This window comes from Paenibacillus sp. J22FR21 (assembly GCF_056269135.1).
On record NZ_JBWDNJ010000001.1, the window covers coordinates 401,703 to 457,956 of the forward strand.

The window sequence follows — 56,254 nt, forward strand, 5'->3', positions numbered from 1 at the left end:
TAAAATTTATATCAATGCGGAAAGCGGCATTGAGGAATCCATCGAGCAATTACCTGAATAAACAAGCGAAGGCGTGCATGGAATGCACGTCTTTTCCTGCTATCCCGCCTCTCCCCAAATTTCGACATGCTGTGGTATAATCGAACCATTAGGGGAGGGGAAGCTAGTATGCTGCCAAAAGTTAATCAGTTTCTATATTTGCATGTAGCTTCGTCCGATGAAGAAGAGGCCGCAATCGAATATAAATCCAGAATCGCGGACAGTGATAACGATGAATTGCTGATTGATATTCCACTTGTTGAAGGCACCGGCAAATATAAAAGGCTGTTTCTCGGGGACGAGCTCTCTGCGCATTTCGTTTCCGAAGACGGCGTGAAGAATTATTTCAATACTCATGTACTTGGTTTTGTAGAAGACGGCGTGAAATTGATTCGAATTCGCAAGCCTGAACCGGAATCTATAACCAAAGTGCAGCGCCGCAATTTCCTGCGTGTTGCCGCAGAGCTTGAAATTGCCATTCAGCTGTCGGCTAATATTAGATTTATCGGAATGACAGATGATGTCGGCGGCGGCGGGATTTCGTTCCTGGTCGATGGCAAATGGCCGATGAAGCAGGGGACGAATTTGGAATGCTGGCTGCTGCTTGCTTATCGAAACGGCTCGGTCGATCATTCTCATTTCAAAGCGGAGATCGTCCGCGTGAAGCCGCTTGAGTCAGGACGCAATCAAGTCATGGCGAAGTTCTCGAGTATTCTCGACAGCGAACGACAACGGATCATTCGCTATTGTTTTGAACGTCAGTTGGATTTCCGTAAAAGATAGCAAAGCTTTTCATCCAGTTCCAGCGCTTGGTGCATAAGGAATGACAACGTGGAAAAACTACCCTTATCCGAGCAATGCCGGAATATGGGGGGTATCCATGGCGAAGAAATCACAAAGGGACTATTTGTCCATCTCGGACGATGTTACGAGAGCGCTGATCATTATCTTTCTGCTGCTGCTTGCTGCAGTCTTGATTAGCCAGCTCGCGCTGCAAATTCCGGCAGTCAGGCTATGGGTAACGGGCGTGGATCGACTTGAAGGAACGCCCTTCTAGTAGGTCTTTCGTTCTTTGCACTTCATGGGCTGCTGTGGTATAATTCTCACTATCGCAGGCAGAGCCTGCTTTTTTAATGGCGATAAGAGCAACATAGCAGCCGCTTAGCACTTTCAAGGAGGGTTTACACCGCTTGGACATGGATGGGGGAAACAACGGCGGCCGCATTAACGTAGCAATCGACGGCCCTGCAGGAGCCGGCAAAAGCACCGTCGCTCGAAGAGTCGCTGCACAGTTAGGATACATATACATTGATACAGGAGCGATGTATCGAGCGGTCGCACTCGCTGCGAACCGTGCGGGAGTTTTGCCAAGTGATGCGGACAGGCTGGCGGAGCTCGTGAAGACAGTGGACATTACACTGGAACCGGGACCCGAAGGTCAGATTGTGCGGCTCGGCGGTGAGAACATCACAACCGACATACGTTCAAGAGAAGTAACGCTTAAGGTTTCGGAGATCGCTTCGCATGAAGCCGTTCGGTTGCGTCTCGTTGAGATGCAGCGGAAACTGGCAGCAGCGAAAGGTGTCGTTATGGATGGCCGCGATATCGGTACGCATGTACTGCCAGGGGCCGAAGTAAAGGTATTTCTGGTTGCTAGCGTTCAAGTTCGCGCGCTGCGCCGATACCAGGAACTATCTGAGAGTGAGCTTGTGCCGCTTGAGCAATTGGAGCAAGAAATTGCAGATCGCGACCGAAGCGACGAAAGCAGAGAGTTCTCTCCGCTTGTTCGTGCGAAGGATGCAGAAGTTCTCGACAGCACAGAACTGACGATTGACCAAGTCGTCGCACATATTCTAGACTTATGCCGAACCAAAACGGCGGAGGCGAAGTAAACTATGGTATATAACATTTGCCGAAGCTTGCTGCGAATCATCTATGCCGTGCTTTTCCGGTTCGAAGCTACCGGATTAGAGAACATTCCGGCCACAGGGCCAGTCGTGCTTTGCTGTAATCATATCAGCTTGCTTGATCCTACGACGGTAGGCACGAAGGTGAACCGTAAAGTTCATTACATGGCAAAGGCGGAATTGTTCGAGGTACCTTTGCTCGGACCTTTTATTCGGACGCTAGGCGCATTCCCGGTGAAACGGGGAGGAGTCAGCAAGGATGCTATTCGCAATGCCATCAACTTGCTGAAAGAAGGCAATGTGATGGGGATTTTTCCGGAGGGTACTCGCAATGCAGGCGATAACAGCGCAGGCAAGAAGGGTGCTGCCATGATTGCGCTTCGAAGTGGAGCCGTAGTCATTCCGGTCGCTATTATCGGGAAGTACCAATTATTCCGTAAGATGCGCATCAAATATGGCAAGCCCATTGATATGACGGCCTTTATTCAGGATTCATCTTCCGATGTGCTCGAACAAGTAACGGAAACCATTATGGCGAATATTCGTTTGATGGCGAAGCAAGGGTAATTATTATTTTTTTTCATGTTTTAGACGGTGGGCCTGCGAGAGTGTTTCATTCTGAGGCTGCACGTTTAAATAAAGTTGGGGTATGATCCGAGGAGGTAATTTTAAATGTCAGAAGAAACAAAAGTGCAAGAAACCGCAGCAGCGGAAGTAAGTCAAGATGCGATGGACAATTTCGTGTCCTTGAAAAAAGGGGACACTGTGAATGGTACGATCGTCAAAATTGAAGATAACCAAGTGTTCGTAAGCCTTGGATATAAATATGACGGCGTTATTCCCCTTCGTGAGCTATCATCGGTTCAACTTGAAAGTGCGCAAAACGCAGTTCAAGTCGGCCAAGAAGTACAATTGAAAGTCGTTAGCATCGACGATGAGAAAGAAAAGCTTGTTCTCTCCAAGAAAGTAATTGACGGAGAGAAAGCATGGGATGGTCTTCAAACTCGCTTTGATTCCGGCGAAGTCTTTGAAGTTACGGTTGCAGACGTTGTTAAAGGCGGCCTAGTGGCTGACGTTGGCGTTCGCGGCTTCATTCCTGCTTCCATGGTTGAGCGTCATTTCGTTGAAGATTTCAGCGATTACAAAGGACGTACGCTTCGCGTGAAAGTGAAGGAAATCGATCGCGAGAACAACAAAGTAATTCTGTCGGCGAAAGAAGTTCTGGACGCTGATTTTGAGCAAAACAAACAAGCAGTTATCGGCAACCTGCAAATCGGCCAAGAGCTTGATGGTACTGTTCAACGTTTGACTCCGTTTGGCGCATTCGTTGACATCGGCGGCATCGATGGCTTGGTTCACGTATCCGAGCTTTCCTGGCAGCATGTAGCTCATCCGAAGGATGTTGTTACAGAAGGTCAATCCGTACGTGTTAAAGTACTTAAAGTGGATCCTGCCGCTGGCAAAATCAGCCTGAGCATCAAAGCTGCTCAACCAGGTCCATGGGAATCGACAAACGGTCAATTCAACGTAGGTGACATCGTAACAGGTACGGTTCGCCGCATCGTAAGCTTCGGTGTATTCGTTGAAATCGCACCGGGTGTTGAAGGTCTTGTACACATTTCGCAGCTTGCGCACCGTCACGTAGCAACTCCTAATGAAGTTGTGAAAGAAGGCCAAGAAGTGAAAGCGAAAATTCTTGACTTCAACCCGGCTGAGAAACGCGTTTCCCTCAGCATCAAAGAAACAGAAGAAGCTCCGGAGCAAGCGCCTGATCAGAAGAGAGAGCGCAGCGACCGCGGGGAGCGTGCACCTCGCGCACCTAAAGTCGAGCTTAACAATCCAAACGTCAGCCTAAGCAACGAAAGCATGAGCTTCACGCTTGCTGAACGTTTCGGCGACAAGCTGAGCAAATTGAAATAATCGTAATTACGATTTATAAGAGCCTGTTACTTTGCACAACTGTGCAGAGTAACAGGCTTTTTTCAATTTCTAAGAATTTATCGTTTCCCATCTATAAATGAGCTTAGAAATCTCCGTAATGAAACGCGCTACGCTGTCAAAGGACGGCGTCAGCCGTTTCACCTTGTTTGCCTTATTCAGGTCGGGCTGGATTAGGTTCACTCTCCTAAGCACATAATATAGGCCATAGAGAGGTGAAGCACTGTGAATGATGGGTTTATTGCGTTCTGGCTGCTGTCGATGGCTTTCATTCTCTACGCGACAGGCTGGAAGGAGCAAGTTGCGGAAGGGATGTCATCCCGGATGCTTGGATTATTTATTTTGGTGGCTTTATTGCTGCATGTCGCTGAACTCACTGTAGGGGAAAGCGTACTTATTACCGGCAGCGCGGCTCTCGCGATAGCTGTGGCTTTCATTCAATTAGCCATGATCCGTCATATTGGAAGCATGCTGTTCGTTGTCTTCTCGGCGCTGCTTACCGGATTTATGTGGATGTGGGTGCGCTATATTTATGGCATGGATCCTGTGTTCATCGCCCTGAATCCGGCATGGGATGGTCCGCTGCTTGCGGGATTATTTGCCGGTCTGCTGGCAGATCGCTTCCGCAGTCAATTCGTTATTGCCGTGTTTGCAGCCGTCTTCTCCCAGCTCGATCTGCTGATCAGTCCACTCGTCATCACGAAGCTGATGATGATCGGCTCCCCGGCGTGGTGGGATGGCTTAGTCATAGCACTTACTGCAGCACGAGTAACCGGCAACGTGAAGAACTGGTTAAAACAGAAAGCCGTCCGTTTTGTTGAAGGTCGAACAGGCGAGCGAGGGGGGAACGTATAGTCATGTGGGAGCAACTTTGGACACAGTTGAAAGCAGGACAGCCGCATCATGTGCTGTATGGTATTATGCTGGGCGTCGTGTTTGGCGTAACCGCCAGATTAATCATGCTTCGGACGGACTATCGGCAATACCCGACCTATCCCCATGGCAGAATCATTCACATTTCGCTTGGCGTCATAGCCGCAGCACTAGGCGCAGTTGCAGTACCGGCGCTGTATAAGAAGGATTTCACGGCTATTACATTTCTGACATTGGCCGCGCAGCAATTTCGTGATGTCCGCAAGATGGAACGGGAGACATTGGACAAAATAGACAGCATGGAGCTAGTCCCTCGCGGTTCGACTTATATCGAAGGTATAGCGATGGTTTTTGAGGGCCGCAATTACCTCGTGATTCTATCCGCCTTATTGACCAGTCTTGCTTCATTGGCACTGGGGCTGCCTTTTGGCTTAGGAATGGGTCTGCTATCGCTGCTGCTTGTGTATCGGCTGAAATCCGGCAAAGCCGTATCCCATATTGCCAAAGCCGAAAATGCAGATGTCAAAGTAGATGGCCCTGATCTGTTTGTCGGCGACATCTACATCATGAATGTGGGATTAACGTCGAATCAGCAGCTGATTGCCGAACGGGGACTGGGCATTATTCTGACGCCGTACAATCCGAATGGGAAAGCAACATTAAGTAATTTAGGACAAAGACAAGCCATCTTGTTCGATTTATCAACCATTCTTGGTGTGTACCGCGATGACGGCGAGCCTGCGCTCGTTCCCATGGCGAAGCTCGATATGAAAGACGGAAGGCTGGCGATATTCCTTATTCCTCAAGAGAAGGATGCAACGAAGGCGAAGATTATTGTGGAGAAGGTCCCTATTCTGGAATCAGCGGTGCGTATGCCGACAGAAGCGAGTGTGAACAAGGGGAAGGGAGAACAGCATGGCTAAAATTGTGGCAATCGTGACGATGAAACATGAGCAGGTAGGAGGAGGTGCCCCGATCTTCGTGGAACCTGACATCGCTAAACGAGAATCGACCGCTTTTCTGCTCGAAAAGATATTGGATGCGAGCGTGCATGATTTGAAGAACGGGTGTTTCATATTGGTAGATCATCGCCATGAATGAAATGTTAGCCAATCCCGTTGTTTTTTGCTATGATGGTAGGCGTGAGTATTTGAGTATGCCCCTCTACTACTTGTTCTTAACATGAAGTGTTACTATTATTGTCGGCGTGAAGCCGGTTCATTATTGAGGAGTGAAAGATGTGTCTAAACCCATTATTGCCATAGTAGGTCGGCCTAATGTGGGGAAGTCTACGATATTTAACCGCATTATTGGCGATCGGTTAGCCATTGTAGAAGACAAACCTGGTGTAACTCGTGACCGTTTGTACGGGACGGGAGAATGGAATGGTCGTGCTTTCAGTATCGTAGATACTGGCGGTATCGAAATTGACGGTGAAGATGAAATCATGAAGTCCGTCCGCATGCAAGCGGAACTGGCTGTTGAAGAAGCTGACGTCATCATTTTCATGGTAGATGCAAAAACCGGGTTGACCCATGCCGACGACGAGGTTGCACAAATGCTGCTTCGTTCACGCAAACCGATTGTGGTTGCGGTTAATAAAGTCGATAACTTAAATCGGCGCGATGATATTTACGAATTCTATAACCTTGGCTTCGGAGATCCGATTGCGATCTCGGGCTCGCACGGAATGGGAATCGGCGATCTGCTGGATGCTGCGGTTGAGAAGCTTCCTGAAATTGTAGAAGAGCATTATGATGATGACGTTATTCGGGTTGCATTAATTGGACGGCCGAATGTGGGCAAGTCCTCACTAGTGAATGCACTTCTGGGTGAAGAACGCGTCATTGTAAGCAATGTTGCGGGAACAACTCGTGACGCAATCGATACACCGTTTGAGCGCGACGGGCAGAAGTACGTGCTGATCGACACAGCGGGGATGCGTAAACGGGGCAAGGTATACGAGTCGACGGAGAAGTACAGCGTGATGCGTGCGCTTAAAGCGATTGAACGCGCAGACGTGGTGCTCGTACTGATCAATGGTGAGGAAGGGATCATTGAGCAGGACAAACATATCGCGGGCTACGCGCATGAAGCGGGTAAAGCTTCGATCTTTGTCGTCAATAAATGGGATGCTGTCGAGAAAGACGATAAGACGATGCAGCATTTCGAGAAAGATATCCGTGATCATTTCCTGTTTATGACGTATGCTCCGGTTATCTTCTTGTCCGCGTTGACCAAGCAACGGCTGCATAAACTGCTGCCTGTTGTCGGTCATGTTTCGGAGCAGCATGCGCTGCGTATTCAAACTCACTTGCTAAACGATGTGGTGTCTGATGCGATTGCGATTAATCCGCCGCCAACCGATAAAGGCAGACGTCTTCGCATTAACTATGTGACACAGGTTGCGGTTAAACCGCCTACCATCGTACTGTTCGCGAACGATCCGGACATGATGCACTTCTCGTATGAGCGTTACCTTGAGAACAAGATCAGGGCAGCTTTCCAGTTCGAAGGCACGCCTGTACGTATTTTCACCAGAAAGAAATCCGACGAAGATTAAGATTACATGCTGCTGCTCGATTCTGGTGTCTCTGTTTATCGGGGCACCAGTTTCCTTATCTGAAGAAAGAGGCGAAATTATCGTGTTCACCATACTTGCGGTACTCATCAGTTATTTGCTAGGCTCGCTTTCATTTAGTATTTTGATTGCCAAATGGGTAAAAGGCATTGATATCCGCAATTTCGGCAGCGGGAATGCCGGCGCAACCAATACGCTGCGTGTGCTCGGTAAAGGGCCGGGAATCAGTGTGTTTCTGCTTGATATCGCCAAAGGAGTCGTTGCGGTACTGCTCGGCATCTATATGGCGGGAGGCGACTGGGGACCTGTACTATGCGGTTTAGCGGCGATTGCCGGACATAACTGGCCGGTATGGTTCGGATTCAAAGGTGGCAAAGGCATTGCGACAACTGTCGGAGTAATGGTAACGCTTGCGATTATTCCTGCCTTGATCGCAGGTGCTGTAGCCATCATTTCAATTGCGATTACGCGCTTCGTTTCGCTTGGATCGCTTATTTTTGCTGTGCTGATGCCAATCTTCGTATGGAATTTTGGCGATAAGCCATTCTCCTATGTATGGGCTAGTCTGATCGTCTGTGTGCTGGCTTTCGTTCGTCATCGAACGAACATTGTGAAGCTGCTGCAGGGGAAAGAGAATAAGCTTGGAGCCAGAAAAGGGTAAGGAGGCGAGTTCATGACGAACCGAAAAGCGGCGGTGCTCGTAGGCGGCAGCTGGGGTACAGCACTTGCGGCGGTATTAGCTGACAATAATTACGAGGTTGCCTTGTGGGCACGCAGTGAAACGCAAGTCGAAGAAATTAATACGCTACATACCAATAGCCGGTTCTTGAAGGATGCTATATTGCCGCAAAACATCACAGCTACAACCGATATTGAAACAGCTGTTACAGGTGCTGAAATTGTATTGTTCGTTGCACCTTCCTCGGCGATGCGCGATGTCGCGAAGCTGGCTGCGCCTTATATCGCAGAGGGTGCCATATGCATCCATGCGACGAAGGGGTTTGAGTCGGTTACTTACAAACGTATGACTACTGTGCTTCTCGAGGAATTGCGCATCACAGCAGATCGGCTGGTTGTATTGTCAGGACCAAGCCATGCTGAAGAGGTTGTCCGCAAATTGCCGACAACGGTCGTCGTTGCATCCGCAAATGTGGAAGCGGCAGAACAAGCGCAGGATGCACTCATTACACCTTATTTCCGCGTGTATACGAATAGGGATGTAATCGGGGTCGAGGTAGCCGGAGCCATCAAGAACATTATCGCACTTGGAGCGGGACTCACCGACGGACTTGGCTTCGGTGACAATGCCAAGGCAGCGCTGCTTACACGCGGGTTAGCCGAAATTAGCCGGCTCGGCAACGCAATGGGGGCGAATCCGCTTACTTTTGCCGGACTTGCAGGCGTAGGCGATCTGGTCGTTACATGTACGAGCAAGCATAGCCGTAACTGGCGCGCAGGCGCTATGCTGGCAGAAGGCCTTTCGGTAGACGAAGTGTTAAGCCGTATGGGCATGGTCGTCGAAGGTGTACGCACTACGAGTGCTGCTCGTGAGTTAGCACATGAGTATGGAGTGGAAATGCCAATTACGGAGCAGCTCTTCGCGGTATTGTTCCAGAATAAGCCGCCGCGCAGCGCCGTTGAATCCCTGATGGGCAGAGGTCGCACACACGAGACAGAGGACTTAGCGGGCGTTTAGTATGGAAGTTGATTAGCCTACACAAATCCCGTCCTTCCTTCATATGATGCTAGCAGCAGCCTTCGGGGTTGCTCGGTAGCGAGTTTTTACGATGTAAAAACTTGGAGGAGGGAAACTTTTGAGCGGTAAGAAAGATATCTCTAAAGACGTTCTGAGCGCTGTCAATAAAAAGACGGGCAAGCCGATTACCGAGAATGCGGTCAAAAAGCTAGCCAGCGGTGTTACTCAAGATACGATGCAAAGCGAAGAAGAGCTGCGTAAGCTGATCCAATCCGTCTCCGCCATGGCGAAGGTGCCCGTATCGGAAAAAACGATCAATGACATCGTTGGAGCCGTCAAGAAGAGCGGCATGAATGTCAATAGCATGGAAATGCTGATGAAGCTGATGCTCAAGAAGTAATCATGAGGACTTAAGCAAAAAGCGCCCGGCATTGTAAGCTTAACGCCGGTTTTAGCTTTCGCTGAAGTCCTTTTCTTTTTGCACCAAATTCCGTTAATCGCGGCAATAGTAGCTGTTCAAACACGACAAGTGGTATAATAGAACGAATAATTGGTGCACAAGGTGGTTTGAGATCAAAATGGATCCAATGATGAAGATGTGGGTTTCATTCGTAGGTATCGGATTAATGGCAATAGCGGCGGTATTGATATCGCTGGCAAGATTCAAGACCAAAGGCGTGCTTCGGATGCTGTTATCCATGACAGCCTTTTTATTTCTGGTTATCGGCGGTTTTCTCGGACTGATCTCCATTTCATAACAGCTGCCTACTAGACGAACTCGGATATGGAGTGGAAAAGGAGTAACGAACGATGCTGGAATTGAAGGGACGCTCTAGAAGTACGACGGTCTATCCTTTACAGGGGATGTCGCTGCTGGATATGGCCATGAAGCATGATATCGACTGGGCTTTCTCTTGTTCGCGGGGGACCTGTGCAAGATGCCGCTGCCTTATTGAAGAAGGCGCAGACTTTCTTGAGGAAGTCACGGATGCAGAATGGGACCGACTTGAGCCAAGTGAGCTGGAGGAAGGCTATCGCCTCGGCTGCCAAGCGATCATCAAGAAGAATGCAGGCACGATTAAAGCCGTGAACCGGCCGTACTTCTGATGGAAAGACGCAATCTCATGAAGGCCGCTGAGCCGTTCTACCGTGCGCTTGAAGTCATAGCAAAGGAAGCCGCTTCTACGGGAGCTATGTGGCTGATCGGCGGCAGTGCAGGGCTGCTGCTGCGAGGGCTGGAGTTAAGTGATCCGCCCCGGGACCTGGATTTATATGCAGATGATGCAGCTGCGGCTGCACTTCATATGGCGCTGCTTCCATACGCTGTAGATGGGCAGCATGAAAGTGTGAGTCCGATTTACCGATCGGTGCTCAGCCATTACCTGATTGAGGGTATTCAGGTTGAATTAGTCGGCGGATTTGTTGTATCTGCCGGAGAGGATCGTTATGCAGTAGAGGTCGAGGAAGTTCTTGCTCCACTGCAAACGATCATTACAATTGGCGCCTATCAGCTGGGAATCGTCCCGCTCGCGCATGAGCTGTGGTTTAATGTGCTGCGAGAGCGAGAGGATCGCACCCGGCTCATTGTTGCCCAAATGCGCCAAGAACCCGCTTTACACATGGGAGCTGCCGGAGTAATTGCCACCGGAAATCAGCTTACAGGGAAGACGAAACAATATGTACAGCAACTGCTCGGCGGATAAATAGTACGTATTATGTAGGAAGCAGGAAGAGAGGGATTCGCCATGAATGTTCAAGTTACATTCCTCCCTTCCGGACGCAGTGTAACGGTACGTGCCGGGACAACGGTCCTGGATGCTGCAAGACGTGCCGGAGTACCCATTCGAACACGGTGTGACGGGAAAGCTGCATGTCTCATGTGTAAAGTAACAGCGCAGAACAGCTCCTCAGGACTGTCTCCGCTAAATGACAATGAGCGTTATAAGCTCGCAGGTCTAGACCGCTCGGGGACAAGGCTCGCTTGTCAGGCGAGAGTGTTTGGCCGTGCCGTAGTCGAGGTTCCGGAAGATCCGCTTCGCGCAGCAGTCAGAAGACAAATGATGCGCCAGGCGGAAGATGATGAATTATGGTAGGGGGAAGTTAGTGTCATGAAAGGCTTGAGAAAAGCGGCTGCAGCTATGGTGCTTGCACTTATGGCTGCTTTGCTGTCCGGCTGTCTGTATCCCAAAGACCAGATGGGACAATTTCAGAAGCCGCCCAAAGATGCAATTCTAAATGTCCAAACCGTTGTAGATCAGTTTCAGACGGATACAGGCTTGCTCCCGATGCAGAACAGCACCGAATCGACGCCGGTATACGAGAAATTCAAAGTCGACTTTGACAAATTGAAGAGAATGAACTATGTGTCAAGCATTCCCGAGACTGCTTACGAGCAGGGCGGAAGCTACTATTATCTCATCATTAACGAGGATACAGATCCTACTATTAAGCTTATGAATCTCGTTCTCTATCAACAAATGAATGATGTACAAGCGGCTGTCAAGTCGTATGCAGATGCCAACAGCGGTAAACTTCCTGAAGGCGCGGCGCTCTATCCGGACTTTAATACCATCGATTTCGATGCGCTGGACCTAAAGGAACCGGTACTTCACAGTATGTTCTCGGGGGGCATTTTGACCCCAATGATGGACGCCAAAGGCAATGTTTATATTGATTATGGTACGGATATTATGCAAGCCGTTTCCAAGCTGGATAGTGCCAAGAGGCCGGAGGAACACGCGGATTTACGCGCGCTCCTTGTAGATTCTTCAGACTTTGTACCTGTCAAATCTCCTGTATACCGTTTAGTCAACGGGGAGCCGCAGGCCGTTCTCAAATAACCAAATCGACTTGTTCCATCTCGGCTCCTGTCCGCTTCTTCGGGCAGGAGTTTTTTTGTCGTTCAGGCATAGCTTTGGTGTTTCTCTCATATATCTCAATCTTGGAAGGCCGGGAGCGGAGAAGCTCATCGAAATCGAAAGATTTCATGGAAGCAGTCGTCATAATCGGGCCATGGACGCAATAAGCTATTACTAGTCCAAAATCATGTACGAGTTGCGTCGCTTGTTTGCAACTGTGGCAGGCGGGTAGCGGCGAACCCTGACGACGAACAGCAGGAGGAAAGCAGCAGTAACGGTACGTCCATGTACAGGCGAAATACGATTGGGAGGGGATATTCAGTGGAGAAAGTGGACATTTTCAAGGACATTGCCGAACGAACCGGCGGGGATATTTACCTCGGCGTCGTTGGTGCAGTCCGCACAGGCAAATCAACCTTCATCAAGCGGTTCATGGAGACGGTTGTGCTGCCGAACATCACGAACGATGCCGATCGGGTGAGAGCTATCGATGAACTTCCGCAAAGTGCAGCAGGCAAGACGATTATGACAACAGAGCCTAAATTCGTGCCGAACCAAGCTGTACAGCTTCGTGTGGCCGAGGGGCTTGATGTGAATGTCAGACTCGTTGATTGCGTTGGATATGCGGTAGTTGGTGCGAAAGGCTATGAGGATGAGAACGGCCCTAGAATGATTACTACGCCGTGGTTCGAGGAGCCGATTCCATTCCAGGAAGCGGCAGAAATCGGAACGCGCAAAGTCATTCAAGAGCATTCCACGCTCGGTGTCGTCGTGACGACAGACGGTACAATTGCGGAAATTCCGCGCAGCTCGTATGTCGAGGCAGAAGAACGCGTTGTGAATGAGCTCAAAGAGGTCGGTAAGCCGTTCGTCCTCATTGTGAACTCCACACGGCCGAAGAGCGACGAGGCACTTGCGCTTCGCAGCGAACTTCAGGCTAAGTATGACATCCCGGTCATTACGCTTAGCGTAGCGACGATGGGAGAAGAAGAAGTCATGTCGGTGCTTCGTGAAGTGCTCTACGAGTTCCCGGTGCATGAAGTGAACGTGAATCTTCCAAGCTGGGTTATGGTGCTGAACGATAATCACTGGCTGCGCAGCAACTACGAGAATTCGGTTCGCGATACGGTCAAAGATATCCGCCGTCTGCGCGATGTGGACCGAGTCGTCTCGCAGTTCATGGAATACGAATTCATCGCACGTGCCGGACTAAGCGGCATGAACATGGGGCAAGGGGTCGCGGAAATCGACTTGTATGCGCCGGATGAATTGTATGACCAAATCTTGATGGAAGTCGTCGGGGTTGAAATTCGCGGCAAAGACCATCTGCTGCAGCTCATGCAGGAGTTCTCCCATGCGAAGCGGGAATATGACCGGTTTGCGGAAGCGCTCGAAATGGTCAAAACGACCGGTTACGGCATTGCCGCACCGACACTTGCCGAGATGGCGCTTGATGAGCCTGAGCTCATCCGCCAAGGCTCTCGTTTCGGTGTTCGCTTGAAGGCGACTGCGCCGTCCATCCATATGATTCGCGTGGATGTGGAGTCCGAGTTCGCTCCGATTATCGGTACGGAGAAACAAAGCGAGGAATTGGTCCGTTACTTGATGCAGGATTTCGAGAACGACCCAATCAAGATCTGGGAGTCCGACATCTTCGGTCGCTCGCTCCATTCCATCGTAAGAGAAGGCATCCAAGGCAAAATTGCGATGATGCCTGACAATGCGCGCTATAAACTTCAGGAAACGCTGGGCAGAATCATCAACGAAGGCTCCGGCGGTCTGATTGCCATAATCTTGTAAAGCGGAAGAGACACGCGAACACAGCGTGTCTCTTTTTTGTCGTTTTCAGGGGTATTTCGGTGTAAAAAGCATGAAAAACCTAGAGTAATCCTCGGAAAAACTTGTTAAGCCTCTTGAAATTCTATAGCCAACTGTATTACTATAAATCTGTTCATGGTTCAGTATGCAGGATTTGCACATAACGGAATTTCTTTGCACCAAGGCCTGCAGGTATATTTTCTGAGGTTTCGGTAAAACAGAATGATAATGATGTGCTTATGAACTGCCGTCAGGGGAGGTGAAAGAAATGAACAAAACGGAACTGATTGCGAAAGTAGCCGAATTGACTGACCTTTCCAAGAAAGATGCTTCCAAAGCGGTTGATGCCGTTTTTGATGCCATCTCCGACTCGCTGCAAGGCGGGGATAAAGTGCAATTGGTGGGATTTGGTAACTTCGAGGTGAAAAGCCGCGAAGCCCGTAAAGGTCGCAACCCGCAAACGGGTGAAGAGATCGACATCCCGGCAAGCAAAATCCCGTCTTTCAAAGCGGGTAAATCACTTAAAGATCTTGTCTCCAAATAAGAAACGGTTCAGACCGTTGATGACGTCCGGGTGCTAGCTGCATCCGGACGTTTTTCGTCTCTCAAGACAGATTCCGTTTCTATTGACAAGGGGAGTTAATTCCAGTAGACTTTTTCTTGCGGTTCTAGGGTTCGCCCGGATTCGTTGGAGAGAAGTCGAACATAACACGCCATAGCTGCTGTCCTGAGCACGACGTTCGGGAGGCAGTTTTTTAACAGATACGGTTTAAGGGTGGAATTGACCATTAGGAGGCGGTATTCATGGAAGACAAGAATGGGGAATATATCGTCATTAAAGCGAAGTCCCAAGGCGTACAAGTCATCGGACTGACTCGCGGTCAAGATACGAAGTTTCATCACACGGAGAAGCTAGATAAAGGAGAAATCCTCATCTGCCAGTTTACGGACCACACGTCAGCGATCAAAATTCGCGGCAAAGCAACTGTGCTGACCAAGTACGGTACCGTCGATACAGAGGATTAAACCGAAAAGCAGGCATAGCCTGCTTTTTTAGTTTGTACACTAGAGTAGCAGGACATTCTGTGCGCGAGAGGCGGATGGTAGATGTCGCATTACAAGAGGCTGCTCTATGCGTGTGCGGTAACAGCAGCTGTTACCGTATTACTGACAATTCTCCCGTTAACGGATTCACGAATGAAGCAAGCCAAAGGCGATATTTCGGTCTTTCACCCCGTCCCGATTAAGCGCTTGAGCGCAGGGGTGATCGTAGATTCTATGCTTGGTCTTCATCTTGGACTCGACGTTAAACGGGTGGCATGGAAAGGATCGGTGCTGTCGGTCGATTTATCTACGGAGCATTATGGGAATGCTGTAGAGGAGTGGATGAGCGATTTGCAGCGACTATTGGAATTTGCATTTGTACATACGGATAATGTGAGCCGTGTCTTAGTCCGCTTCGTTACGCCTATGCAGGCGGAGAATGACGATGAGATTCCCGTTAACAGATTGCTTGCTGCGGTCGATGTCAGGAGGAGTGATACCTGGCTGTCCACAGAACTGTCAAACTTAAGCGCCGCAGAACCATTTACGGACGAAATTTGGAGGCAGCGCCTGCGTTTGTCTATATCCCAGTTGTAGCGAAACGCCACACATAGTGCTATAATTATTTAGATTATTAACAGATGATTGGTTTGGGGCAACCTTTGGTTGGCACAGCATTTATCTACAGATGATTGGTTTGGGTGGACCTATGGTCAACTCTGCATTTATCTAATTGAGATGATTGGTTGAGGCAGCAGTCGGTTGAATCAGCTGTCATCTAAGTTTTGTCCGGAGGCTAGGCCAAATGAAACCATATAAGATACCTGAGATCGCAAAAAAGTACCTTGAATACGATATGATTCAAATGCATACCGAGCTGCCCGATTTTCCCGATTCGAGGATCAGGCTGCTCTTCGCATTTTTGGCCAATCAACGCACGCCGCTGTTCCACAGTGAGCTCTATTCGCTTGTCACTTCCTTGGTACAGATGGGGATGGATACGCATGATCTCATCGATTCTGACAGCGGTCGCCTGCAAGAACGTGAGATGCGATCACGTCAGTTGAAGGTGCTCGCAGGGGATTACTACAGCAGCCGATTCTACCAGCTGTTGTCGCAAGCGGGACAGGTGGATATGATTCGCCGAATTAGCAGCGGTGTTTCCGAGGTCAATAAGCTGAAGGTAAACTTATACCTCAGAATGAAGCAGCTGAAGCTGACGGCAGAAGAATATCTGGTCCACTGCGTTCAGCTGAAGACAGAGCTATTCCAAGCTTTCACAGACAGTATGGATGAGAAACTGACACGTGCCTGGACGGAACTGCTTCAAGGTTTCGGACGTTGCGAGGTCGTAATGGACGAGCTGATTCGCAGCGAGAAGCCAGAGCGATTCAGCGGCAGCTGGGCATACTGGCATGTGTGGAATAATGGAACCGACGAAGAGAAACGTAAGTTATCCGATCTTTCCACTGAGCCGTCTTACGCACAGTCTTTGATCGCAAAATATGATATTCGCACACAATTGGCCGAGAAGCTGAAACAATCTGCTCTGCATGTACAATCGGTCGTTTCGTGTCTTGATTCCGATAAGCTCGTCCGCGAGTTGATGGGCATCGCAGAAACGTTTACGCGTCCTCTTGTACCTGCGGTATCGGCCCAAGGCGAGAGAAGGTAAGGTGACTACCATGCAATCCAAATCTAAGGAACAGCATGTGCATGCCGTATTTGAAAGCATTGCACCAACGTACGACCTCATGAATGATTTAATCAGCTTCCGTCGACATAAGGCGTGGAGAAAATTCACGATGCGCAAGATGAATGTAAAGCCCGGTAATACGGCAATCGATTTGTGCTGCGGCACATGCGATTGGACCATTGCGCTTGCGAAGGCAAGTGAAAGCGGCGAAGTGGTAGGGCTTGATTTCAGCGCAGGCATGCTTGAAGTAGGGAAGAAGAAAGTGAAGAGTGAGGGGCTTGATCGTCAAATCTCACTCGTGCAAGGCAATGCGATGGAGCTGCCATTCGAGGATAATCGTTTCGATTTCGCAACAATTGGTTTCGGACTTCGCAACGTACCTGATTTGGAACAAGTGCTTCGCGAAATGATGCGAGTGGTGAAGCCCGGCGGACAAGTGGTTTGCCTGGAGATGTCCAAACCTACCTGGCAGCCGTTCAAAGCGATCTATTATTTCTACTTCGAGCGTGTCATGCCTGCGATCGGGAAGATGGTCGCCAAGCGATACGAGCAGTACAAATGGCTGCCGGAGTCGCTTAAAGCATTTCCGGACTCGAAGCAGCTTGCAGCGAAATACCGTGAAATCGGCCTTCAGCATGTTCGTGTATTTCCGTTAGCAGGCGGAGTCGCGGCATTACACATGGGGACGAAGGGAACGGACAACGCATGATTCGCAAATTCCGAATAATTTTAGAAATGATTAAGTTTGAACATACCATTTTCGCATTACCGTTTGCTTTCATGGGCGCACTGCTTGGTGCGATAATCATGGAGAATCGGTACCCGGAATGGAGTGAAATTGGCTGGATCATACTGGCAATGGTTGGGGCCAGGAGCGCCGCAATGGGGCTGAACCGCGTCATAGACCGTGTTATCGATGCCAAGAATCCACGTACCGCGAAACGGGCTATCCCGGCAGGCTTGCTGCGTGCAGGTGAAGTCGGTTTGTTCATCGCGGTGTCCTTTATTGTATTATTCATTGCTGCTTCGCAGCTTGATCCCATCTGTATGAAATTGATGCCGATTGCGGTATTCATGCTTGTGCTTTATTCGTATACAAAACGTTTTACATGGCTTTGTCATGTCGTGCTTGGACTGACAATCGGTCTTGCACCGCTTGGCGGCTGGGTTGCCATTGCGGGACATTTCGAGCTGTCGGCTTGGGTGCTCTATGCAACCGTAGCTTGCTGGCTTGCCGGCTTCGATATCATATATGCTTGCCAAGATTTCGAATTTGACCGTAAGGAAGGCGTGCATTCGATTCCATCGCGGTTTGGTATGGTCGGAGCATTACGGCTATCGCGCGGGTTTCATCTGTTAACGAGTATCGGATTCATTTCATTATATTGGTTAACTCCGCTTAGCTGGCTATATCTGATTGGTGCCATTATCTCCGTAGGCATGCTGTGCTACGAGCATATTCTGGTTAAGCCGAATGATATGAGCCGTGTGCAAACCGCATTCTTTACCATGAACGGAACACTGAGTGTTGTATTGTTTATCAGTGCGCTGCTCGATTTGGTGGTGCTTCACAAGTGGTAGAGCGAACTGCCGAAGTAACGCGCAAGAGTATGGTTGTCGGTATTACAGGAGCGAGCGGCGCGATCTACGGGATCAGGCTAATCAGCAGCCTTCTGGAAGGCGGGCTGAACGTACATCTTGTCGTAACGGAAGCAGGCTGGCGGGTTCTGAAAGAGGAGCTTGGCTGGGACACGACGAAACGTCAGCAGGCGCTTGCCGCAGTGTTTCCAGAGACGATGGAAGCGGGGAGATTGATTCTGCATCCCAATGCGGATATCGGCGCCTCGATTGCAAGCGGCTCTTACCGAGTAGACGGCATGATCATCATGCCGTGTTCGATGGGGACATTGGCTTCAATCGCACATGGCATTTCAGATGATTTGATGACACGTGCTGCGGATGTTATGCTGAAGGAAGGACGCAAGCTGATCCTTGTCCCTCGCGAGACGCCGCTGCATGCCATTCATCTGGAGAACATGCTGACGCTGGCTCGGCTTGGCGTTAAGCTGATTCCGGCGATGCCGGCTTTCTATCATGGACCGCAAACAATTGACGATATGATCAATTTTCTAGTCGGGAAAGTGCTTGATCAGCTTCCGCTGGATCATGATTTGTACAGAAGATGGGGAGATGAACAGCATGGGGTTAAATCGCCCGATTACAGTCGGTCGCATTGACTATGCGAACGTTTGGCCTATTTTTCATTATGCGGAGCAGCAATTGCCGCAGGAACGGTTCCGCATTGAGAAGCGTGTCCCGGCTGCATTGAATAAAGCGCTTCGGCAGGGTGAGATCGACATAACCTCGATGTCCTCGTACGCATATGCGGAAAATGCCAGTGAATACTTGCTGCTGCCGAATTTATCGGTTAGCGCAAGGGGGCGCGTCAATTCGATTCTGCTTTTTCTAAAGAAACCGCTCGAAGAGGTGCTCCAAGGACGGATCGCGATGACGGCAACGTCTGCAACCTCCGTTAATTTGCTCAAAATTCTAATGAAGCTTTATTATAAAGCTGAACCTTCATATATAACGATGGAGCCTAACCTTGACACCATGCTGGAGGAAGCGGATGCTGCACTTCTCATCGGGGATACAGCCATCCACGCTTCGTGGGCGAATAAGGAAAGGGGCATGGCCGTTATCGATTTGGGAGAGCTGTGGCGCAATTGGACAGGTTACGGTATGACTTTCGCGCTCGTGGCGGTCCGCAAAGAAATTGCAGCAGCAGACCCGGAGGCGGTTTCGACTGTTCTGCAGGCGTTGACGGCAAGCAAGGACAGAAGTCTCAGCGACCTGCAGCCCCTGATCGATAAAGCCTGCACATTGTTAGGCGGGGAAGCAGCCTATTGGAAACGATATTTCAAAGAGCTGCACTATAACTTCGGAACGGACGAGCAGGCAGGTTTATCGTTGTATTTTGACTATGCGCATCAATTAGGATTGTTGTCGCATGAGGTTCAAATGCAATTTTTCTTAGACCAATCTGCCCTCAAGGTGAACAAATGAAACTACTTGATATCTACGCCAAAATGAAAAGCGATTTAGATGCAATCGAAAGTCAGCTGGCGCGCAGCGTTACTTCCGAACATACGCTGCTCACGGATACATCGACGCATCTGCTCAAAGCAGGCGGCAAGCGGATACGTCCGGTGTTTGTGCTGCTTGCCGGTAAGTTTGGCACATACCGACTGGATGTGCTCCAGAGAATTGCGGTACCGCTTGAACTCATTCATATGGCTTCTCTCGTGCATGATGATGTGATTGATAATGCCGAAACCCGTCGCGGTCAGCTTACGGTTAAATCCAAATGGGATAACCGAATTGCGATGTACACCGGCGATTATATTTACGGCAAAGCGCTTACGATCGTAACCGAGCTTGAGAACCCTCAAATTCATCAGATCTTATCCAAAGCCATGGTGCAGATGTGTATTGGGGAGATGGAGCAAATCCGTGACTTCTTCAATACCGAGCAATCGGTGCGCAACTACTTGCTTCGTATCCGGCGCAAGACGGCACTGTTAATTGCAATCAGCTGTCAGCTTGGCGCATTAGCGGCAGGAGCGGATCGTAAGACGGCTAATTGTCTGTATCGGTTTGGCTATAATGTAGGCATGACTTTCCAAATTCGTGACGATCTGCTCGACTTGCTTGGCACCGAGAAACAGATCGGCAAACCGCCGGGTTCCGACATAAAACAAGGCAATATGACGCTTCCGGTACTGCTCGCGATGCAAGAGCCATCCATTAAAGATGACTTACTTGTAGAAATAAATAAAATCCGCGAGTCGAATGGAGCAGGTGAAACGAAAAAAGCGTTGAACATAATACGTAAGAGCGCCGGAATTCACACTGCGGATGCCATGGCGACAAGATATATGAATAAAGCGATTGAAGCTCTAAAGGAGCTGCCGAACATTACGGCGAAGAAAAATTTGACGGATATTGCGCATTTTATTGCAAAACGAAACTACTAAAGCGTTTGGGAGGGAATTCAGATGGAAAGAACATTTCTAATGGTAAAGCCAGATGGCGTACAACGCGGTTTGATCGGTGAAATCGTATCACGTTTTGAACGTAAGGGGCTAAAGCTCGTTGGAGCCAAATTCATGATGATCACGCCTGAACTGGCTGAACGTCATTATGCAGAGCACATCGGAAAGCCCTTTTATCCGCCGCTTGTAGCCTTTGTGACGTCAGGTCCGGTATTTGCTATGGTTTGGCAAGGGGATAATGTCATCGGACTTACACGGGCGATGATCGGCAAGACGAATGCGCTTGAAGCAGCACCGGGAACGATTCGTTCTGATTATGCAGTACATACGAATTTCAATCTGATTCATGGATCGGATTCGCCTGAGAGTGCGGCACGTGAGATCGGCATTTTCTTCGCTCCGCATGAAATGGTGGACTACAACCAAACGATTCAGCAGTGGATTTAACTAACTTACGGACAAGCAATTCAACAGTGGATTTTAACATCAGGCGGCCAAGTGTCTGCGACATCGGGGGAAAACATGGTGGAGGACAAGGACTTTACGCTTTTCATCAAGAAAATCAAGGAAAAAACAGCTATTGATCTTTCCCAGTACAAAGAAGCGCAGATGAAGCGGCGTTTGACGACGCTTAGGCAGAAGTACGGCTTCAATACATTTGCAGCCTACTGGGATGGCCTTGAGAAGGATAAGAAGCTAATGAACGAATTTCTCGATCGGATGACCATCAATGTGTCGGAGTTTTGGCGTAATCCGAGCCGTTGGGAAGCCATGGAGAAGAAGTTTTTACCCGAAATCGTGAAGAGTAATCCACGTGTCAAAATTTGGAGCGCAGCTTGTTCGACAGGCGAAGAGCCCTATACACTGTCCATGATTTTGGCAGAGCTCGGCGCGCAGGATAAGTCATCGATCCTTGCAACCGATCTGGATAACATTGTTTTGCAGAAGGCGGCACAAGGCATTTATCAGGATCGTTCGATCCGCGAGGTTCCACGCACTTATATGAGTAAATATTTTACGAAGCAAGATGAAGATAATGTTGCTGTAGTCAATCAGCTCAAGCGAAATATTACCTTTAAACAGCAGAATTTGCTTCATGACACCTTTGACACCGGATTCGATGTAATCGTATGCCGCAATGTCATGATCTACTTCACGGAAGAAGCCAAACATCTGCTCTATCATAAATTCTCGAAAGCGCTTAAGCCCGGCGGGCTGCTGTTTGTAGGCAGCACGGAGCAAATTTTCTCGCCTGCCCAATATGATTTCGATTCGGTAGAAACTTTCTTTTACCGCAAACGCGCATAGTCGGGTATATCGTTTTCCATCTTCTCCAATACTAAAGCTATAAATAGTTTGGCTTATTGGAGGCGCAGCATGGATAAACGTAAGGTTATTTCGGCGTATAAGCGTGGATTCATCACGATCCAGGAATGCGCCCAAATTCTCGGCATTGATACGAGGCAAATGAACGGTCTCATGAATGATCCGCAATTGAATGACGAACCGGATCGTCTGCGTGGACCTCAATCCGTGAATAGTTAGTTTATTAGAGCTGGAAGGCTGCCCTTGTCACATCTTCTTCGGGAGGTGTGCGGGGCAGCTTTTTTATTGTGGAGCCTTCCTAACAGTCGGCGTTCATTTCCTTGTCAAACCGGCAACGCTATACTATAATGAGCAAAGATATTTGGCAGAAATACATAAACCGGAATATACGTTTGCGGGTGTTCAGAATGAGGGAGGGCTTTACCGTGAGTTTACGTTATTTGACAGCAGGAGAGACACATGGTCCACAGTTGACAGCAATAATTGAGGGGCTTCCGAGCAATTTGCAGCTTGATTTTCAGGAGCTTAACTTCCAATTGCACCGTAGGCAGAAGGGGCATGGCCGTGGCCGCCGTATGCAAATCGAGAAAGATACCGCTAACATTGTCGGCGGCGTTCGTCATGGTAAAACAACGGGAGCGCCTGTAGCATTGATTGTGGAGAATAATGACTGGAAGCACTGGACATCGGTTATGAACATCGAGCCGATCGAAGGCAGTGACGAAGAGAAACGCCGCGTTCATCGCCCGCGTCCCGGACATGCGGATTTGAACGGTGGACTTAAATACAATTTGAAGGATCTGCGCAATGTACTTGAGCGCTCCAGTGCCCGTGAAACGGCAGCACGTGTAGCGGTTGGGGCAGTTGCCCGCCAATTCCTTGCTGCATTCGGCATTAAAGTAGGCGGACAAGTGATTCGAATCGGTGAAATTGAAGCGCCTGCGAATCAGCTTCCGCTGGACGAATTAGTCCGGTTGACTGAGGAGTCTCCCGTACGTGTCGTTGACAAGGAAACCGAAGAGAAAATGACTGCTTATATCGATCAAATCAAAGCTGAAGGCGATTCCATCGGCGGAATTGTGGAATGTATCGTGGAAGGCGTGCCGATCGGACTTGGCAGCCACGTGCAGTACGACCGCAAGCTTGACGGACGGATCGCTCAAGCGGTGATGTCGATCAATGCCTTCAAAGGCTGCGAAATCGGTATTGGTTTCGAAGCCGGAACAATCCGCGGCTCGCAAGTGCATGATGAAATCATGTACTCGGAAGAACGCGGCTATTACAGAGCGACTAACCGTCTCGGTGGATTTGAAGGCGGGATGACAAACGGCGAACAAATCGTCGTGCGCGGCGTAATGAAACCAATCCCGACCTTATATAAACCGCTGCAAAGCGTAGATATCGATACAAGAGAGCCATTCACTGCACAAGTAGAACGCTCTGACAGCTGCGCCGTGCCGGCAGCAAGCGTTGTCATGGAGCATGTTGTGGCATGGGAAGTAGCCAGAGCGTTTCTGGAGAAATTCGGCGGCGACTCCATGGAAGAAATTACGGCGAATTACAACAACTACTTGGCGCAGTTGAGGAACTACTAATGAGCGGCGCTCATCGTGAACTGACCGTCGAGCTAGGCGAGCGTTCCTACCCGATCTATATCGGGGAAGGCGTGTTGGATGAAGCAGGTAACCTGTTTACCGAGCGCGGCATCAGCAAGAAGTCGCCCCTTATGATTATTACAGATACGAATGTCGTCGCTGAGGAGCATTTGGGTCATCTGACAAATGTGCTTTCTACAGCAGGCTTTACGGTTGTAACAGCTGTTGTTCCGGCGGGAGAGGGTTCCAAATCCCTCACTCAATTGGAAAGATTGATTGGGATTGCACTGGAGCATGGCCTTGACCGCAAATCGACAATTGTTGCACTGGGAGGCGGCGTGGTCGGTGATCTTGCCGGCTTCGTAGCAGCTTCTTTCATGCGCGGCATTAAATTTGTACAGGTTCCGACGACGATCCTTGCACATGACAGCAGTGTCGGCGGAAAGGTCGCGGTCAACCACCCGCTTGCGAAGAATATTATCGGTGCTTTTCATCAACCTGAGCTAGTGCTGTATGATTTGAAAACACTGCAAACCTTGCCTGAACGCGAAGTAAAGGCGGGTTTGTCGGAAGTTGTGAAGCATGGGTTGATTTGGGATGCATCTTTCGTAACTTGGTGTGACGAGAATGCAGATAAGCTGACTGCACTTGATCCCGATGCGCTTGGCTATGCGCTCTACAAAGGCTGCAGCGTCAAAGCGGCAGTCGTCTCAAGGGATGAGCGAGAGAACGATCTTCGCGCGATCCTTAATCTAGGGCATACCATTGGTCATGCGCTTGAGGCAGTCGCTGGCTACGGAGAGCTTTTACACGGTGAAGCGATAGCGATCGGTATGGTTGGGGCTGCAAAGCTTGCGGTTCGCCTGGGGGCTTCTGAAGAGGTCTACACGGTGACCAAGCATGTACTGCAACGAGTAGGTTTGCCGGTGCGACTGCCTGCACATTTAGAGACAGATGAAATCATGCGTGCGATGATGCATGATAAGAAGTTCCAAGAAGGTACGATGGTCTATATCGTGCCAACTGCAATTGGCGTCGTGGAAATCAACAAATCGGTTTCTACCTCTCTCATTCGGGAGATCGTGGAACAATTGAAACAGGAGGCCATCTAGAATGAGTGTACGGGGAATTCGCGGAGCAATTACGGTCGAATGGAATGAAGAACAACCGATATTACGCGCTACAGAGGAATTGCTGCATACGATTGTAGCCTCTAATGCCATCGAGCCCGAAGATATTGCAAGTGTATTTATTACGGTAACAGGCGATCTGGATGCAACATTTCCGGCTAGAGCGATTCGTGTCATGCAAGGCTGGGAGCTTGTTCCGTTGATGTGCGCTGTTGAAGTGCCGGTCAAAGGAAGCTTGGCCATGTGCATCCGCCTGCTGGTTTCGGTGAACACGGAGAAGTCTCAGAAGGAAATCGAGCATGTATACTTAGGCGGTGCGAAAGCACTTCGTCCGGATTTATCGAAATCATAGCATTTGAACAATCGTAAAGCTCATTTTTAAAGGATTGACGGATCCGTTTACGCTAGTGTATAGTGATTTCATACTTGAAGAATGAGCCGAGTTGAGCAGAGTAGTTAGTGAAGTTAGAAGAGATGAGTAGAGCTGAGCTGAGTTTTTAGTGCAAGATTGAGACGAGTGAAGAGATGACGCAGGTGGTAGTTTAGTGCACCCTCTTGGATGGAATCCAGGCTATAGGTGTATCTATTAAGCTACAATCGATGGTCTTATCTATTGCCGTATCAATGCTCATTTTCCGTCTTCTGACATGATCACTCCTGCTGCGGCAGGAGTTTTTTTATTTTCCGACAAAGGGAGAGATTGGTTATGAATCAGGAGCTTCAAGGTGTCATTCGTTTATCCAGCACGTATAATTTAATTCCAATCGTCAGACATGTAATGGCGGATACAGAGACGCCAATTCGTATATTCCAGCATTTCTATAAGGAGCGCCGGGCCTTCTTACTGGAGAGTGTTGAAGGTGGTGTGAAATGGGCGCGTTATTCCTTCATCGGCACTGACCCATTCATGCTCATTCGCGGCAAGAACGGCGAAATGGTAATCGAAGTGAATGGCAAAGAAGAGGTGCTGCGCGAGAAACCGATTGAGCTGCTCAAAGCACATTTGCGCTCCTTCCGCAGTCCTTCGATTCCGGAATTGCCGCCTTTCACAGGCGGGGCGATCGGATTCTTCGGATATGATTTGCTTCAGTACTACGAGAAGCTGCCGGCGCACCGGATTGATGATTTGAACATGAACGACCTGCAATTTATGTTTTGCGATCAGGTAATCGTCTTCGATCATTTCAAACAGCAAATTCAAGTGATCGGGAATGTACATATCCCGAATGCGGCGACAGACCATGAAATTCAGGCTGTTTATGAGCAAACGGTCAGCCGCATGGAAGCAACCATCGAGCGCTTGCAGCAGCCGCTGCCGTCCGCATTGATGGCAGCGGGAAGCATCCCGGCCGATCCCGATCTGGGCGAGGTTGCCTCGAACCTGACAAAGGAACAATTCCTTGCGAATGTTGAGAAATCCAAAGAATATATTCGTGCAGGTGACATTTTCCAAGTGGTATTGTCGCAGCGCTTTAACATCGAAACCGAAGTTGATCCGCTTCATGTATACCGCGTACTGCGCACCATGAATCCATCACCCTATATGTACTATTTGAAAATGGATGATGAGGTTATCGTCGGTACGTCACCGGAAGCACTCGTTAAAGTGGATGGTGAACGAGTGGAGACACGCCCGATCGCCGGAACGCGTCCGCGCGGCAAAACGCCGGAGCAGGATTTGGCGCTTGAGAAAGAATTGCTGGCGGACGAGAAAGAACGCGCAGAGCATCTGATGCTCGTCGATCTGGGTCGCAATGATATCGGGCGCGTATCGGAATTCGGTACAGTCCGCTGCGATTCGTATATGGAGATTGAGCGGTACTCCCACGTGATGCATATCGTTTCGAACGTTTCCGGCAAGCTGCGCGAGGACAAAGATTTCTTCGATGCATTCGTCTCTTGCATGCCAGCGGGTACAGTATCCGGAGCTCCGAAGCTCAGAGCCATGGAAATTATCGCGGAGCTGGAGAATGAAGCTCGCGGCGCTTATGCCGGTGCTATCGGCTATCTCGGTTTTGGCGGCAGCCTTAATACCTGTATCACGATTCGTACGCTGATCTTCAAGAATGGTAAGGCCTATGTTCAGGCTGGAGCGGGCATTGTTTGGGATTCCATACCGGAGAATGAGTATATGGAAACCGTCAATAAAGCGATGGCTATGCTCAAGGCGGTTCGAGCTGCGGAATCAATCTTCGCAGTGCCTGATCGCACGAGCAGCATGATCAATATGGATTACTATGCAGGTGCGAAAGGGTGAGCGGGGGCATGGCAGTTACGAATGAACTGATGACAATGCAGCGGGCGCTGAACGTAGTGGTTAGCGGGACTAACCTGACTCGGGAAGAAGCACGCGGCGTAATGGAGATTATTATGAGCGGTGAAGCTTCCGGTGCGCAGATCGGCGCAATCGCTACGGCGCTTCGGATGAAAGGTGAAACCAAAGACGAGATTACCGGATTCGCAGAAGCGATGCGTTCGTTTTCCAATCATGTTCAAACGGAACGCAACGGACTTCTGGACACCTGTGGTACGGGTGGATCCGGCATTCATAAATTCAATATTTCGACAGCTTCTGCTATCATAGCTTCAGCAGCAGGCGTCCGAGTTGCCAAACACGGCAACCGGGCTATGTCCGGCAAATCCGGCAGCGCAGATACGCTTGAAGCGCTTGGTGTCAATATTACACTGTCGCCGGAGCTGGCAGCTCGCTGTCTGGATGCCATCGGGATTTGCTTCATGTTTGCGCAGCTGTATCATCCATCCCTTAAACACGCGGCAGGCCCAAGACGTGAGATCGGTATCCGAACCATCTTCAATATGCTCGGTCCACTAACGAATCCGGCAGGCGCTGATCGTCAGCTTCTCGGTATTTACGATAAATCCAGAACCGACACGATTGCTTCCGTATTAGGTGAGCTTGGCTTGAAGCGTGCAATGGTTGTGAGCAGCTTTGATGGTCTGGATGAAATCAGCATTTCTTCGCCAACACAAATCTCGGAGCTGCTGGGCGGCACCGTTCGCACGTATACCATCACGCCGGAGGAGCTTGGTTTGACTACGCGTTCGCTGAGCGAAGTCATCGGCGGCGATGCGAATGAGAATGCGCGTATCATCCGTTCGATCTTTAATGGTGATGACTACGGCGCATACCGGGACATCGTGCTTGCTAATGCCGGCGCATGTATCTTCGTCGGCGGCGGTGCGGACTCGCTGCAGGCTGGTGTTGCTGTAGCGCGGACCGTTATTGATTCCGGCAAAGCAGCCACGAAGCTGCGGCAGTTGATCGAAACGACAGGAGAGTTGAGCCATGTTTCTTGATAAAATCGTAGCTTCCAAACGGAAAGAAGTAGATGATCTGGCGGTAAATTTCTCTATTCAAGCGGCAGAACGTCAAATCGCAGAATTACCGCCATGCCGAGGCTTCGAACGCAGATTAACGTCTGGAACGAAGCGGGATTTGGGCTTGATCGCAGAAGTGAAGAAAGCATCGCCCTCGAAAGGACTCATTCGGCCTGATTTTGATCCTGTCGCGCTTGCCCGCATTTATGAGGAAGCAGGCACGGACTGTATTTCAGTGCTGACGGACGAGGATTATTTTCAAGGTAAGAACGAATATTTGACGGCCGTATCGCAGGCTGTTAATGTTCCTTTACTTCGTAAAGATTTCACGGTGGATCACCGACAAATTTATGAAGCGCGATTGATCGGTGCAGATGCTATTCTGTTGATTGCAGCCATTCTTCGTCCTTCTCAGCTTGCGGATTTCTATGAAACGGCTCGATCGATTGGGCTTGATGTGCTTGTGGAAGTCCATGACGAAGAGGAAATGGAGTCTGTTCTTGGGCTGGGCAAAGCCACATTGGTAGGCATTAATAATCGGAATTTGCACACCTTTGTAACGGATATTAAGACGACAGAACGTTTGATCGGCATGGTGCCTCCTGGCATAACCGTAATCAGCGAGAGCTCGCTCTCTTCGCAGGAGGATATCGCGTTTGTGAAGGGTGTCGGCGCGAAAGGCGTGCTGATCGGCGAGCATTTCATGCGTCAGCCGGATGTAGGCGCAGCAGTGGAGCAGCTAATGGGACCGGTGAACGCGTAATGTCTGCTGCAGAGAAACAACACAAGCGAGGTACGTCCAATCCGACACGTATTAAGATTTGCGGTTTGCGAGACGCGGCAACCATTCGCGAGATGAACGGGCTTGCCTTTGATGAAATTGGTTTCGTGTTTGCACCTAGCAAACGCCAAGTGTCGCCTGAGCTTGCCGGGACGCTCATCGAGGAAACTCGGAAGCTTCGTGCCCAAAGCGGTCTGGCTCCGTCGACGGTCGGTGTGTTCGTCAACCCCAGCCTGCAAGAGCTTCAATCCGTTCTTGCTTCTGCGCCGCTCGACGTCGTGCAGCTGCATGGCGATGAATCACCTCAGCTGTGTGCACAGGTTAAAGAAGCTTTGAACGTGCAAGTATGGAAGGTGTTTTCCGTTAAGGATATGGACGAAGATGGCTCAAGCGGTACTTCAAGACTTGAAGATTACACGGGGGTCGTAGATGGATTTCTCATTGATACGGCAGGCGGCGGAACCGGACAAACGTTTGCGTGGCATGTGATCGATCGATATATGGAAGCTGCGGCAGCCATCGGCGTACCGCTTTATGTAGCAGGCGGGCTTCATCCGGATAATGTAGCGGATTTGGTAAATCAGTATGCTCCGAGCGGCGTAGATGTGTCGAGCGGAGTGGAGACAGACGGCTTGAAGGATATTCATAAAATTCGATTGTTTGTAGAAAGGGTGAGAAGCGTATGAACCAAGTCCCGGACATGAACGGGCGCTTCGGTAAATTCGGCGGACGATATGTGCCTGAGACGCTCATGAACGCACTGCTTGAATTAGAGGAAGCATACCAGCACTATTCAAAGGATCCAGAATTTATTGCAGAGGTTCGTTACTTATTGACCAAATATTCGGGCAGACCTACGTCGCTGTATCATGCTCAGCGTTTGTCGGATCATCTTGGCGGCGCTCAAATTTATTTGAAACGCGAAGATTTGAACCACACCGGTGCGCACAAAATCAACAATACGATTGGACAAGGAATACTTGCCAAGCGTATGGGAAAAACGAAGATTATCGCTGAAACAGGTGCAGGCCAGCATGGCGTCGCATCCGCTACGGTAGCAGCGCTTCTGGGCATGGAATGCAAAGTGTTCATGGGTGAGGAAGATACGAAGCGTCAAGAGCTGAATGTATTCCGCATGAAGCTGCTCGGTGCAGAAGTAGTCCCCGTTACCTCAGGAACACGTACGCTCAAAGATGCTTGTAATGAAACACTTCGCTACTGGGTCAGCCATGTAGATGACACCTACTATATCCTAGGATCTGTAACAGGGCCGCATCCATACCCAATGATGGTTCGTGACTTTCAGCGTATCATCGGCGATGAATCCAGAGAGCAGATTCTTAAAGAAGTCGGTCGTTTACCGGATTATGTTGTTGCAGCTGTCGGCGGTGGCAGCAATGCAATCGGTATGTTCTATCCGTTCATCGGCGACGACGGCGTGAAGCTGCTCGGCGTTGAAGCTGCTGGTCGCGGCGTGGATACTGAAGAGCATGCGGCAACGATGACGAAGGGCCGTCATGGTGTATTCCAAGGCTCGCTTAGCTACGTGCTGCAAGACGAACATGGACAAGTGCAGCCCGCGCATTCCATTTCGGCTGGCCTTGACTACCCGGGCATCGGACCGGAGCACGCATACCTCAAAGATACAGGCCGTGCTAATTATGTGCCGATTACGGATGCAGAGGCACTAGAAGGCCTGCAACTTCTGTCGCGCACAGAAGGTATCATTCCGGCACTGGAATCTGCCCATGCCATTGCGGAAGTAATGAAGCTTGCTCCTACGCTCAGCCGCGATCAAATCATTGTGGTGAGCTTATCAGGACGCGGAGACAAAGACGTGCAAGCGATTATGGGCTACTTGGGGGGCGACGAAAACCATGGCCATTAATGAAATAGATGCAGCGTTTAATAGGTTGCGTGAAGAAGGCCGCACCGCGTTGATTCCTTTTCTAACGATTGGCGATCCTGATCTTGGCACCTCGGTGGACATCATTGGTGCGCTGGAGCAAGCAGGTGCTGATATGGTGGAGTTGGGCGTTCCTTATTCGGATCCGCTGGCAGATGGTCCAGTTATTCAACGCGCCTCCGAGCGTGCCCTGAAGAACGGCCGAGTTACGTTGGTGGATTGCATTCAGGTTGCCGAGAATGCCCGTCAAGCCGGTATCAAACTGCCATTTATTCTATTCACGTACTATAATCCGATTCTGCAATATGGGCTGGAACGGTTCTTCGACCTCGTAACCGAGAAAGGAATCAGCGGGTTAATTATTCCGGATTTGCCGATTGAAGAGGATGCCGAGGTTCGCGCAATGGCTGAGGCAGCAGATATTCATCTGATTCCGCTTGTTGCCCCTACATCCAATGACCGAGTGAAGCGAATTGCTTCCATGGCACGCGGATTCGTCTATTGCGTATCCTCGCTCGGTGTTACCGGTGTACGCGCTGACTTCCATAGCGGAATTGACGAGTTTCTTGCAACGGTTCGCGAAGCAACAACGACACCGATTGCGGTAGGCTTTGGGATTTCCAGCCGCGAGCAGGTGGAACGCTTCGGTAAGCAGGCCGATGGCGTCATCGTAGGAAGCGCGATTGTTCGCAAGATCGAAGAGGTTGTACCGTTGCTGCAAGCGGCGGAGACGAAGCAGGAGGGCTTAGAACAAATCCGTGCATTTGTTCAAGAACTGCGTGGCTAAAGCATCGACTCGATACCCACTAAGCTGCTTATTGCAGCTTAGTGGGTATTCTTTATTTCTAAGAATTTATAAGAATCACATTTATAAAAAGACATAGAAATCTCCGGATTGAAACGCGCTGCGTCGTCAAGGACGGCGTCAGCCGTTTGACCTTGTGTGAAATGCTTCTGTACATAAAAGCTTAAAAGCGCGAAAGAAAATGGGGCAAAGAGCTTTTAAATGACCACAACATGTGAGACAATGTTGGAATAGCAATTCTAAACTATACGCCACATATACGAGGTGATTATTGGTGCAACCCAAACAAAGTATCGTTCATTTGCCAGTGTATCAACCGGGCAAACCGATTGAAGAAGTAAAGAGAGAGCTTGGCCTCAAAGAAGTCATCAAGCTCGCATCCAACGAGAATCCATTCGGAAGCTCCGAACATGCGAAGGCTGCCATTCAGAACGAGCTGAACAACATTAGCCTTTATCCGGATGGCGGAAGCGTCGAACTAACTAAGGATTTAGCACAATATCTCGGCGTAACGCCGAAACAGATTATTTTCGGTGCCGGTTCCGATGAAGTCATTCTCATGCTTGCCCGTGCTTATTTAACGCCTGGCGACGAGACGATTATGGCGGATGAAACTTTCCCGCAGTACAAGCATAACTGCGAAATCGAAGGCGCGACGATTATCGAAGTGCCCCTGAATAATGGCACGCATGATCTGCCTGCGATGCTGGCTAAAGTTACGGATCATACTAAGATCATTTGGGTATGCAACCCTAATAATCCAACGGGTACAATCGTGCGCAAGGAAGAGCTTGAAGCATTCGTGCGTCAAGTGCCTTCGAACGTAATCGTTGTATTGGATGAGGCTTACTACGAGTACGTAACGGATGCCGGCTACCCAGATGGCATATCGCTGCTTCCCGAGTTTAAGAACGTCATCGTATTGCGTACGTTCTCCAAAATTTACGGACTTGCTTCGCTTCGCATCGGATATGGCGTCGGTCACGAGGATGTTATTCGTTCGATCAATCAGGTACGCGAGCCGTTTAATACATCTCGTTTCGGTCAAGCTGCTGCGAAAGCATCGCTTGCTGATCTCGAGTTCCTAAACAGCTGCAAGGAGCGCAATGCGGCAGGCATTACTTTTATGTGCGAGCAATTCGACCGCCTTGGACTAAGCTATTTCGAAGCGCATGGCAACTTTGTAATGGTGGATGTGAAGCTTCCTTCCCAGCAAGTATTCGACGGGTTGCTGCGCAAAGGGATCATCTCCCGTGCACGCTGGTCCTACTACCCGACTCATATTCGCATTACGGTAGGCAGCCAGGAGCAGAACGAAGCGTTCGTTCGCGCGCTGGAAGAAGTACTTTCAGAAGCGGCGGTGCTGGGTTAACCTCATGACGAAAATTGCGATATTCGGCGTCGGCCTAATCGGCGGCTCGCTCGCGCTTTGTTTTAAAGGCAAACCGGGTTTAACGGTCGTCGGTCATTCCGTTCGTGAATCATCCGCAGCCAAGTACCTCGAGAGAGGCGTTGTCGATCATGCGACGACGTCTCTGCGCGAGGCGGCAGAAGGCGCGGATTTTATTTTTCTGTGCGTGCCTGTAGGTTCGCTGGAGCAATATGTACATGATTTAAGCGGCCTCGACTTAAAGCCGGGATGCATCATAACGGATGTAGGCAGTACCAAAGCATCCGTTGCCGCAACGGCACGAAATGCTCAGTTGGGCAATGCCGTATTTATCGGCGGTCATCCGATGGCAGGCTCAGAGCGCACCGGTGTAGAAGCAGCCTCCTATTATTTATTTGAGAATGCTTTCTACGTATTGACGCCTGATGCCTCAACAGCACAGCAAGATATCGACAGGCTGACTGATTTGCTCACCTATACAAGAGCTCATATCGTACATGTGGATCCTGAAGAACATGATGAGATTGTCGGTGCGATTAGTCATCTTCCTCATATTATTGCGGTGGCACTTGTGAACCTGGTACGCGGCTATAATAACAGCAATTCGTTATATAGCGTTCTGGCTGCCGGAGGCTTCCGCGACATTACACGTATCGGCTCCAGTGACCCAGTCGTATGGCGCGATATTCTGGTGAATAATCGTGAAGTGCTGTTAAAGCTTCTGCGTGAATGGCAGGAGGGGACAAGCTCCTTCATTGAGATGCTGCAACAGGAAGATGGAGCGGGTATTGAGCAGGCTTTCCAACAATCCGGACAATTCCGCAGCAAGCTGCCGGAGCGGCGCAAAGGCATGATTCATTCCGTATATGAATGCTACATCGATGTCCCTGACCATCCGGGCATCATCGGCCATGTCGCAACTGAGCTCGGCAACAGCAATATCAATTTGAGCAATATTCAAATTATCGAGAGCAGGGAAGACGTGCCGGGGATACTAAGACTCAGCTTTCGCAAGCAAGATGATTTAGATCTCGCCGTCCAGAAACTGGATCAAATTGGATATTCTGTCCATTTTTAAAATTGTTGGCGATAAATGAAAACGCTTATTGACAGAATGAAAACGTATACATATAATAAAGGTACAGTATGGTTTCTCTCCACTCCTATCCAAATCCATCGCATAATTTTGCGGGGCCGCCTTCTAGGCGGTCTTTTTTTTGCCTAAAACCCATTTACGATGAAACATTAAACGTGGATTGTTCGTCACTTACAGAGAGGACGCAACGCAAGTCATCCAATGCTTTATACTAGACGCTCACGTTAATTTGATTATAGAGAATCGTTTCTTTGTGAAAAATTTACCCTACCATTAAGCAAGCCATGTTACAATCGGTGTAGATTATGTAAAAAAGTGGGTCAAAGCATTATGTCGAAATAAGCAGGATTTTCGGTTTATATAACGAAATTAATTTAGATGAATAATGCGAGGAAACATTTTTTGATGATCGCGCAACTTTTCACTCTCGAGTCGGTACAATATAGTACCGAACCGGGAGCACTCCTAAGGCCAAGGAGGGTCGCCCGCGATGACGGATTCCCAGCTTATACGCGAAATTAAAGATGGTAACATACAGCTATACTCCGAATTAATGCGGCGCTACCAACGTAAAATCCTTGCCTTTATCTACCACATGTTAAAGAGCGCGAAGCTCGAACTGCTGGCTGAGGATTTATGCTCGGAAACGTTCTACAAGGCGTATCGTAGTCTGCATTCATTCCGGGAAGTTGATGCTTCCTTCTCTACATGGTTGTATACCATTGCACGAAATACGGTACTTAGCGAATTGCGCAAGCAGAAAGCAGGCAGCGTATCCTTTGACGAAGTCGGATACATCCCTATCGCGCCGCCGGAAGCCGTTCCGGAGCAGCGTTTGCTGCAGAGCGAGCGGATGTCTATGGTTCGTGATGCGATCAACAGCCTGCCGGAGAAACAGCGATCAGCCCTTATTTTACGAGAGTATGACCAACTGGATTATCAGGAAATTGCCAATATCCTCGGTCAAACGGTAAGCTCTGTAAAGTCGCTCCTGTTTCGTGCACGCAGCAGTGTTAAAGTACAGCTTGAACCGTATTTCGGCGAATCGCCAATGCTGGAGGAATACGAGGGGATGAAAATGCGATGAAGTGCCTCGAAGTACAACAATCGTTTGGCGTCTATTGGGATTTATCCGAAGATGATAGCGAACGAAAGTCAGTCAACGAACATCTTCTGACCTGCGAGACTTGCAGGGAGGAATTTCGTATATGGGAAGAAAGCGAGCAACTAATCAAGTTCTTCTCCGATCATTCCGAAGAAATCGGCCCGATCGATCATCTGAATTCCGGGGTCATGGACCGTATATATACGGAACAGTCCTGGTATATGCCCGTTTCTAATCGCAGCTACCAATTCTCCAAATCATTCCGAAGGAATGTGACGGCTATTATTGCGTGCTGTATGGCGATGTTCGTTTCCGGACTTTTCTATTTGTTGAAGGGAATCGGAAATTCCTCTTCGGTTGAGGTAGCCAAACTGACAGGATTGCTCGAAACAGCTAACGCTGCGAGCGATAGTTCCGTCATCAGTGCAGACTTCTACGCAGATGTTCCTGTTGCCAGCATTAGCGATCCAATCGTGCTGAATATAGTGCCGACGGTACCGCAATACTATGTGGCGTTATCATTACTTGGCATTATCATTACATTACTGATTCTCAATTGGTTCTCTCGTACGCGGAATTAACGAATACGTCTACATAGATGATGACTTCTCATTGAAAGAGGGAATGAATGTTGCGGATCGGACTCATACGCCATGGTAAGACAGACTGGAATGGACTTGGCAAAATCCAAGGACAAACCGACATTCCGCTAAACAGTGAAGGAATCAGGCAAGCACAAGCGCTGGCTTACCGGCTGCTGCATGAGCCGATGAAATGGGATGCTGTGGTTTCAAGCAACCTGTCCCGTGCCATCGAAACGGCTCGAATCGTTGCCGACACATTAGGGATTCCGTTGTTGCCGGGCGATGCGAGACTTCGCGAACGGTTCTACGGAGAGATTGAAGGAACGACAGAACCCGAGCGTCTGGCCAAATGGGGACCGAACTGGAAACGATGCGACTGTGGACAAGAGAACGATGCATCTGTTCGAGAACGATCTCTTGCTTTCGTGGAGGAAGCTGCTGCTGCAGTACCTGCCAGAAACTTGCTGGTCGTGACACATGGCAGCTTGCTTGCTCAGTTACTGCAAGCGATGTGCTCCGATCTGACGGACAAACCGATCCACAATTTATCTTTCTCGATCATGGAGCGAGAAGGAGCAGCATGGACACCGCTGCTTCATAACTGCACACTTCATCTCGAGCAGTTTCAACAGAACTGACGACATCGATGTATCTTATAAAGACAGCCACTGACCAAGAATTACAAGGTCAGTGGCTTTTTTTATCTCCGGAGGTTATAAATTTCGCCAATGTTCCCATAATGGTAGTAAACCTGCAAGCGGGGCCGGGAACGGAGGTTTGATAGATGAATTTAGCAGACATGCTTAGCTACGCGGATATTGGTCAGCTGAGCCGGATAGCGACAACCTATCAATGTGAGTGCAATGGAAACTCGAAGAATGATTTGATTCAGTCTATTTTGTCCACGGTGAATCGCAGGGATGTTTTTGAAGCACAAATTGGAGCTATGAAGCTAGAGGATCTCCGATTTATCAATTCTCTCTTGTTTGATGCTAGAGATGCTTTCAGTTTGGAGGAGCTGATTGCACGTGTGCAGCAAAGCAAATTCAGCACTCCGGAAGCGGATGCGCAGATAGAAGCCGGAGTTGGACAGGTGGTTACCGCAGCCGAAACGGTGGTCGAGTCTAAGAGCAGCCGTACTACCAAAGCCAAAGCCAATGCAAATGCAAAGTCGAAGCCAACCGGCAAGACCAAAGCAGCCAAAGAGAAACAACAGCCTGAAGCCGGGCCAAGAGATACGATTTCGAGGTTTAAGCAATACGGTTGGTTGTTTAACGGATATGCCGGAGCGGATCGTTATTTATTCCAGGTTCCGAGTGATTTGAAGGAACGGTTTAAAGAAACGATGGAACGCAGGCTCGTCTCTCAAGTTACTTATACAGACGAAGAGCCGCATGCTTACCGGGATGAGCAAATGTTAATGGGGGACGATGTTTCACAGCTTCTGACGTATATTCACTTGAACGAAATTTCACTGACGTCCGAAGGAAACATGTATAAGCGGAATGTTCTGCAGCTGCTTGAGCTGTTTGGTGTGAAGGAGCAGCTTCCGGGTAAAGGGGAATGGCGCTTCGGCTACGGGAGAAGAATCAAGGAATACCCGAGCCGGCTGTCTCTCCTGTACGACTATTGCTTCTATAAAGGTTGGATTACAGAAACCGAAACGATGCTTGTGTTAACCCCGGCAGGCAGAGACAGACAAGTGTTGAAAACGCCGGAACCGGCGGACAAGCTGTATCAATTCTGGCTCAGACTCTACAAAGGTCCAATTCCTAATATTCGGGCAATTGTACATTGGATCGATAAGCTCGGGAGCCGCTGGGTCAAAGCCCAGACCATCATGAGTACGCTGACCCCCTATATTAAACCTTTCTATTATGATCAGCCCGAAACGATTATCGAACAGCGGCTAATTAGCATGATGATGCATCTAGGCTTGCTGAGGATCGGGGAGCATGCTGAGTTTGGACAAGTGATCCGGATGACTCCGCTTGGCAGGACAATCGTGGCGGGTCAAAGTATCGACGATGAAGCGATTGTTCTGAACCGTTAACAAGGCAAGTGTATGGGAAAACGGTAGGCATGAGCACATTCGTAGCCCTAAGAGGGCCATCGTCCTTAGCGGAGTTCATTGTGATGAATATGATTTAGTAGAGCCGGTTCGCTCAATGATGGGGTTTACACAGATGGAACCCACCTATACGCTTTCACTTATTCGCCTGCGGGAATCGTCACAACTTAAGACAAGAAAGACGATCGGCCTTGATCAACAAAAGACGATGGAGAGCGGCTTACGTAAGGAAAGGAATATAGGATCTCTTAAACGCTGTGTTGGAGGTGTATCCTATGGACAAAATGAAAGTATCGTACGAAGTGATGCTCGGGCTTGCTGCAGAAATGTTACTTGATGAAGCTGTACTCAAATTCCGTAGGGATAAGCTTTATCAAGCTATTGATCAGGCGCTTGCCTCCGGCGACAAGGATAAATTCCGTCGCCTGACTGACGAGCTGAAATCTTTATACGCATAAGCAAGCAGCTGTTCATGCTGCCTACAGCCAAGTCTGCATTCCGCTTCGGAGTTATCCGACAAGCGGCTTGCGGGCTTTTTTTTGTGGAAGTATGATAGGTGAGATGCTAGAATACCCTAAGTACGTTTGACGCATGCTTATATGATGAAGGAATGGTGAGAGGTATGAAATTCAGCGAACTAAGCGCTGAGCAGTGGGCGGAACTGCAGCCTTATCTGGACACAGCAGTGCTGCCGGTTACCGGACTAACGGGAGGCGAAATGCCGCATGAAGCAACCGCTGCACTGGAACGTCTTCGAGATGTGCTAGATTTGATCGAGAATCCGTTCAAAGGAAGGATCGTTACATACCCAGCTTGTCAATATGGCGAATGGACGCCGACATTCATTGCTCAGCTTAAAGGAATTTGTGACAATTTACGCGGAATCGGCTTCAAGCATGTCATCATTGTCACTGCATTTTATGTCGGAAGCGAAGGCGTCGAAACCGGTGCGGACCTGATTGTACAGCCTGTCGAAAGCGGACAATTACCAAGTCCGGCCGAGGTTAGTGACGCTGTTCGGAAGCTCTGGCTCGGAAGAGTGTAGTAATCTTATGCTACTATGGTATCCGATTGCATAAGGTGACAGCTCTTGGGGAAAAACAAATGCCAGACAAGGTCAATTGTGACAAAATGATAACAAATCTTAGAAGCGTTTTTGATCCGAACAGCAAATTGCCCGCCATATTCTTGACGCTCCAAATCACCTAGGCTATTATAGGTAATGTCCTAGTTCATCATATGTTTTGCCTTCTCCGGCAGAACACAAGATATGGCTCAGCAAAGGGGGTAGAACAGAAGATGAGTAACCATGAACAACACGAAAATTCGCATCGCCCGTTGAAACGGAGCGGAATGTCACGACGTCAATTTTTGTCGTATACGCTTGGAGGCGCAGGCGCATTCATGGCTGCAGGCATGTCACTTCCGATGATACGTTTTGCGGTTGACCCGATTTTGAAGAAAAAATCCGGCGGTACCTGGATTAAAGTTGTCGAAGCAAACAAGCTTACGAACGAACCTCAGGAATTTAAATTTAAAATTCATCAGGTTGACGGCTGGTACGTCAGCGATCCGGAATTAACGGCTTGGATTTCAAAAGACGATCAAGGTAAAGCATTCGCGCTTTCCCCGGTGTGTAAGCATTTGGGATGCACGATCGCGTGGAACACGGAGAAAAACAACGAGTATGTTTGTCCGTGTCATAACGCTCACTACACCAAGGACGGTAAGAACTTGATTGTAGCACCTAAGCCTCTCGATGAGTATGACCTCAAGATCGAGAATGACTGGGTATATCTTGGACCAATTAAAGCAAATACACGGGTATAAGGAGGCGTAAGCTCAGATGTTAAAAGGTGTATACAACTGGATTGACGAACGTCTTGATATTACGCCGATGTGGAGGGACGTTGCGGACCATGAAGTTCCGGAGCACGTTAACCCTGCTCATCATTTCTCCGCATTCGTGTACTGCTTTGGCGGATTGACGTTTTTCATCACAGTCATTCAAATTTTGTCGGGTATGTTCCTGACGATGTACTTCGTACCGGATATTATCAATGCTTATAAGAGCGTTGACTATCTCCAGCACAAGGTTGCTTTCGGCGGTATCGTTCGCGGTATGCATCACTGGGGTGCATCACTCGTAATCGTCATGATGTTCCTACATACGCTTCGCGTATTCTTCACTGGTTCATACAAGGCGCCGCGCGAAATGAACTGGGTTGTCGGGATGTTGATTTTCTTCATCATGCTGGGCCTTGGATTCACAGGCTACCTGCTTCCTTGGGATAACAAAGCCTACTTCGCGACGAAGGTTGGTATTCAAATCGCAGAATCTGTACCGTACATCGGTACATATATCAAAGAATTGATGCAAGGCGGCGAGATCGTAGGCGCTGAAACGCTGACGCGCTTCTTCGCTATCCACGTCTTCTTCTTGCCAGGCGCATTGCTTGCGCTTCTTGCGGCACACTTCTTTATGATCCGGAAGCAAGGTATTTCGGGACCACTATAAGCCGAAAGGAGGCATTTTGCGAATGGCACACGGCCACAAATCAAACGAAAAAGTTGTCTTCGTTGGTGACTCGCGGGTTCGTAAAAAAGCGGTAACTGGACCGATTACACCACCTGACTATTCCGCTTATCCAGGCAAATCGGAAGCATTTATTCCGAACTTCCTGCTTAAGGAGTGGATGGTTGGTGTTGTCGTACTCGTTGGATTCCTTGTTCTGACGATTTCAGAGGCTGCTCCGCTCGGTTATCCGGCGGATCCTACGAATGCAGCTTTTATTCCGATGCCGGACTGGTACTTCCTGTTCCTGTATCAATTCCTTAAATTGCAATACGTATCGAAGGACTATGTCGTTCTTGGTACTGTAGGCGTTCCGGGTATCGCATTCGGTGCTCTGATGCTGGCTCCATTCTTGGATACAGGGAAAGAGCGTCGTTTCTACAGACGTCCGATCACTTCGATCCTGATGATCATGTCGCTTATTTCCGTCTTCTATCTTACGAAGCAATCGTGGGATCACTACCAGCACGAGCTGAAGCTGACGAACACGATTCCTGAGCATATCGTACGTGAAGAGAAAGCGCGTGAAGCCGCAGAGAAAGCCGCAGAATCCGGCGGCGGCGGTGGAGAAGCAGCGGCTGTTGAAGTTCCGCTCGTGGATAAAGACGACGCAGCTGTCGAACTGACTAAGAAAGCACAATGCGTAGCTTGTCATGGTGCGGACCTGAAAGGTAACGAAAGCGCAGGAATTCCATCTTTCCATGGTATCGGTGATGAATTCAGCAAGGAAGAGCTTGTTGATATCGTAACGAACGGTAAAAACAACATGCCTGCATTCAAAGACAAGCTGACAGCTGAAGAAATCGATCAACTGACAACTTGGCTTGCGAAGCAAAAAGCAGAATAAACATAGCACAAACTAAACCTGATCGTACGCTGCGATCAGGTTTTTTTATAAACTAAATTTGGTGTCTGTAACCTTGTCTGGTAGGAGAGTGATCTGGTGTTGAAAACTGCGGGATTCTTGTGGAGTCGCTCTTTGTGGACGAGTCCGCTATTTCTCTGGCTGATGGTGTTCACGAATGCAGCAGGAACTGTATACGGTTACATCTGGTATGGCAAGCAAATGGAATACACGCTGCAATTTCATCCGGCTTGGCGAATTGTTTTTGTGCCTGACAGTCCGACAGCCAGCTTGTTCTTTACCTTATCATTGCTGTTTCTTATCTTCCCTGTACTTGCGAAACCGAACCCCTTCTACATAGGATTGCGCTCCATAATTGAAGCACTTGGCGTCGTTACCTCGATTAAATACGGGATATGGGCAGTGACGATGATTGCTGCAGGCGCGGCGCAAGGTGATCCGCTGGAATGGCAGCATTACATGCTAATCGTTTCCCATTTGGCGATGGCCGTAGAAGCGCTGATCTATATCCGATTCATGGTGTTTGGCCGTTTTGCTGCTTTTCTGGCGCTGCTGTGGCTGCTGCTGAATGATACGATGGATTACACCTACTTCATCTATCCGTGGCTTCCGGATGTACTGGAGAATGATTTGCCGGCGATTCAGTCCTTTACAATGGGGTTGTCCGTCGTCAGCGTGCTGGCGACTTGGCTCTTTATCTCATTTCGTAAGGTCTAAGTTTGGACATCCCCCCATACTTTGATAATGGGGGGGATGAGAGCATGCGTTCATCAACGTTATTCGCGCTGTTATGCAGTGCAGTGATTATCGTGCTTCTTTCCGGCTGCAATCTATCGACTTATGCTGCCGGAAATTTGGCCAAGCCTGCATCGACATCGGAGCCTGGTACCGACCAAAGGTTCAATGCGATCGCGCAGTTAAGCGCATTGTCAGACCAAATTTATACGGCTGCATATGGGTCGAATCGCCAGCTGGTGTTTACGTTGCTGCAGCGGCTTGAAACGATTTCGGCGGCGCCGAGCGTACGAGAAAGCGGAACGGCTGCAGGCTGGACTGCTTTTGACGAAAGTATGGCTCTTGCGAAGGATGCTCTCTTGCAGAAGCAAGCAAGCAGGTTATGGTATACGCAAGCGGCAAGACTTAAGCTGGCCGGCGATGCGTTAAACAGGCCGAAGGTGCCGCTGTGGCTTCAATATGAAGGTGTACTGCGAGAAGATGAACAACGGATTCGAACGGCTTGGCAGATGCAGTCTGAGGGGCGTGCGGAAGCGGCATCAGTGACGCTCGGCATTTACAAGGAGCATGTGGAACGCTTCGAGGTTGCTGCATTAATGCAGCGCGATGAAGAGAGTTTGAAACAATTGAAGGAACAGATGATGTATGCGGAGCAGGTGCTAGCAGGGGTCGAAGGTGGAACTGCGAGTCCGGAAGCGGTGCAAATTGCGCTGAGCGGGCTGGAGCATGCCGCGAATCAGGTGTTTAAGCGCGCGGACGGGGAAGCCGCAATCGCGGAAGTGATTCCGCCGGGAACGACCGTCGGCAGTCTTCGCAATGGCCGCGCCCAAATCGCGGAAATGTTTATTGCCGCATTCGTCATGGCAATTCTGGCCCTGGCCGGCTGGCGCAAATACAGGCAGCAGCCGAACAGGATTCCGTTTCCGCGCGAGCGTTTCAAATAAGCGAGCTACTCTTCTTTAAACCCTTCACCAAGCACATCATGTACTTCGGATATCACGATAAAAGCAAGCGGGTCTATACTGCGAACGATCGATTTCAACTGTCGGATTTCATGACGGGCGACGACGCAGTAGAGGACCTGTTTTTCTTTGCCCGAGTATGCGCCTTTCGCCGGGAATACAGTCACGCCGCGCTCCATTTCTTTCGTTATTTGCAGGCCTATCTCGTCACCTGATTCCGTGATGATGGAGAATGCTTTTGCCGCATACGCACCTTCTTGGATGAAATCGATCATTTTCGATGCAATGAATACGGCCACGAGCGTATACAACACTTTCTCCTTCGATATGTACAGAAGCGAGATGCCGATAATGAGAATATCAAGCGATAGAATAACTTGGCCCATGCTCCAGCCTCTCAGCTTAGAGGCAATGCGCGCAATGATGTCGACTCCGCCGGTAGTACCTCCGAAGCGGAACACGATACCAAGACCTGCACCGAGCGTTACACCTGCATATAGAGCAGCGAGGATGTAGTCATTGGAGGTTTGAAACGGCACAACCCATCCTGCCGCGATCATTTTCTCCATTAAATAGAGAAAAAAAGACAAGGACACACTGCCGAATATTGTATAGCCGGTATGTGAGCGTCCAAGTACTTTCCATCCTAAGAAATAAAGCGGAATGTTGAGCACGAGGGTTGAGATAGAAAGCGGCCAGTCGAGCGAGTAATTAAGCAGGATCGCAATCCCGGTGACGCCGCCTTCCATGAGTTGATTCGGAATAAGAAAGTAATGGAGCCCGAATGCATAGATGGCCGTACCCAGCATGACCATCGGAAGCGTGCGAAGCAGCTGTGCATAATTGGTTTTCAAAGAGTAATCCTCTCCTTTACGCAAGGTCGTAAAATTATGAAGGCTTTAACATAGTATGTCTCTTTGCAGGGATTGTCAAAAGCATTGTTTTCAAAAGCGCTTTGATATAACATATGAAAAGAACCTCATGTCCAGAGAGGATGTTTCAAGTGTCAGAGAAATCGATGGCCGAGCTGCAGCGGGAAGTCGACGCGTATATCTCGCAGTTCAAGGAAGGTTACTTTAGTCCGCTGTCCATGTTGGCCAGAATGTCGGAAGAAGTAGGCGAGCTTGCGCGTGAGGTGAATCATCAATTCGGCGAAAAACCTAAGAAAAGTGATGAAGCAGACAACTCCATCGAGAATGAGCTGGGTGACATCTTATTTATTGTCATTTGTTTTGCGAATTCATTAGGGATCGACCTTACCGAAGCACATGACCGTATCATGCACAAGTTTAATACAAGAGATGCCGATCGCTGGACACGAAAAAACGTCGAACCGTAAGTCGTGTCCTTACATATGCTGTACCATCACCTGTGTACAAGGAGGATGGGCGGATGGACGGAGAGAGCAGGATTAAGAAAGCTTACGAAGCCATCCTAAGCGGCGATTTCGAACAGGCAATCCTGTTTTTTGAAGAAGCGATTGCGCTGGAACCGAGTAATGGAGCAGCTTACTATAAATGCTCGATCACTTGTGCCCGCAGCGGAAAATGGCAGAAGGCGCTCCAATATGCAGAACAGGCGGTACAGCTGGAACCTTTGCAAGTGATTTATCAGTTTCATCTGGAAACAGTAAAGGCTAAAGCGCTTGTCCTGCAAGCTGAAGGATTGTTGTCTCGTTCACCAACGCATACCGAGGATGCGCTCGCCTTGCTTCATGAAGCATCGAGGCTGGATCCTCTCAATATCGAGGCGCTGTTAATGCTAAGCGCAGCCTATGCGACGGTCAGCCGGTTTGAAGAGGCTTCCCTCTACGCTCGCGAGGCGGTTAGGCTTGAGCCTGAGCATGCGGCTGCACGCCGGTTATTCGCCGATATGAATCGCAAGCGGCGAATGCTTAGAGCAAACAGTCAACGTACTAAACGGAAAAGGAACAGGTGAAAGCAGGATGTCGACGGAATTGATTCGAGTAGCAGTAATGGGAGCAAGCGGCCGCATGGGCCGTGAGGTCGTCAAAATGGTACTACAGGATGAAATGCTTACACTGGCGGCTGCGGTATCTCCATCAGCAGGTCCGATCGATGCCGGTACATTGGTCGGACTTCAGCCTTGCGGCGTTACAGTCAGCGCAGATATAAACGAAGCACTGGCAGCTGCAAACGCAGACGTGCTTGTTGATTTTACAGTACCGAGTGCCGCATATGGCAATACGACAGCAGCGATTGCTCACGGTGTCCGTCCGGTTATCGGAACGACGGGATTAACGCCTGAGCAAATGACTGAATTGGACGAGCTGTGCAAGGAGAGAGGCATCGGTGCTCTGATTGCTCCAAACTTCTCTATCGGCGCCATCCTCATGATGCAATTCGCCGCGCAGGCAGCTAAGTATATGCCTCATGTTGAGATTATTGAGTACCACGGAGATCAGAAGCTCGATGCTCCGTCAGGGACGTCCATCAAGACCGCAGAGCTGATCTCAGCAGCACGTCAAGAGCTGCGTCAAGGGAACCCGAAGGAAGAAGAAATTATCGAAGGCGCTCGCGGCGGTTATTATAATGGATTCCGTATACATAGTGTTCGTTTACCGGGTGTGTTTGCTCAACAAGAGGTTGTATTCGGCGGTCATGGGCAAACGCTCAAAATTCGTCACGATTCCTACGAACGTGCCGGTTATATGCCGGGTGTCAGCGTAGCGTGCAAGAAAGTAATGACTTATACGGGACTTATTTATGGCTTCGAACATTTGATGGACTAAAATAACTTATTAAACCGCGCAAATACATCATGCGACATGCGGATATTCAGGAGAGGAGTGCGGCTGGTAATGAACATCGCGTTTATTGCGCACGATCGAAAGAAAGATGAAATGGTTAACTTTGTCATCGCCTACGAGCATGTTTTTCAAGGCCATAATCTCTATTCGACAGGAACGACGGGCACGCGAATTATGGAGCAAACGAAGCTCTCGATTCATCGCTTCATGTCAGGACCTCTCGGCGGCGATCAACAAATCGGTGCTCTTGTGGCACAAAATGAAATGGATCTTATCATATTCTTGCGCGATCCTTTGATGGCGCAGCCGCACGAGCCGGACATCATCGCACTATTGAGGCTTTGTGATGTACAAGGTATACCTGTAGCAACGAACGTGGCGACAGGCGAGCTGCTGGTTAGGGCATTGCAACGCGGTGACTTCGCATGGCGCGAGCTTGTTCACAAATATAAGCCGGGTGAAGCGGAATGATCGAAGCCGTTGATATTCTCGCTTTCGGCGCGCATCCCGATGATGTTGAAATCGGCATGGGCGGTACAATTGCCAAACATACATCAGAGGGCTTTAAGGTTGCGATCTGTGATTTGACAGAAGCAGAAATGTCCTCTAATGGCACCGTGGAAACGAGGCGGCAGGAAGCTGCCGAAGCTTCTTCGGTGCTTGGTTTATCCGATCGTACGTCGTTGAGACTACCGGACAGAGGCTTAACCGGATCAGCTGAACAGATCGCAGCTATCGTAACTGAAATTCGCCGGTTGCGGCCTCGTCTTGTCTTCGCACCTTATTGGTCGGACAGGCACCCGGATCATGTTAGCTGCAGCAGACTGATCGAAGAGGCCGTTTTCAATGCCAAGCTCCGCAATTACTTGCCGGAATTGCCGCCTGTTCAAGTGGAGCAGTTATACTTCTACTACATAAACGACAGCAATGAGGTTAGTCTCATTACGGATATCAGCGAGCATATGGAGACGAAGATTCAATCGCTTCAAGCCTATCGCTCGCAGTTTGCACCGCCGCAGCAAGGGGAAGACCGCGTACAGACACCGTTAACCGATCGATATATTCAGCGTGTTGAAGCGCGGGATATGTTACTCGGGCAGACGAGGGGCTGGGCTTATGCGGAAGGATTTGCAATCAAGCGCCCGCATACGGTAACTTTATTTTAGAGAATGGTTTGAGGTAGCGAAATTCGCCTAATTGAGGGCATATAATTGATAAAACGAGTTCATTCGCACGAAGGATGGCGAATCCGTTACTTAAGCCATAGCGTTGTACAACAGGAGGTGGAAGACATGGCCAAACGCTTGAAAATCGGGATTACTTGTTATCCGACACTTGGCGGCTCCGGCGTTGTTGCAACGGAGCTTGGAAAGCTTCTTGCAGAGAAGGGGCATGAAATTCATTTTATTACGCATAGCGTTCCGTTCCGTCTTGGGCAATTCCAGAAAAACATCTTTTATCATGAAGTTGAAGTAAACGATTATTACGTGTTCCGTTATCCGCCATATGATTTATCATTAGCCAGCAAAATGGCGCAGGTCGTCAAAAATCAGCAATTGGATGTCCTTCATGTTCATTATGCGGTTCCACATGCCGTCTGTGCATTCTTGGCGAAGCAAATGGTCGGCGATCATCTAAAGACCGTTACAACACTGCATGGAACGGATATCACGGTTCTTGCACAGGATGAGTCGCTCAAGGATTTGATCCGGATGGGCATTAACAAGAGTGATGCTGTGACGGCAGTATCGAAAGATCTTATTTGTGAAACGCGCGATCTGCTCGATATTACGAAACCGATTGAGCTCACCTATAACTTTGTCGATAAACGCGTCTATTACCCGCGGGAATGCAGCTCGCTGCGAAGCGACTTTGCAAGTAAAGACGAGAAGATACTCATGCATATTTCCAACTTCAGACCGGTTAAACGGCTTAGTGATGTCGTAGATATCTTCGCGAAGGTAGTAAAGGAAGTACCAAGTCGATTGCTGCTTGTCGGCGAAGGACCGGATCTGCCGAAGGTTCAGCAGCGCATTCGTCAGCTTGGCCTGCAGGATCGGGTTCATTTCCTCGGCAAACAGGATGATGTGGCGCAGGTAATCTCAATTGCGGACGTCATGCTGCTGCCTTCGGAGAAAGAGAGCTTCGGGCTTGTTGCACTCGAAGCCATGGCTTGCGGCGTTCCGACGATCGGATCGATTGCCGGCGGCATTCCCGAGCTTGTCACGCATGGCGAAACCGGCTACTTATCGCCGATTGGCGATACAGACAGCATGGCTGCCAACGCGATTCAATTGCTTCGTAATCCAGAGCTGTATCGCAAAGTTCGTGAAGCTTGTCTTCACCGGGCACGCCGTCAGTTCTGTAACGATTTGATTACGGCTGAATACGAGCGCATTTATTACAAGGTGCTCGGCATTGAAGCTGAGATTCCGGTACCGGTCTGCGATTAATGAAACAGGATGAACGATAAACAAAACATGAGGAGGGAGTGCCGATGTCGTGGAGTGATGCGCTGACAAGGGCGCTCCCTTTGCTTCATACCCTTGAAAGCTTAGGACATGAAACGGTGTTCGTTGGCGGATGCGTACGCGATACCATTACGGGTCGGACGCTCAAGGATGTTGATATTGCAACCGCTGCATCTCCCGAGCAGGTAATTGCGGTATTCCCGCACACGATTCCTACCGGCCTGCAGCATGGAACGGTAACGGTCGTGCATGAACGAATAACCTACGAGGTGACAACGTTTCGCACGGAATCGGTTTACGAGAAATTCAGACGGCCTGCGCAGGTGCAATTCGTGAAGAGCTTGGATGAGGATCTGTTGCGGCGTGATTTCACCATAAACAGTATGGCGATGCGAAGTAACGGTTCAATCTATGATCCATTTGGCGGGCAGCGGGATTTACGCGAGGGCATTCTGCGCTGCGTCGGCGATCCGGATGCTAGGCTGCAAGAGGATGCGCTTCGCATTGTGCGTGCGCTGCGTTTTGCTGCCTCATTCGATCTGCGGATCGCGACTCAGACCTGGCGCGCGATACTGCGCCATAAGCAACTGCTTGCACACATAGCGATGGAACGAATCGGCCTGGAGCTCGACAAAATGATCAGCGGCAGTGATCCTGCACGTGCAGCCGCCTATCTGGCGGTAAGCGGTCTGCTCCGGCATACGAAGGAACAGCTGCCGCAACTCATGATAGAAGCTGCTGAACAGTATAAGCGGGAGCGCAAAGATACAGCCATGCAATCTGCCGGCAGTAGGAGAACCGCCGTTATACAAACCATGGTTCGACTGGAATCCGATGAGGATCGCTGGGCTGCTCTTTGCATGTCGCTGCGGCTTAATCAAGGACAAGCTGACGAATTGTTTGCCAGGCTCCGTTATGCTACAGTTCGCAGTACACAATTGAAGGCTGTGATCGGCATTCATACCGCGCTGCAGGTTGATCTACAATTGAATGATACCGGACGTCGCGAATGGATTCGAACTATTTTGCAATACAGTAAACAAGCCGCACAGCAGTGGCTGCGAATAGGGACAGCAATCCCTGAGCTTGTTTCGGCAGAGGCAGGAATGTCTAATATCCCAGTAGAACAGCTCCAAGCGTGGCTCTCTGCCATTCCCGCTTCCAAAGTCCGAGAGCTGGCCGTCAAAGGAACGGATATTCTTGCTTTCTCGAAGCAATCATCGGGGCCCTGGCTGGGCAGTCTGTTAAATGAACTGTTACAAGCAGTGGCTGCCGGAGATATTCCGAATGACAAACAAGCTTTGCTCCAGGCAGCAGCTGCGGCATTGCTCCATAACCATAGATCGGGAGTCCAAGAGGAGTTAACATGAATCGTATACTAGAGCTGTTAGAGCAGCAATCGACTGGGTACCTTTCAGGCGAACTGCTAAGTCAAGAGCTCCAAATCAGCCGAACAGCGGTTTGGAAGCACATTAAGAAGCTGGAAGCAGCAGGTTATCAAATAGAAGCATCAAGACGTTTGGGCTATCGATTAATAGGCCGTCCCGCTAAGCTGACTCCACAGGATTTGACCATGAAGCTGCAGAGTAAGGGATCTTCGATCATCCAGAAGATCCGGATGTTCGACTCCGTGGATTCCACGCAAAATATAGCGCAGCGATTGGCAGAAGAAGGTGCGGCAGAAGGCACACTGGTGATCGCGGAGCAGCAAACAAGCGGAAGAGGACGATTAGGGCGCAAATGGGTGTCGCCATCGGGTAAAGGCATTTATATGAGCTTTATTCTGAGACCCGGAATGCCCTTGCACTTTGCCCCACAGCTGACGTTGCTGACAGCCGTGGCATTGTGCCGCACGTTAAGAGCAATTGCGTCCCCGCTCGATATCGGGATTAAATGGCCGAATGACCTGCTGATTGGCGGTAAGAAGATCAGCGGTATTCTGCTCGAATCCACCGCTGAGGAAGAACGGCTGCGTTACGTCATTGCCGGCATTGGGATTAGCGTCAACCTAACAGCCGAGGACTTCCCGCAGGAGCTGCTGGATATTGCAACTTCGCTGCAGATCGAGCTTGGTCGACCGCTTGATCGGGCTGAAATTATCGCAGGTTTCTTCGAACAGTTCGAGCAGCTTTATACAATTTATCAGAAGGACGGCTTTGGTCCGATTCGAATGTTATGGGAGGCGCTGTCTGTTACGCTGAATAAGCCGACAAGACTGATTCTCTCAGGCGGCGAAACCATTGCAACACCGGTTGGACTTAATGAGCAAGGTGCGCTGCTTGTACAGAAGAGCGATGGGACGATTGTACCGATATTTTCGAGCGAACAAGTGCCCCAAGGATAGGCGAAGGGTTCATAGACGCGGCATCGATTTTTTGATATACTCGCCTTACTAGCATGCTCCATTAAAGGGTGGTATCGTCGCGTACGAACTGCACCGGAAAGTGGAGCTTCAGTTTTCAGTTTGCGGATAGAATTGGATGTATCGTTAGGCAGTGCGCATTCTGCTCTGAGCCGTTAGGGACCGAGACAGAAGGAAGCTCTTCTTGAAACGCTTCTCCGCCAATAGGTCGGTGGCAGTCGTTTCACCTTGAAACAGGACGTTCCTTTTTGGATTGGACCTTTGTAGCGGGTGCTAGAAGGTTTTTTTGTGTTGATCACATAGGACGACCCGCGATCGTGAAAGCTTAAACTAAGCTTTACAGATCCACGAGAGGGAGTCGGACCAATCCCTGAAGGAGGACGGAGCAATGAAACAACCGTTGACTATTACGAAGCTTAAGAAAATGAAGCAAAGCGGCGAGCCGATTTCCATGCTGACCGCCTATGATTATCCTTCGGCTAAGCTTGCCGAAGAAGCGGGAATTGATGTTATTCTTGTCGGTGATTCACTCGGTAACGTAGTGCTCGGCTATGATACGACAATTCCAGTAACCTTAGATGACATGGTTTATCATTCCAGAGCAGTAGCTCGTGGTGCAACAAATACATTTATCGTCGCGGATTTACCATTCATGACGTACCGGCTTGGCAAAGAGACAACGCTTCGCAATGCGGGCCGATTGCTGCAAGAGGGTTACGCGCATGCCGTTAAACTCGAAGGCGGCGCCGATATCGCGGATGAGGTCGCCGCTTGTGTCAGAGCAGGCATTCCGGTTATGGGGCATATCGGGCTTACACCGCAGTCCGTTCATCAGCTCGGCGGTTATCGCGTGCAAGGCAAGCTTGAACGCGAAGCGCAGCAGCTTATCGAAGATGCCAAGGCACTTGAAGCCGCCGGGGCATTCTGTATCGTGCTGGAGCTTGTGACGGAACCGCTGGCTGAAGCCATCTCGTCGGCACTTTCGATTCCGACCATCGGGATCGGTGCAGGACGCGGTTGTGACGGTCAAGTGCTTGTCTATCACGATATATTGCAATATGCGTCGCCATACCGGGAGAAACGGTTCGTCAAGACCTATGCGGACCTCGGAACAACGATCCGAAGCGCGATCGGCGCATACGTATCCGAGGTGAAGTCCCGTGAATTCCCGCAGGAAGCGCACGCGTTCCCGATGGAGCAGGAAATGCTTAGGCAGCTCTACGGCTCGGGTTCAAACGCAAACGCAAGTGCGGCTTCCAACTCCGATAAAGGAGAAACGGCGGCATCAGTGTCTTCCCAGCAGGCTGAGAAGCCTGCGGCAGATGCCGTCAAAGGAGGCGGACTTGTATGATCATATGTACCACGATTCAAGAGCTTAAAGCTCACCTGGCGAAGCAGCGTAAGAGTAAGCCGGATGGGCTTATCGGGATCGTTCCTACAATGGGATTTCTGCACGAAGGTCATGCAAGCCTGATGAAGCGGGCACGTGAAGAATGCAATTATACGGTTTTAACTATATTCGTAAACCCGCTTCAATTTGGACCGAATGAAGATTTCGACCGCTACCCCAGGGACTTGGAGCGGGATTCCGCCCTTGCTCAAGCAAATGGTATTGACTTGCTGTTTGCGCCAACCGTTCAGGAGATGTATCCGACCAAACCGTTAACCAAAGTACTGATTACCGAGGTGACTGAACGATTATGCGGTGCCTCGCGACCGGGCCATTTCGATGGCGTCGGCATCGTAGTCAGCAAGCTGTTTAATCTGGTTCAACCGAATCGTGCTTATTTCGGCATGAAAGACGCCCAGCAGGTTGCGGTCATTGAGCAGATGGTGCATGATCTCAATATGCCGGTTCAGATTGTCCGCTGCGAAACAGTGCGTGAAGCAGATGGCCTCGCCATGAGCTCGCGGAACGTGTATCTAAGCGACGATCAGCGCAAGCAGGCCGTAATCCTGTCCGAGACGCTGAGAGCGGCTGAGAGCTGGCTCAAGCAGCCTGGAATGACGCATCTGAAGCTGTCTGAGTTAATCGCGGCTTCGATTCGATCCGTTCCGTTCGCAGAGATTGATTATGCTGAACTTCTTACTTATCCGAATTTATCGCCTATAGGTACCAATACGGAATTATCTGCTTTATCTCAAACCATTATTATTGCGCTTGCAGTCAAATTCGGCAGTACGCGCTTAATTGACAATCGTTTATTTCAACTCGGCGGAGGTGACACAAATGTTCAGAACGATGATGAAATCCAAACTTCACCGAGCGACCGTCACGGAAGCGAACCTCAATTATGTGGGCAGCATCACCATTGATGAGGACTTGATGGAGCTTGCCGATCTTTGGGCTAATGAGAAAGTGCAAATCGTCAATAATAATAACGGTGCTCGCCTGGAAACATACGTCATTACAGGGCCGCGCGGCTCCGGCGTGATCTGTTTGAACGGCGCAGCGGCACGCCTCGTACAACCCGGAGATAATGTCATTATTATTGGATACGGCATGATGACCGAGGAAGAAGCTCGGACGTATAAACCAAAGGTTGTCATCCTTGATGCAGGAAACAAGCCTGTTCAAATGCTTGAGCAGGAATTGCATTCCACTATTTTGTAAACCGGCATCTGCCCGACTTGATGCCAGCGCTGTGAAACGTCTGGGACAGAGTATGAAAAGCAGTGCGGGGGCAAAGAATGAGCATAACAAATTCACTTCTATCCTGGCGTGAAGGTGGGTGCGACGATATGTTCAAACATGTATTTGCTACCATGCAGGAAATGCTCGAAGAAATTATTATCCATTATCCGCACGCAAACGGCGCACAACGCAAGCAGCTTGATGATCAGTTGTCCTCCCTGAAACAATTCAGCGATACCTTTATCGAGGAATGGCTGCAATTTGAAGAGAAGATGGCGGATTTCCGAGATCTGCAGCTGGCACATTCGAAAGGCAGCAGTACTGGCCAAGCACCTCCGAAGCCGACAGCGCCTGCATCCGGTTATCCGAAGACCATCTCGGCTGTCCCTGCACCGCCCCTCCAGCAGCAGAAGCCTGCTGCAGCAAGCAAAGGGAATCCCCCCGTGGCTGCAGCTATCGAGAAGTCGGTTCCATGCGATGATTTCGATGATGATGCCGCGTTCGAGATGCAGCAGGCGATGTCCAAAGGCCAAGGCTATTTTAAATTATTTATGTTTAAAGATGCATTTAAGCATTTTCAAGATGCGGTCAGAAGATCGCCGGACGATAATCGTGCACGGCTGTTCCTGGGCATGACATGCATGCATTTGCAGGAATGGCATGAAGCTCAGCGTCACTTTCAGCTGCTTGTAGAAGTTACCGAGCATCCGAAGTGGAAGGCGCTTGGCCTTAACGCCTTGGGCTGCATACAAGCTGTCCGCATGAATTTAGAACAGGCGGCCGTCTACTTTGAGAAGGCCCATGAAGCAGATCCTAATTTTATGGATCCATTGTCGAATATGAAGTCATGCGAGCAGCATGCAGGCCAGCTATCCCTTTTATTCGGGAGTGGCCAGCTTTAGTTTTTGTGAGAGGATACTTACCGGATGAATTATGCCGTACTGGATTTGGAAACGACCGGTCATAGTGCCGGTGATGAAATGATACAAGTAGGTCTTGTGCTGCTGGATGAAGAACTAAACGTTGTTCATTCTTACAGTACGTTCGTCAAACCGACGATTGCGATTCCACCGTTCATAACGCAGCTAACCGGCATTGATGAAGCAATGGTTGCGAATGCGCCGGAGCTGGATGAGGTACTGCTTGAGCTCATACCCATGCTCAGCGACGCCGTTCTCGTTGCTCACAATGTCGGCTTTGATGCGGGCTTTCTCAATTCGGCGCTGGATCGCTGCGGTTATTTGCCTTTTGACGGAAGACGACTGGATACGATTGATTTATTGCGCATTCTTTATCCTACCTTAACGACTTATCAGCTGGGCTCGGTGACTGAATTTTTCGGAATTGAACATAACCAACATCACCGCGCGGACAGCGATGCGATGGCAACAGCGGAACTGTTCAGCATTTGCTATAACAAGCTGAAGGGATTACCGCTGCTAACGCTGCAGCGTCTGGCGAACCTGCTCGGCGATGACTTGGATGATTTAGGATGGTACGTTTCTCAGATGGCCTTCATGAAAGAAACGCAAACGTCCATCGATCCCGATGCTTATCATTACTTCCGTCAATTTGCCATGAAAGCCGGCGATTGGTCAGAGGAACAGCATCCAAGGGAGAACATGGACGAGGAATCCGGAACGTCTGTGACGGACTGGACGTTCCCGCAATTTCTGACGCATATCAAGAACGAAATTGCCGCCCTTGTTCCTGGTTATGAAGAGCGAGAACCGCAAAACATGATGTTCCAAGAAGTGATTGATGCGCTGGAAGAGGAGCGTCATTTGCTCATAGAGGCAGGTACAGGCACAGGAAAGTCGCTGGGCTACCTCATCCCGGCTCTGTACTATGGTGTCCAGCACAATCAGAAGATAGTCGTCAGCACGCACACGATTAACCTGCAGGAACAACTGCGGGCACGCGATCTGCCGCTGCTGCAGGCTGTCATGCCTTATCCATTCCGAGCCGCCGTCTTTAAGGGACGCGGCAATTATTTATGTTTACGCAAGTTTGAAGGTAAAGTAAATATGCGTGATTTCGCTTCACCGGCAGAGGATCGAATTACGGCTTCGCAGATGGTCGTATGGCTGAGTGAATCGAATCACGGTGATCAGGAAGAGCTTAATTTTGGCAATCGGGGTGCTGATTTCTGGGGAACGGTTGCCAGTGACACCGACTCCTGTCTCAATCGTGCCTGTCCCTGGTTCAAACGCTGCTATTATCATCGCGCGAAGCAGGAAGCCAATATTGCGGATGTCGTTATTACCAATCATTCGATGCTTTTCACGGATATACGAGCGGATCATCGATTGCTTCCGGGATATGAGCATCTCATCCTTGATGAAGCCCATCATTTGGAAGAGGTCGCAGGCAAACATTTGGGTACGCAGGTTTCCTATTATTCCGTCCAGCATCCGGTACTAAGACTCTGCAAAGATGCACGCAATGGCCAGTTGATTGCGCTTAAGAGCAGATTGGCGAACGAGGACGTCGAGAAAACCCAGAAATGGCGCGAGGAAATCGATGAAGTTGTTCCGGTGTTCGGCGACTTGCGTGATGAGTGGGATCGCTTGTTTGAAATGCTGTACACGCTGATGGGCAACGGTGCTCCAGGTACGAAGAGCACAGGGGATGGCTCTAGCGGGGAAACCGGGCAATTCGTGCTCAGACTCCGCAGCGGCAAGCTGCCGGATTATTGGTCGGATGCACAGCTCATTGAGGAAGCGATTAACGGATACTTAAGCCAAATCATTCGTCCTCTCGATAAAGTGTTTGCAGCCATTAAAGAAGAGATCGATGATCCCGGCATCGCCGCATTGGTGACGGACTTAAGCGGCACGATCAAAGACCTGTCCCGGGCCAGAGATGATTTGCGACAATTCATGAAAGCAGATAAGACCGATACCGTATACTGGCTTGAAGCGAACAGCAATTCAAGAGCCAAATCGATTCAGCTATACGCTGTACCTGCGGATGTGAGCAGCCAGCTGCGTACTTATTTCTTCGATATTAAGAAAAGCGTCATTCTCACTTCAGCGACCTTATCCGTTCAGAAATCATTCCAATATGCATGTGAGCAGCTGGGTCTAACCAAAGATGAGGAGCAGGGACGCCTGAAGACGGTTCAACTGCCGTCACCGTTTAATTACAGAGAACAAGCGCTGGTCATTATCCCGCGTAACTTCCCTGTACTGAAAGGTGCCGCAGGAGATCCACAGTTCAATGATATGCTGGTAAAGTCATTGA

The 56,254-nt window shown here is 49.6% G+C and carries 67 protein-coding genes (2 of these 67 only partly in view); 66 read left to right on the forward strand and 1 reads right to left on the reverse strand.

Translation table 11 applies throughout. The features are described from left to right. The 53 genes from ypeB to AC0YNS_RS02195 all read left to right on the forward strand — a co-directional run. Positions 1–61, forward strand: partial view of a germination protein YpeB gene (gene ypeB, locus AC0YNS_RS01935; RefSeq protein ID WP_475779373.1) — the end only. The gene continues 1,274 nt to the left of window position 1, outside the view; only the last 61 of its 1,335 coding nucleotides appear in the window; its start codon lies beyond the left edge, outside the window; it ends in the stop codon at positions 59–61. Between the two features lie 107 nt (positions 62–168). Beyond that, complete coding sequence (locus tag AC0YNS_RS01940; protein ID WP_475779374.1) at positions 169–822, forward strand: flagellar brake protein; 654 nt, start codon at positions 169–171, stop codon at positions 820–822. A gap of 40 nt (positions 823–862) precedes the next feature. Continuing rightward, the gene (locus AC0YNS_RS01945; protein WP_475779375.1) at positions 863–1,096 is read left to right on the forward strand and encodes a hypothetical protein; all 234 of its coding nucleotides are present in this window, start codon (positions 863–865) and stop codon (positions 1,094–1,096) included. Between the two features lie 139 nt (positions 1,097–1,235). After that, positions 1,236–1,931, forward strand: a complete 696-nt coding sequence (gene cmk, locus AC0YNS_RS01950) for a (d)CMP kinase (protein ID WP_475780080.1) — start codon at positions 1,236–1,238, stop codon at positions 1,929–1,931. 3 nt (positions 1,932–1,934) lie between these two features. Then, entirely contained in the window at positions 1,935–2,513 is a 579-nt protein-coding gene (locus AC0YNS_RS01955; protein WP_475779376.1) for a lysophospholipid acyltransferase family protein, read from the forward strand. 105 nt (positions 2,514–2,618) lie between these two features. After that, positions 2,619–3,866 carry a 30S ribosomal protein S1 gene (gene rpsA / locus AC0YNS_RS01960; protein WP_475779377.1) on the forward strand — a complete coding sequence of 416 codons (1,248 nt, stop codon included), beginning with the start codon at positions 2,619–2,621 and terminating at the stop codon, positions 3,864–3,866. Between the two features lie 243 nt (positions 3,867–4,109). Beyond that, entirely contained in the window at positions 4,110–4,739 is a 630-nt protein-coding gene (locus AC0YNS_RS01965; RefSeq protein WP_475779378.1) for a YphA family membrane protein, read from the forward strand. A 2-nt stretch (positions 4,740–4,741) separates the two neighbouring features. Then, complete coding sequence (locus AC0YNS_RS01970; protein ID WP_475779379.1) at positions 4,742–5,680, forward strand: YIEGIA family protein; 939 nt, start codon at positions 4,742–4,744, stop codon at positions 5,678–5,680. Beyond that, the gene (locus AC0YNS_RS01975) at positions 5,673–5,858 is read left to right on the forward strand and encodes a capping complex subunit for YIEGIA (RefSeq protein ID WP_475779380.1); all 186 of its coding nucleotides are present in this window, start codon (positions 5,673–5,675) and stop codon (positions 5,856–5,858) included. The genes AC0YNS_RS01970 and AC0YNS_RS01975 overlap by 8 nt, the downstream gene beginning before the upstream one ends. Before the next feature lie 139 nt (positions 5,859–5,997). Next, positions 5,998–7,320, forward strand: a complete 1,323-nt coding sequence (der, locus tag AC0YNS_RS01980; RefSeq protein ID WP_475779381.1) for a ribosome biogenesis GTPase Der — start codon at positions 5,998–6,000, stop codon at positions 7,318–7,320. A gap of 79 nt (positions 7,321–7,399) precedes the next feature. Next, entirely contained in the window at positions 7,400–7,999 is a 600-nt protein-coding gene (plsY, locus tag AC0YNS_RS01985) for a glycerol-3-phosphate 1-O-acyltransferase PlsY (protein ID WP_475780081.1), read from the forward strand. 12 nt (positions 8,000–8,011) lie between these two features. Continuing rightward, a complete protein-coding gene (locus AC0YNS_RS01990; protein ID WP_475779382.1) occupies positions 8,012–9,034 on the forward strand; it encodes an NAD(P)H-dependent glycerol-3-phosphate dehydrogenase in 1,023 nt (340 codons plus the stop codon). A 118-nt stretch (positions 9,035–9,152) separates the two neighbouring features. Next, positions 9,153–9,434 (forward strand): stage VI sporulation protein F, encoded by a 282-nt coding sequence (locus AC0YNS_RS01995; protein ID WP_090976747.1) that lies wholly within the window; start codon positions 9,153–9,155, stop codon positions 9,432–9,434. Between the two features lie 178 nt (positions 9,435–9,612). Further along, positions 9,613–9,792, forward strand: coding sequence for a DUF2768 family protein (locus AC0YNS_RS02000; protein WP_091219030.1), 180 nt, complete (start codon positions 9,613–9,615; stop codon positions 9,790–9,792). 52 nt (positions 9,793–9,844) lie between these two features. Next, positions 9,845–10,141, forward strand: coding sequence for a 2Fe-2S iron-sulfur cluster-binding protein (locus AC0YNS_RS02005; RefSeq protein WP_475779383.1), 297 nt, complete (start codon positions 9,845–9,847; stop codon positions 10,139–10,141). Next, on the forward strand, positions 10,141–10,737 hold the full coding sequence (locus AC0YNS_RS02010; RefSeq protein WP_475779384.1) for a hypothetical protein: 597 nt from the start codon (positions 10,141–10,143) through the stop codon (positions 10,735–10,737). Before AC0YNS_RS02005 ends, AC0YNS_RS02010 begins: the two co-directional genes overlap by 1 nt. 42 nt (positions 10,738–10,779) lie before the next feature. Next, a complete protein-coding gene (locus AC0YNS_RS02015; RefSeq protein ID WP_090976743.1) occupies positions 10,780–11,127 on the forward strand; it encodes a 2Fe-2S iron-sulfur cluster-binding protein in 348 nt (115 codons plus the stop codon). A 15-nt stretch (positions 11,128–11,142) separates the two neighbouring features. Next, positions 11,143–11,874, forward strand: coding sequence for a hypothetical protein (locus AC0YNS_RS02020; protein ID WP_475779385.1), 732 nt, complete (start codon positions 11,143–11,145; stop codon positions 11,872–11,874). A 339-nt stretch (positions 11,875–12,213) separates the two neighbouring features. Continuing rightward, positions 12,214–13,692, forward strand: a complete 1,479-nt coding sequence (gene spoIVA, locus AC0YNS_RS02025; RefSeq protein ID WP_475779386.1) for a stage IV sporulation protein A — start codon at positions 12,214–12,216, stop codon at positions 13,690–13,692. Between the two features lie 286 nt (positions 13,693–13,978). Beyond that, the gene (locus AC0YNS_RS02030; RefSeq protein WP_090976740.1) at positions 13,979–14,254 is read left to right on the forward strand and encodes an HU family DNA-binding protein; all 276 of its coding nucleotides are present in this window, start codon (positions 13,979–13,981) and stop codon (positions 14,252–14,254) included. A gap of 260 nt (positions 14,255–14,514) precedes the next feature. Further along, complete coding sequence (gene mtrB / locus AC0YNS_RS02035; RefSeq protein WP_090976739.1) at positions 14,515–14,736, forward strand: trp RNA-binding attenuation protein MtrB; 222 nt, start codon at positions 14,515–14,517, stop codon at positions 14,734–14,736. 81 nt (positions 14,737–14,817) lie between these two features. Next, complete coding sequence (locus AC0YNS_RS02040) at positions 14,818–15,351, forward strand: hypothetical protein (RefSeq protein WP_475779387.1); 534 nt, start codon at positions 14,818–14,820, stop codon at positions 15,349–15,351. A 208-nt stretch (positions 15,352–15,559) separates the two neighbouring features. Further along, positions 15,560–16,429 carry a heptaprenyl diphosphate synthase component 1 gene (locus AC0YNS_RS02045; protein ID WP_475779388.1) on the forward strand — a complete coding sequence of 290 codons (870 nt, stop codon included), beginning with the start codon at positions 15,560–15,562 and terminating at the stop codon, positions 16,427–16,429. Positions 16,430–16,439: 10 nt separating this feature from the next. Beyond that, positions 16,440–17,159 carry a demethylmenaquinone methyltransferase gene (locus AC0YNS_RS02050; protein ID WP_475779389.1) on the forward strand — a complete coding sequence of 240 codons (720 nt, stop codon included), beginning with the start codon at positions 16,440–16,442 and terminating at the stop codon, positions 17,157–17,159. After that, the gene (locus AC0YNS_RS02055; protein ID WP_475779390.1) at positions 17,156–18,031 is read left to right on the forward strand and encodes a UbiA-like polyprenyltransferase; all 876 of its coding nucleotides are present in this window, start codon (positions 17,156–17,158) and stop codon (positions 18,029–18,031) included. The genes AC0YNS_RS02050 and AC0YNS_RS02055 overlap by 4 nt, the downstream gene beginning before the upstream one ends. Before the next feature lie 29 nt (positions 18,032–18,060). Continuing rightward, positions 18,061–18,687, forward strand: coding sequence for a UbiX family flavin prenyltransferase (locus AC0YNS_RS02060; protein WP_475780082.1), 627 nt, complete (start codon positions 18,061–18,063; stop codon positions 18,685–18,687). Further along, positions 18,650–19,516, forward strand: a complete 867-nt coding sequence (locus AC0YNS_RS02065) for a menaquinone biosynthetic enzyme MqnA/MqnD family protein (RefSeq protein ID WP_475779391.1) — start codon at positions 18,650–18,652, stop codon at positions 19,514–19,516. The genes AC0YNS_RS02060 and AC0YNS_RS02065 overlap by 38 nt, the downstream gene beginning before the upstream one ends. Beyond that, the gene (gene hepT / locus AC0YNS_RS02070; RefSeq protein WP_475779392.1) at positions 19,513–20,487 is read left to right on the forward strand and encodes a heptaprenyl diphosphate synthase component II; all 975 of its coding nucleotides are present in this window, start codon (positions 19,513–19,515) and stop codon (positions 20,485–20,487) included. The genes AC0YNS_RS02065 and hepT overlap by 4 nt, the downstream gene beginning before the upstream one ends. 21 nt (positions 20,488–20,508) lie before the next feature. Then, complete coding sequence (gene ndk, locus AC0YNS_RS02075; RefSeq protein ID WP_090976725.1) at positions 20,509–20,952, forward strand: nucleoside-diphosphate kinase; 444 nt, start codon at positions 20,509–20,511, stop codon at positions 20,950–20,952. Positions 20,953–21,030: 78 nt separating this feature from the next. Further along, positions 21,031–21,813 carry a CheR family methyltransferase gene (locus AC0YNS_RS02080; RefSeq protein WP_475780083.1) on the forward strand — a complete coding sequence of 261 codons (783 nt, stop codon included), beginning with the start codon at positions 21,031–21,033 and terminating at the stop codon, positions 21,811–21,813. A gap of 69 nt (positions 21,814–21,882) precedes the next feature. Continuing rightward, positions 21,883–22,050 (forward strand): hypothetical protein, encoded by a 168-nt coding sequence (locus tag AC0YNS_RS02085; protein WP_475779393.1) that lies wholly within the window; start codon positions 21,883–21,885, stop codon positions 22,048–22,050. A 206-nt stretch (positions 22,051–22,256) separates the two neighbouring features. After that, complete coding sequence (gene aroC / locus AC0YNS_RS02090) at positions 22,257–23,426, forward strand: chorismate synthase (RefSeq protein ID WP_091218993.1); 1,170 nt, start codon at positions 22,257–22,259, stop codon at positions 23,424–23,426. Beyond that, positions 23,426–24,538: a 3-dehydroquinate synthase gene (aroB, locus tag AC0YNS_RS02095; RefSeq protein ID WP_475779394.1), complete on the forward strand. Its 1,113-nt coding sequence runs from the start codon at positions 23,426–23,428 to the stop codon at positions 24,536–24,538. Before aroC ends, aroB begins: the two co-directional genes overlap by 1 nt. 1 nt (position 24,539) lies before the next feature. Then, positions 24,540–24,908, forward strand: coding sequence for a chorismate mutase (gene aroH / locus AC0YNS_RS02100; RefSeq protein WP_090976717.1), 369 nt, complete (start codon positions 24,540–24,542; stop codon positions 24,906–24,908). A 354-nt stretch (positions 24,909–25,262) separates the two neighbouring features. Beyond that, positions 25,263–26,813, forward strand: coding sequence for an anthranilate synthase component I (gene trpE / locus AC0YNS_RS02105; protein WP_475779395.1), 1,551 nt, complete (start codon positions 25,263–25,265; stop codon positions 26,811–26,813). A gap of 8 nt (positions 26,814–26,821) precedes the next feature. Next, positions 26,822–27,874, forward strand: coding sequence for an anthranilate phosphoribosyltransferase (gene trpD / locus AC0YNS_RS02110; RefSeq protein ID WP_475779396.1), 1,053 nt, complete (start codon positions 26,822–26,824; stop codon positions 27,872–27,874). Then, positions 27,864–28,658, forward strand: coding sequence for an indole-3-glycerol phosphate synthase TrpC (trpC, locus tag AC0YNS_RS02115; protein ID WP_475779397.1), 795 nt, complete (start codon positions 27,864–27,866; stop codon positions 28,656–28,658). Before trpD ends, trpC begins: the two co-directional genes overlap by 11 nt. Beyond that, positions 28,658–29,362: a phosphoribosylanthranilate isomerase gene (locus tag AC0YNS_RS02120; RefSeq protein WP_475779398.1), complete on the forward strand. Its 705-nt coding sequence runs from the start codon at positions 28,658–28,660 to the stop codon at positions 29,360–29,362. Before trpC ends, AC0YNS_RS02120 begins: the two co-directional genes overlap by 1 nt. After that, positions 29,359–30,564: a tryptophan synthase subunit beta gene (trpB, locus tag AC0YNS_RS02125; protein ID WP_475779399.1), complete on the forward strand. Its 1,206-nt coding sequence runs from the start codon at positions 29,359–29,361 to the stop codon at positions 30,562–30,564. Before AC0YNS_RS02120 ends, trpB begins: the two co-directional genes overlap by 4 nt. Further along, a complete protein-coding gene (gene trpA / locus AC0YNS_RS02130; protein WP_475780084.1) occupies positions 30,560–31,369 on the forward strand; it encodes a tryptophan synthase subunit alpha in 810 nt (269 codons plus the stop codon). The genes trpB and trpA overlap by 5 nt, the downstream gene beginning before the upstream one ends. A gap of 292 nt (positions 31,370–31,661) precedes the next feature. Further along, on the forward strand, positions 31,662–32,759 hold the full coding sequence (hisC, locus tag AC0YNS_RS02135) for a histidinol-phosphate transaminase (protein WP_475779400.1): 1,098 nt from the start codon (positions 31,662–31,664) through the stop codon (positions 32,757–32,759). A gap of 4 nt (positions 32,760–32,763) precedes the next feature. Next, positions 32,764–33,855 carry a prephenate dehydrogenase gene (locus AC0YNS_RS02140; protein ID WP_475779401.1) on the forward strand — a complete coding sequence of 364 codons (1,092 nt, stop codon included), beginning with the start codon at positions 32,764–32,766 and terminating at the stop codon, positions 33,853–33,855. Positions 33,856–34,363: 508 nt separating this feature from the next. Beyond that, positions 34,364–34,960 (forward strand): RNA polymerase sigma factor, encoded by a 597-nt coding sequence (locus AC0YNS_RS02145; RefSeq protein ID WP_090976703.1) that lies wholly within the window; start codon positions 34,364–34,366, stop codon positions 34,958–34,960. Continuing rightward, the gene (locus tag AC0YNS_RS02150; RefSeq protein ID WP_475779402.1) at positions 34,957–35,559 is read left to right on the forward strand and encodes an anti-sigma factor family protein; all 603 of its coding nucleotides are present in this window, start codon (positions 34,957–34,959) and stop codon (positions 35,557–35,559) included. The genes AC0YNS_RS02145 and AC0YNS_RS02150 overlap by 4 nt, the downstream gene beginning before the upstream one ends. Positions 35,560–35,609: 50 nt before the next feature. Further along, on the forward strand, positions 35,610–36,200 hold the full coding sequence (locus AC0YNS_RS02155) for a histidine phosphatase family protein (protein ID WP_475780085.1): 591 nt from the start codon (positions 35,610–35,612) through the stop codon (positions 36,198–36,200). A gap of 146 nt (positions 36,201–36,346) precedes the next feature. Further along, positions 36,347–37,615 carry a hypothetical protein gene (locus AC0YNS_RS02160; RefSeq protein ID WP_475779403.1) on the forward strand — a complete coding sequence of 423 codons (1,269 nt, stop codon included), beginning with the start codon at positions 36,347–36,349 and terminating at the stop codon, positions 37,613–37,615. Between the two features lie 293 nt (positions 37,616–37,908). Next, positions 37,909–38,091 carry an IDEAL domain-containing protein gene (locus AC0YNS_RS02165; RefSeq protein ID WP_090976696.1) on the forward strand — a complete coding sequence of 61 codons (183 nt, stop codon included), beginning with the start codon at positions 37,909–37,911 and terminating at the stop codon, positions 38,089–38,091. 164 nt (positions 38,092–38,255) lie between these two features. After that, the gene (locus AC0YNS_RS02170; RefSeq protein WP_475779404.1) at positions 38,256–38,678 is read left to right on the forward strand and encodes a DUF2487 family protein; all 423 of its coding nucleotides are present in this window, start codon (positions 38,256–38,258) and stop codon (positions 38,676–38,678) included. Between the two features lie 254 nt (positions 38,679–38,932). After that, on the forward strand, positions 38,933–39,463 hold the full coding sequence (locus tag AC0YNS_RS02175) for a Rieske (2Fe-2S) protein (protein ID WP_475779405.1): 531 nt from the start codon (positions 38,933–38,935) through the stop codon (positions 39,461–39,463). Positions 39,464–39,479: 16 nt separating this feature from the next. After that, positions 39,480–40,151 carry a menaquinol-cytochrome c reductase cytochrome b subunit gene (gene qcrB, locus AC0YNS_RS02180; protein WP_090976689.1) on the forward strand — a complete coding sequence of 224 codons (672 nt, stop codon included), beginning with the start codon at positions 39,480–39,482 and terminating at the stop codon, positions 40,149–40,151. Positions 40,152–40,173: 22 nt separating this feature from the next. Continuing rightward, positions 40,174–41,055, forward strand: a complete 882-nt coding sequence (locus AC0YNS_RS02185; RefSeq protein WP_475779406.1) for a c-type cytochrome — start codon at positions 40,174–40,176, stop codon at positions 41,053–41,055. Positions 41,056–41,217: 162 nt separating this feature from the next. Further along, positions 41,218–41,790 carry a DUF1405 domain-containing protein gene (locus tag AC0YNS_RS02190; RefSeq protein ID WP_475780086.1) on the forward strand — a complete coding sequence of 191 codons (573 nt, stop codon included), beginning with the start codon at positions 41,218–41,220 and terminating at the stop codon, positions 41,788–41,790. Between the two features lie 44 nt (positions 41,791–41,834). Beyond that, on the forward strand, positions 41,835–42,752 hold the full coding sequence (locus AC0YNS_RS02195; protein WP_475779407.1) for a sporulation protein YpjB: 918 nt from the start codon (positions 41,835–41,837) through the stop codon (positions 42,750–42,752). Between the two features lie 5 nt (positions 42,753–42,757). Here AC0YNS_RS02195 and AC0YNS_RS02200 read toward each other — a convergent pair whose 3' ends face one another. Next, entirely contained in the window at positions 42,758–43,585 is an 828-nt protein-coding gene (locus tag AC0YNS_RS02200) for a YitT family protein (protein WP_475780087.1), read from the reverse strand. Between the two features lie 203 nt (positions 43,586–43,788). Between AC0YNS_RS02200 and AC0YNS_RS02205 the strand changes: the two genes are divergently transcribed. From AC0YNS_RS02205 to dinG, 13 genes are all read left to right on the forward strand, one after another. Next, complete coding sequence (locus AC0YNS_RS02205) at positions 43,789–44,109, forward strand: nucleotide pyrophosphohydrolase (protein WP_371264682.1); 321 nt, start codon at positions 43,789–43,791, stop codon at positions 44,107–44,109. 53 nt (positions 44,110–44,162) lie between these two features. Beyond that, entirely contained in the window at positions 44,163–44,708 is a 546-nt protein-coding gene (locus AC0YNS_RS02210) for a tetratricopeptide repeat protein (RefSeq protein WP_475779408.1), read from the forward strand. A 7-nt stretch (positions 44,709–44,715) separates the two neighbouring features. After that, positions 44,716–45,522, forward strand: a complete 807-nt coding sequence (gene dapB, locus AC0YNS_RS02215) for a 4-hydroxy-tetrahydrodipicolinate reductase (protein WP_475779409.1) — start codon at positions 44,716–44,718, stop codon at positions 45,520–45,522. Positions 45,523–45,591: 69 nt separating this feature from the next. Next, the gene (locus AC0YNS_RS02220) at positions 45,592–46,011 is read left to right on the forward strand and encodes a methylglyoxal synthase (RefSeq protein WP_090976676.1); all 420 of its coding nucleotides are present in this window, start codon (positions 45,592–45,594) and stop codon (positions 46,009–46,011) included. Next, on the forward strand, positions 46,008–46,706 hold the full coding sequence (gene bshB1 / locus AC0YNS_RS02225) for a bacillithiol biosynthesis deacetylase BshB1 (protein WP_475779410.1): 699 nt from the start codon (positions 46,008–46,010) through the stop codon (positions 46,704–46,706). The genes AC0YNS_RS02220 and bshB1 overlap by 4 nt, the downstream gene beginning before the upstream one ends. A gap of 126 nt (positions 46,707–46,832) precedes the next feature. Next, on the forward strand, positions 46,833–47,993 hold the full coding sequence (gene bshA, locus AC0YNS_RS02230; protein WP_475779411.1) for an N-acetyl-alpha-D-glucosaminyl L-malate synthase BshA: 1,161 nt from the start codon (positions 46,833–46,835) through the stop codon (positions 47,991–47,993). Positions 47,994–48,037: 44 nt separating this feature from the next. Continuing rightward, complete coding sequence (locus tag AC0YNS_RS02235; RefSeq protein ID WP_475779412.1) at positions 48,038–49,381, forward strand: CCA tRNA nucleotidyltransferase; 1,344 nt, start codon at positions 48,038–48,040, stop codon at positions 49,379–49,381. Further along, positions 49,378–50,355, forward strand: a complete 978-nt coding sequence (locus AC0YNS_RS02240) for a biotin--[acetyl-CoA-carboxylase] ligase (RefSeq protein WP_475779413.1) — start codon at positions 49,378–49,380, stop codon at positions 50,353–50,355. Before AC0YNS_RS02235 ends, AC0YNS_RS02240 begins: the two co-directional genes overlap by 4 nt. 406 nt (positions 50,356–50,761) lie before the next feature. Continuing rightward, a complete protein-coding gene (gene panB / locus AC0YNS_RS02245) occupies positions 50,762–51,724 on the forward strand; it encodes a 3-methyl-2-oxobutanoate hydroxymethyltransferase (RefSeq protein WP_475779414.1) in 963 nt (320 codons plus the stop codon). Then, positions 51,721–52,689, forward strand: a complete 969-nt coding sequence (panC, locus tag AC0YNS_RS02250; protein ID WP_475779415.1) for a pantoate--beta-alanine ligase — start codon at positions 51,721–51,723, stop codon at positions 52,687–52,689. Before panB ends, panC begins: the two co-directional genes overlap by 4 nt. After that, positions 52,604–52,987, forward strand: a complete 384-nt coding sequence (panD, locus tag AC0YNS_RS02255; RefSeq protein WP_090976662.1) for an aspartate 1-decarboxylase — start codon at positions 52,604–52,606, stop codon at positions 52,985–52,987. Before panC ends, panD begins: the two co-directional genes overlap by 86 nt. A 128-nt stretch (positions 52,988–53,115) precedes the next feature. Beyond that, entirely contained in the window at positions 53,116–53,910 is a 795-nt protein-coding gene (locus AC0YNS_RS02260) for a tetratricopeptide repeat protein (protein WP_475779416.1), read from the forward strand. 24 nt (positions 53,911–53,934) lie between these two features. Further along, positions 53,935–56,254, forward strand: the 5' portion of a protein-coding gene (gene dinG / locus AC0YNS_RS02265) for an ATP-dependent DNA helicase DinG (protein WP_475779417.1). Its footprint extends 599 nt past the window's final position; the window shows 2,320 of its 2,919 coding nt (coding positions 1–2,320); it begins with the start codon at positions 53,935–53,937; its stop codon lies beyond the right edge, outside the window.

Coding starts and splice junctions, on each gene's coding strand:
- AC0YNS_RS02020 (WP_475779385.1), top strand. CDS start 11,143: ATGAAAGGCTTGAGAAAAGCGGCTGCAGCTATGGTGCTTGCACTTATG.
- trpC (WP_475779397.1), top strand. CDS start 27,864: ATGTTTCTTGATAAAATCGTAGCTTCCAAACGGAAAGAAGTAGATGAT.
- AC0YNS_RS02065 (WP_475779391.1), top strand. CDS start 18,650: ATGGGGTTAAATCGCCCGATTACAGTCGGTCGCATTGACTATGCGAAC.
- AC0YNS_RS01975 (WP_475779380.1), top strand. CDS start 5,673: ATGGCTAAAATTGTGGCAATCGTGACGATGAAACATGAGCAGGTAGGA.
- mtrB (WP_090976739.1), top strand. CDS start 14,515: ATGGAAGACAAGAATGGGGAATATATCGTCATTAAAGCGAAGTCCCAA.
- AC0YNS_RS01970 (WP_475779379.1), top strand. CDS start 4,742: ATGTGGGAGCAACTTTGGACACAGTTGAAAGCAGGACAGCCGCATCAT.
- AC0YNS_RS02150 (WP_475779402.1), top strand. CDS start 34,957: ATGAAGTGCCTCGAAGTACAACAATCGTTTGGCGTCTATTGGGATTTA.
- AC0YNS_RS02140 (WP_475779401.1), top strand. CDS start 32,764: ATGACGAAAATTGCGATATTCGGCGTCGGCCTAATCGGCGGCTCGCTC.
- AC0YNS_RS02000 (WP_091219030.1), top strand. CDS start 9,613: ATGGATCCAATGATGAAGATGTGGGTTTCATTCGTAGGTATCGGATTA.
- trpB (WP_475779399.1), top strand. CDS start 29,359: ATGAACCAAGTCCCGGACATGAACGGGCGCTTCGGTAAATTCGGCGGA.
- ndk (WP_090976725.1), top strand. CDS start 20,509: ATGGAAAGAACATTTCTAATGGTAAAGCCAGATGGCGTACAACGCGGT.
- AC0YNS_RS02060 (WP_475780082.1), top strand. CDS start 18,061: ATGGTTGTCGGTATTACAGGAGCGAGCGGCGCGATCTACGGGATCAGG.
- aroB (WP_475779394.1), top strand. CDS start 23,426: ATGAGCGGCGCTCATCGTGAACTGACCGTCGAGCTAGGCGAGCGTTCC.
- AC0YNS_RS02220 (WP_090976676.1), top strand. CDS start 45,592: ATGAACATCGCGTTTATTGCGCACGATCGAAAGAAAGATGAAATGGTT.
- qcrB (WP_090976689.1), top strand. CDS start 39,480: ATGTTAAAAGGTGTATACAACTGGATTGACGAACGTCTTGATATTACG.
- AC0YNS_RS02200 (WP_475780087.1), bottom strand. CDS start 43,585: ATGGTCATGCTGGGTACGGCCATCTATGCATTCGGGCTCCATTACTTT.
- bshB1 (WP_475779410.1), top strand. CDS start 46,008: ATGATCGAAGCCGTTGATATTCTCGCTTTCGGCGCGCATCCCGATGAT.
- AC0YNS_RS02120 (WP_475779398.1), top strand. CDS start 28,658: ATGTCTGCTGCAGAGAAACAACACAAGCGAGGTACGTCCAATCCGACA.
- AC0YNS_RS02045 (WP_475779388.1), top strand. CDS start 15,560: ATGAAACCATATAAGATACCTGAGATCGCAAAAAAGTACCTTGAATAC.
- AC0YNS_RS02240 (WP_475779413.1), top strand. CDS start 49,378: ATGAATCGTATACTAGAGCTGTTAGAGCAGCAATCGACTGGGTACCTT.
- AC0YNS_RS01955 (WP_475779376.1), top strand. CDS start 1,935: ATGGTATATAACATTTGCCGAAGCTTGCTGCGAATCATCTATGCCGTG.
- panB (WP_475779414.1), top strand. CDS start 50,762: ATGAAACAACCGTTGACTATTACGAAGCTTAAGAAAATGAAGCAAAGC.
- panC (WP_475779415.1), top strand. CDS start 51,721: ATGATCATATGTACCACGATTCAAGAGCTTAAAGCTCACCTGGCGAAG.
- AC0YNS_RS02145 (WP_090976703.1), top strand. CDS start 34,364: ATGACGGATTCCCAGCTTATACGCGAAATTAAAGATGGTAACATACAG.
- AC0YNS_RS02205 (WP_371264682.1), top strand. CDS start 43,789: ATGGCCGAGCTGCAGCGGGAAGTCGACGCGTATATCTCGCAGTTCAAG.
- AC0YNS_RS01945 (WP_475779375.1), top strand. CDS start 863: ATGACAACGTGGAAAAACTACCCTTATCCGAGCAATGCCGGAATATGG.
- trpE (WP_475779395.1), top strand. CDS start 25,263: ATGAATCAGGAGCTTCAAGGTGTCATTCGTTTATCCAGCACGTATAAT.
- AC0YNS_RS02165 (WP_090976696.1), top strand. CDS start 37,909: ATGGACAAAATGAAAGTATCGTACGAAGTGATGCTCGGGCTTGCTGCA.
- AC0YNS_RS02030 (WP_090976740.1), top strand. CDS start 13,979: ATGAACAAAACGGAACTGATTGCGAAAGTAGCCGAATTGACTGACCTT.
- AC0YNS_RS02170 (WP_475779404.1), top strand. CDS start 38,256: ATGAAATTCAGCGAACTAAGCGCTGAGCAGTGGGCGGAACTGCAGCCT.
- AC0YNS_RS02010 (WP_475779384.1), top strand. CDS start 10,141: ATGGAAAGACGCAATCTCATGAAGGCCGCTGAGCCGTTCTACCGTGCG.
- bshA (WP_475779411.1), top strand. CDS start 46,833: ATGGCCAAACGCTTGAAAATCGGGATTACTTGTTATCCGACACTTGGC.
- hepT (WP_475779392.1), top strand. CDS start 19,513: ATGAAACTACTTGATATCTACGCCAAAATGAAAAGCGATTTAGATGCA.
- AC0YNS_RS02160 (WP_475779403.1), top strand. CDS start 36,347: ATGAATTTAGCAGACATGCTTAGCTACGCGGATATTGGTCAGCTGAGC.
- AC0YNS_RS02260 (WP_475779416.1), top strand. CDS start 53,116: ATGTTCAAACATGTATTTGCTACCATGCAGGAAATGCTCGAAGAAATT.
- trpD (WP_475779396.1), top strand. CDS start 26,822: ATGGCAGTTACGAATGAACTGATGACAATGCAGCGGGCGCTGAACGTA.
- AC0YNS_RS02190 (WP_475780086.1), top strand. CDS start 41,218: ATGGTGTTCACGAATGCAGCAGGAACTGTATACGGTTACATCTGGTAT.
- rpsA (WP_475779377.1), top strand. CDS start 2,619: ATGTCAGAAGAAACAAAAGTGCAAGAAACCGCAGCAGCGGAAGTAAGT.
- AC0YNS_RS02050 (WP_475779389.1), top strand. CDS start 16,440: ATGCAATCCAAATCTAAGGAACAGCATGTGCATGCCGTATTTGAAAGC.
- AC0YNS_RS02195 (WP_475779407.1), top strand. CDS start 41,835: ATGCGTTCATCAACGTTATTCGCGCTGTTATGCAGTGCAGTGATTATC.
- AC0YNS_RS02085 (WP_475779393.1), top strand. CDS start 21,883: ATGGATAAACGTAAGGTTATTTCGGCGTATAAGCGTGGATTCATCACG.
- dapB (WP_475779409.1), top strand. CDS start 44,716: ATGTCGACGGAATTGATTCGAGTAGCAGTAATGGGAGCAAGCGGCCGC.
- AC0YNS_RS02015 (WP_090976743.1), top strand. CDS start 10,780: ATGAATGTTCAAGTTACATTCCTCCCTTCCGGACGCAGTGTAACGGTA.
- aroH (WP_090976717.1), top strand. CDS start 24,540: ATGAGTGTACGGGGAATTCGCGGAGCAATTACGGTCGAATGGAATGAA.
- AC0YNS_RS01940 (WP_475779374.1), top strand. CDS start 169: ATGCTGCCAAAAGTTAATCAGTTTCTATATTTGCATGTAGCTTCGTCC.
- AC0YNS_RS02210 (WP_475779408.1), top strand. CDS start 44,163: ATGGACGGAGAGAGCAGGATTAAGAAAGCTTACGAAGCCATCCTAAGC.
- panD (WP_090976662.1), top strand. CDS start 52,604: ATGTTCAGAACGATGATGAAATCCAAACTTCACCGAGCGACCGTCACG.
- AC0YNS_RS01990 (WP_475779382.1), top strand. CDS start 8,012: ATGACGAACCGAAAAGCGGCGGTGCTCGTAGGCGGCAGCTGGGGTACA.
- AC0YNS_RS02235 (WP_475779412.1), top strand. CDS start 48,038: ATGTCGTGGAGTGATGCGCTGACAAGGGCGCTCCCTTTGCTTCATACC.
- AC0YNS_RS02185 (WP_475779406.1), top strand. CDS start 40,174: ATGGCACACGGCCACAAATCAAACGAAAAAGTTGTCTTCGTTGGTGAC.
- AC0YNS_RS02055 (WP_475779390.1), top strand. CDS start 17,156: ATGATTCGCAAATTCCGAATAATTTTAGAAATGATTAAGTTTGAACAT.
- AC0YNS_RS02005 (WP_475779383.1), top strand. CDS start 9,845: ATGCTGGAATTGAAGGGACGCTCTAGAAGTACGACGGTCTATCCTTTA.
- AC0YNS_RS02040 (WP_475779387.1), top strand. CDS start 14,818: ATGTCGCATTACAAGAGGCTGCTCTATGCGTGTGCGGTAACAGCAGCT.
- cmk (WP_475780080.1), top strand. CDS start 1,236: ATGGATGGGGGAAACAACGGCGGCCGCATTAACGTAGCAATCGACGGC.
- AC0YNS_RS02175 (WP_475779405.1), top strand. CDS start 38,933: ATGAGTAACCATGAACAACACGAAAATTCGCATCGCCCGTTGAAACGG.